Here is a 57671-nt window from a genome sequence, read left to right as displayed (position 1 = left end):
GCCTGGCCTCTTCCATCATTTCGGTGTACTCCTTGATCTCTCCGCCAACAATGGTCTTTAAACCCGCCATTATGTCCTTGCCTATATGCTTTGACTGGATTGTACTTCCTCTCACAAATCCTTTTAACTCTTTTACTTCTTTACCAGGTACAAAATCAGTAGTTACGATAATCATTTTCGTCATCCTCCTCTTTTTCCTTCAACCGTTCAACTATTAATACAATGAAAATTCCGAGCATGGCAAGACCGTAAACAATAAAGACGAAAATAGCAATTTTTATGTTAATAAAAAGCATAACAATACCAAGAAGCTGACCAATGACGATCATCATAAGCAGCATCTGTTTTAATTTTCCCATCTTTTCGCCATTCCTTTTAATTTAGTTACATTTCTTCGGTTATTAGTTCCTCAAATCTTTCTTTGGCAGCACTTTCATCCATACTGCTGAAAATCCGAAAATATTCATCATCCAATATTCGAAAATGCTGGCTAAGAATGTTTTGCTGAAGGATAAAACCATTTTTACGGTTTAGTTCACGCCACCAAACCTTTCCTCCAAGTGTTTTTTCTTTACGATAATCAATGCCATCTCTTACAATTGTTTCCAATACCTCAAGCGGTTCATTTCCAAATAAAAATTGAACGGTCTCAGTGTCGCGAAAAAGTGCACAAATCGTAACAACAGTCGGCCAATTTGCATACACCCTGCCCTTTTCAATTTGAACAAGTGTCTTTTTGGATATCCCTAATATCTCTGCCATTTTATCCTGTGTGTACCCAGCTTCAGTTCTAATAAGACGTAATTTTTCTGAGGTCTTTAAAATAATTTCATCTCGAGTCAATACATTTTCATTCCCTTTTAGCCTTATCGTGTAATTTTACACCATATATTTCCATTATAAATGGAAAGAACATCGATTTTCAAGAAAAACAACGACATCTTATATAGGCAGGCCATAAAATCAAATACCTTTATAAAAACATAGGATAGTAAAAAGCTGCTTTCTACGGAGGTAAGAAAGATGTTTGCAATCAATGTAGATAAAGAAATTCAATTGCAATTATTCCACTTATACGATGCCAAAGAGTTATTTGAGCTTGTAGAACGTAATCGGTATTATTTACGGGAATGGCTGCCTTGGGTAGACAGCATTACTAGTCCTTACCAATACCACTCCATTATTCCAATGTGGCACCAGCAATTTTTAGAAAAGAGCAATATTCACACAGGCATTCGCTATAAAGGGGTTTTAGTTGGCAGCATCGGACTGCACAACATCGATTGGTTTAACCTGCAAGCATCGATCGGTTATTTTCTAGCAGAAAACGCTCAAGGAAAAGGAATCATAAGCCGTGCTGTCCGGGCTCTCATTCATTTTGCTTTTAATCAATTAGGACTACATCGAATTGAAATTCGCTGTGGAGAAAAGAATGAAAAGAGCCGCGCGATCCCCGAGCGCTTCGGATTTATAAGAGAGGGCATCATTCGAGATGGAGAGAAACTAAATGGAGATTTTCACAACTTGATCGTGTACGGCATGTTGAAAAATGAATGGAAAGATTAATAGCTGGGCATCAGTCGGAATTTTTTGATATTTATATGAAATTTTATGAAAATTATTCATATAAACCTATTTTTATAATAAAATAGAGGTAACAAATTCATTCCGAAACCGCTACGTTTGACTGTATGGTTTGGAGAATTTATAATAAGAAAATAAAGCTCTGTAGACTATAATTCTAATGAGTTATGAACCGCAGGAAACCACGTTAACAGAGCCATTTTGATAAAAGTTGAGGTGGTATGATGGGGCAGTCTATCGTATTGGCGAGTTAGCTCATATTGCGAACGTGTCAAAAAGAACGATTGATTATTATACAAGTCTCGGACTTTTAAAAGCAAACCGTTCAAAATCAAATTACAGAATATATTCTCAACACGCTGTTGAAGATTTAAAATTTATTGAGGAGTGTAAGAGCTTACACTACTCTTTAGAAGAGATTAAGAGAAAACTAGAAATAAAGAAGCTCAAAGAAATCCAACAAGGGGAATTAGAAAAACACATTCACTTAGTAACACAGCAAATGAAGCAGCTAACGAGTGACTTGGACGTTCTGCTGCCATTAATTGAAAGCCTTAATGAAGAACAAACAGAATTGCTTAATTCTGAAAGTGAATTGTTAAAAAAATCCCTTTCAAGATTAACTAGGTATCACTAAATTTTTTTAATTATTGGGAGGTGACTCCTTACTCGTTTTCTTGCGAGCTAAGGAAACTTATTTGGACATATTTAACTTGGTTCTATTAGCCATTTTGATTGCTTTTACGGCATTTTTTGTCGCTTCAGAATTTGCAATCATTAGGATAAGAAGCTCAAGAATAGAACAATTGATTGAAGAAGGCAACAGGAGCGCTATTGCAGCTAAAAAGGTAACAACTCATCTTGATGAGTATCTTTCCGCTTGTCAGCTAGGAATTACCGTTACTGCATTAGGAATCGGCTGGTTAGGTGAACCAACAATCGCGCATATGTTGGACCCGCTTTTCTCCCGATTTAATGTTCCCGATGCAATGTCTCACTTGCTTGCTATTGTAATCGCTTTTGTGCTTATTACTTTTCTGCATGTTGTTGTAGGAGAGCTAGCACCAAAAACGGTTGCAATCAGAAAAGCAGAACAGATAACTCTATTAGTGTCTCGTCCACTGATTTGGTTTTATCGCCTATTTTATCCATTTATTTGGACATTAAATGGATCTGCTCGAATAATTGTAGGGTGGTTTGGCTTAAAACCTGCAAAAGAAAGTGAAGAAGAAGCACATTCTGAAGAGGAACTTCGATTAATATTGTCAGAAAGCTATAGAAGTGGCGAAATCAACCAATCTGAGTTTAAGTATGTAAATAAAATCTTTGAATTCGATGATCGAATTGCAAAGGAAATAATGGTGCCTCGAACTGAAATTGTTTCATTGTCAAAGGATGAGTCCATTCAAGCTTTCATGGAAATTGTATACAATGAAAAGTTTACTAGGTATCCAGTTATTGACGGTGATAAAGACCATATTATCGGTATGGTTAATATAAAAGAAGTTATGACCGATTTATTGAAAAAACCCGAACTTGCATTTCAGTCAATTAAATCCTATATTAGGCCGATCATTCGCGTAATTGACACAGTGCCAATCGGTGATTTGCTGATAAAGATGCAAAAAGAACGTATTCATATGTCCATTTTGATGGATGAATACGGCGGCACATCCGGATTAGTTACCGTCGAGGATATTATCGAAGAAATAGTCGGCGAAATACGTGATGAATTTGATAATGATGAAATTTCAGAAGTCCGTAAAATTAGTGAAAATCACTATATCTTTGATTCAAAAGTATTAGTAAGCGAGGTAAATGACCTCCTTGGTCTTGATATTAATGATGAAGATGTAGATACGATCGGCGGCTGGATCTTAACAGAAAAATTTGAATCAAAAGAAGGCGACACCCTTATTTTCGGTTCATATGCATTCACGATACTAGAAATGGAAGATCATCATATTAAATACGTTGAAGTAACGAAAATGGAAGAAGAACAGGAAATGCAAGAAGAGAAGGAGCTTGTTCAGCAAGTCACTTTAACGGACACCTCAGTGATGTCTTAATAATAACTCCCCCACACTCGGGGGAGTTTTTTATGTAATAATAACCTCCTCTATCCATACCCTTTATTGATTTATCGAAAACCTCATTTACTCTTCTATAAAAAAAAGATTAAAAAATCAATAATTATGAAACTTTTGGATAACCTATTTCTCGTACTTGATTAACAAAGGAGAGAAATATATTGAAAAAACTACTATTTATTTTTGCCGCTATCGTAATTGGATTTTCGGTTCATCCAGGCACATTTGCGGATGCTTCACCTGAGAAATCTGAAAATGAACAAAAAGTGGAGAAGCCAGACAAACATCACCATAGGCTAATTGAAGAAGATAAAGTGAAGGAACTGACAGAAAAAGGATTCACAAAAGAAGAAATCTTCACGGGAGCAATTCTAGCAAAAAAAGCAGATAAAAGTGTTGATGATGTATTGACCATTTACAAAGAGAAAAAAACTTGGGAAAACACCGCTAAAGAACTTGGAGTTGATTTGGAGGAACTGAAGAAAATAAACTCCATGGTGGAATGGAATCAGTTTTTAGAGAATCATGAAGGTGCTGTGATCGATTATTTGGCAGCCTATTCAAATAAGAAACCCGAAGATATTCAAGCTTACTTAGATGATAAAATGTCTTTGCGCTTCTTAATTGGCGCTGCAGCAATGGCAAAACTAAGTAACAAGGACTTAGATGAAATCATTTCTATGAAAAAAGAGGGCCAATCCTTCCACAACATCATCAGTACATTAAATATTAAACATGAAGACCTACATAACGAACTGAAGGAGTTTAAGAAGGGTGTTGAAGAAAAGGTCAAGGATGGCTCCTCGGAAGAAGCCAAAGAATAGTGGATAAATTAAAATTAACCAAGCCTTTTATGAGCCGGCTTGGTTAATTCTGTTTATAAATCGCTTGAAGTACTCTCTAAAGTGACCTCTACCGTTTTTAACTCATTCCCTCGATAAACTTTTAGAGATACATGATCTCCTGCCTCAAGATCAGAGTATAAATACTTTCTTAGCTCCGTTGTGGATGAGATCTCTTTGCCATCAATCGCTACAATAACATCCTGAACATTTAACCCCGCTTTCCGAGCCGCCGAATCAGGATCGATAAAAGTTACCATCGCTCCTTCATTCACTTTTTCTGGTAAACTTTGAAGATATCTTAATGGAATTTCCTGAAGGTCGGCTAGACTCACACCTAAATACGGTCGTTCTACTTGTCCATTTTCAATAATTTCATTTACAATCGGAAGAACATCATTACTTGGAATCGCAAATCCCAATCCTTCCACACCACTTTCTGATATTTTTAAACTATTAATACCAATCACTTCACCTTGGGTGTTCATTAAAGCACCGCCGCTATTTCCTGGATTAATTGCTGCGTCTGTTTGAATAACATTTAGGTCCCATTCGCCTGCAGATGTTGAAACAGATATCGTTCGGTCCACTGCACTAACAATTCCTTGTGTAACAGTACGAGAAAACTCAAGGCCTAATGGATTTCCGATCGCAAGTACTTCCTCCCCAGCTCTTAACATCGATGAATCTCCAAACGTTAATACATTATCAGCATACTTTGGCTCTATTTTTAGAACAGCTAGGTCTGTTAATGCATCTGCACCAATTAATTGAGCTGGGATTTTCTTACCATTATGCAAGGAAATTTCAATCTCAGAGGCACCTTCAATCACATGATTGTTTGTAACAATATAAGCTGCATCTTTTGTTTTCTTAAAAATAACACCTGTTCCTGAACCACTCTCAACGTTTTCTAATGTTTGCGCAAAACGATTGCTTTGTTGCTTAAAATTAACGATCCCAACGATAGCAGGAGAAGCTTGTTCAACTATATCAGCTATTGATGATTTTCCAGCTGAGGTTGATGTTGGTGTTGCCAGAATATTAGAGGAGCTAGTGGTTTTTTCCACTATTTCAGTTCCAGCCACCGAGTCTGATTGATTCGTTTGCTGGAGGAGATCAGTTTGTGTAACAACCGTTAAAGTTAACACCGAACCGACTACCCCTGCTGTAACGGTTGACAACATCCCTTTAAAAAAAGTCTTTTTTCGATGTATATTTCCGGATTCATTGATTTTTTTAGGCTCATTAGGATATTGATAATCATTCATTGATATTTCCTCCTAAAGACTAGATTATGTAGTCCTGTCTTTATCACTTACATATATCGTATCCAGGAAATATGAACAATTAATTAACAAACCGTGACGGCACTTGGAAGGATTAAGGAAATATTATGGACAATTATACCAAAAGAACCGCAATATGATCTGCGGTTCATCTCAGGTTATTTATTCTTTTTATACGGAAGGGTAATGACAAATTTTGTTCCCTTATTCTTTTCACTGAAGACCCCAATATTTCCATGGTGTAGATGAACAAGCTGTTTGACAATCGATAAACCTAATCCAAACTCACCAAATGGACTACTCTTCCTAGATACTTCCGCTTTATAGAATCTGTGCCAAATCTTCTCCACTTCCTTCGAATCAATCCCAATACCTGTATCCTCTATCTCAATGATGGTTTTCCCGTTCTCAAATTTGCCTCTCAACCATATTTCTCCGTCATTTGTAAACTGAATGCTGTTCTTTGTTATGTTAATAAGAATTTGTATAAGCCGATCATAATCTGCTTGTATCCAAACATTTTCTTCTATATCTAGTTTTATTACATTATTTTTTTCTTCAGCTTGCAATGAAAGTGTTTCTTGAATAATTTCAAATACTTCAATCAGCTGTATATCCACTATATTGAGTTTGACTTGATTCGATCTAATTTTGTCATAGTCCAGGTTTTCATTGACAAGTCTAATTAATCTTTTTGTTTCCTGACTGACTAAATTGATCCCTTTTTCCTTCTCTTCTTCAGCGATCATATTATTGCGTAACCCTTCAATCACACCGCTTATAGTTGTCAAAGGGGTACGCAATTCATGTGAAACATCTGACATGAAATTTCTTCTTCTATTTTCTAAATTTTCAATTTCCTCCATTGAGGTATTCAATCTTTTGACCATATGATTAAAGTCTTGAGCAAGTTCGCCAATTTCATCAAAATCAGACGGTGGCAAATGGACTGAATAATCCCCCGAGGCGATCATTGAGGTTGCTTCTTGCAGCCGTTTGATTCTGTTTACATGAACTCTTGATAATATCCAGCTGGGGATGATAGCAACGATAAATGCCAGCAGGACTGTAAGATATAAATATTGGTTAAACTGACTGATCATTTCTCTTGATCCGCTAATCGGGGCCGTTAGGAAAATTCCGCCTGCAAGTTGCCCCCTTACGATATGGGGTAAAGCTACAAGTGTTACATTTTGATCAGAATGCTGCGTCTTATTTTTTACTACAAGCGCTTCCCCTTTTGAAATTTGTTCTAGAACCTCATCAGCAAGGCGCAAATCGGGGACAAATCTTCCAGCTGGATAAAGGATATTTCCTTTTTCATCAAAAATACTGAAATTAATCTTCCTGCCGCCAAGGACTGCACTATATTGATCAAGTACTCTTAATGACAATGAATTCCCTGCGGTCAATTCGGAAATGATATTTTCTCCGTATGCAACAAGCTCCTCTACTTTGTTTTGGTAGACTAATCTTTCCACATAATGTGCAAACACGAGACCAAGGATTAAAAAAGCGACGACAAGCACACTCATATGGCTTAATAGCTGTTGATGAAAATATTTAACCTTCACTTGTTTGGATCGTTTCATCAAACTTATACCCTACTCCCCAAACAGTATGAAAGAAAGGCTGTGTATCTGTCCCGACTTTTTTCCTTAACCTTTTGATATGAACATCCACTGTTCGTTCATCACCGTAAAACTGATAGCCCCAAACTCTTTCAAGCAATTGATCTCTTGTAAAGACCTGCTTAGGATGTTGTGCAAAATAATAGAGCAAATCAAACTCTTTTGGAGTCAAATTCGTGATCTGTTCCCCATTTAAATACACTTCCCTTGCCTCTTTACTTATCTTAAAATGCTGCGTTTTTAGCAGACCTTTTTCCGTGCTATTACCCGCATTATTATTGGCTCTTCGTGTAACTGCCTTTATTCTTGCCATTAATGCCAGCGGGCTGAATGGTTTTGTTACATAATCATCTGCTCCCATTTCAAGGCCGAGCACTTGATCAGATTCGCTATCCTTTGCCGTTAGCATAATGATTGGAATGGAATCATTTTCTTGCCTTATTTTTCTGCAAATGGTCACTCCATCCATGCCTGGAAGCATCCAATCAATAATTAAGAGATCCCAGCTTCCCTCTTTATACCGGTTATAACCTTGTATACCATCATTTACATACTCTCCAATGATTCCTTCTTTTGAAAAGAACATCTCGATCATGGAACAGACACTCTCATTATCTTCTATTACTAGAACATTCATAAATTTCAACCCCTCAAAACCTAAATATCCATTTAAACTTAACTTAAATCTAAATTAAATATTTATCAACTTTTATTGCAGCGATTTTCAATTATTAATAGGATAGAAAATATTTTTTATATTTTTTTTTAATATCTACCCCCATTCTGAAATTATAAGAAACGAATCCTATACTGAACACGTCAAATAATTGGATTAAACATAAGAAATTATGGGTATATATAAAATTACCAATTGGGAATTATTGGAGGTATGATTGTTATGAATATCGTAAGAACAGATATTGATGAACTATTGGAAAATACGGTGGATATAGAGGAAGATCAAGCAGAATTTTTATTATTTAATATTGAGATTGATCAATTGTTAGATAACACAAGAGACCTATAACAATTAACCATATAAAGAACTAGTGCTTCTTCAGGTGTTGGGACATTATGCCTTCTTTCTTTACTTCCTCAAGAACGATGCTGCTGCGCAAGTAAATTTGTCAGTGTTTATTTGCTATCTTTTCCTCTTTCTTTCATTAACATATTCTTCTCAATTAAAATAAATAAAAAAGCTGAGTGATGTTCAAACAGTCTGAACTTCATTCAGCTAATTTTAGTTTGTTAAAAAAGGTGTTTTGTCCAATCCAAGATAAATACATAAATGAAAGCAATCGTTGTGACTACTAAAAAATACTTTCCATTCCAACGAAATGCTACTGTCAGTCCATCTTTTTTAACACACTGACTTACAATGATATTTAATGCATTTAAAGGGGATATTGCCGCCGCTAACATCCAGGAAAACATACACATGAAAGCAATCGTTACTTGTGAAATTTCAATTTCCGCAAAGTTAAGAGAAATTAAGATTAGCGGGGTGACAATAATTTGGTGTACTCCCATAAAAGCCATTACGGTAACGAATAAAAGGATAAATAGAAATAAAATCCCAACAGATTGTGTGGCCGACCATTGCATAATCTGTTCTATAAAATCCTTAACAGGCGTATGGGAGATCGCATTTCCAAACAATCCAGCACTTAAAAACATACAAATTTCCGTTTTTGACTGTGTGAGCAATTTGTCTTTATAAAGATGCATTTCCTCTTTCACAATACTTGTCTTCCATCTTAGAAAAAACCAAAGCATTGGAATCATTACACAAATAATCGTTACGAGCAGCAGCATTGAAATTCTAAATATTTGCTCCAATACTATTAATAAAAACACGAGTCCAAACACGAAAATAAGCAATTTAGTTAAGTCCTTTTTTCTCCCCGTTTTATCGTAAACTTCCGCACTTACAGCTACCTCATTGAATACTTCTAGGTTTCTGGGACGAAATAAGAAAACCCCCACTGCAATTTGCAAAATAGCAAATATGACTCCAACCAGTACATAGGACAGGTAGGTCATCTCCATATAGTACAAAACGATTCCGACTGAGGCAAAAAAAGGAGACCAAATGTTAGCGTGCGTAAATCCAACAAAATACGACCTTGATAGAAATCTAGATGGTATCTTTATATTCTCGACAAATCCATGAACAATCCGCAGTGCCCCCATATTTAATACAGGAGAGAGAGCTAACATAAAGGATGTTAAACCAAGGTAGATTTTCTGCGGATTACTCTTCATTTCATTTAAATACGAAACAACCGTTTCTATAATTCCTTCCCTTTTTAAAGGGATCGACAACAATGGAGCTAAAATGATAATAGCAAGCAGCGCCATATTTTGTGTGATTCCCTCAAACAAACCAATCCCTGTATCACCTACTGCAAAGTGAATGATCATTCCCAGCAGAAATAGGGTTAAGGTAAAGAGTCTTCCTTTTAAGTCTAATAGGGGCAGCATCGTAAGAAACAATGTTACTGCCACTATTGTAAAAATAACCTCTAATGTATCACTCTTAACAAATGCTTGAAGGATATATATAAAAGATAAACTTAATATCAGCGTAAAACGTACCATTTTTTCACTTCTCATCCATTGTTTTTATGAATGCTATCGTTGTTTTTCTAAGCTCGCCTTTCTTAATAGCTCGATAAATGCTTCTCCTGTTTGTTCAGTTGAGGATGCTCCTCCTAAATCAGGAGTTAATAATTCTTTATCGTTCAGGAGCTCCTGCATCGTCGTTAGTATTCTCTTTCCCCATTCTTCCTCACCGAAGAAGTCCATCATCTGGCTTACAGACCAGATCGCTGCAAGCGGATTCGCGAGTCCTTTGCCTGAAATATCCGGTGCCGATCCATGTATAGGCTCAAACATGGAAGGGTATGTTCTTTCAGGATTAACATTTGCTCCAGCCGCTAAGCCTAAGCCCCCTGTTATTGCCGCTCCTAAATCTGTTAAAATATCACCAAATAGATTGGAAGTCACGACAATTTCAAATCTTTCCGGCTGAAGAACAAAAAAGAGACTTGCCGCATCGACTAAATAAGAATATGTTTGAACATCAGGATATTCCCTGCTAACTTCTTCAAATACCTCATCCCAAAACACCATTGAATAATTAAGTGCATTTGCTTTACTAATACTAGTTAAGGTCTTCTTTTGCTTACGTGCTTCCTCAAAAGCATAGCGGATAATACGTTCTGTGCCTTTTCTTGAGAAAACACCTGTCTGTAACACAACTTCCTCTGCTTTCCCTTTAAACAGCCAATCACCAGCACCCGCATATTCGCCTTCACTATTCTCACGAATTACTAAAAAGTCAATCTCCTTTTCTCCTTTTTCCTTTAAAGGAGTTAGATCTGGATGCAAAAGTTTAATAGGCCTAATATTCACGTATTGATCGAAGCCTTTACGAATTTTAAGAAGCAGATCCCATAAAGAAATATGGTCTGGTACTCCTGGATAACCAACTGCTCCTAAGTATATAGCATCAAATTCCTGTAGTTGTTCCAATCCATCGTCATCCATCATTATTCCATTATTCACATAATATTCGCAACTCCACGGAAACTCTTTAAATGAGAATGACAGGCTTGGGTCCAGCTCCTCAATAGCTTTCAAGACGTTTACACCTTGTGAAACTACTTCAGGTCCAATCCCATCGCCAGGAATTAATGCGATTTTCCAGTGATTCATTTTTATCCTTCCCCTCTATCAAAATCAATCCATCCGCACAACTGTACATTTATTCATACTATTCTTGCATATAATCTTTAAAATCTCCACAATATTCTTTAAATTTTACTAAAAAAACTTTATTAAAGGAGCATTCTTTAGATTAATTCTTGAATTTTCCTGCTTTGCAGTGCCTTATGATTCGCTATAACTGGGAGGGTTTCTCCATTGATAACGCGAACTAAATTTTTTGCAATAATAGTTGATGTTTCTCTTGTTGCTTCAAGACTTATTCCTCCCATATGAGGAGTAAGCGTTACATTATCAAGGTTAAAGAATGGATGATCCTCCTGTGGTGGTTCTTCCGTAAACACATCGATTCCCGCACCCAAAATCCGTTTTTCTTTCAAAGCTGCAGCTAAATCATTTTCATTAATAACTCCACCGCGGGCTGTGTTGATGAGAACAGCTGATGGTTTCATCATAGAAAGCAGTCTCTCATCTACTAGCTTACTAGTAGCTTCCGTTAAAGGAATATGCAAACTCACTGCGTCACTTTCTTGAAACACTTTTTCCATTGAAGTAGTCAATTCAACTCCAATATCTTCTGCCAAAGTGATTCTTTCTTCTGTTATATTTCTTACATAGGCCAGCGCTTTCATTTCAAAACCATGGACTAATATTTTTGCTGTTTTTTGGGCAATCGTACCGAACCCAATCAATCCTATTGTTTTTCCAGACAATTCAAGTGTGGACCTGCCATCACGAAATGCAAAATTCCCCATTTTCGTTTCTTGATTGAATTGTGAAATATTCTTCATCACTGCTAATAATAAACTAACAGCATGCTCAGCTGTGGCTCCCGTATTAATTTTAGGAGCATGAAGAATAGGAATCCCTTTTTTCGTAGCATAATCAACAGCGATATTATCAAGGCCTACGCCAGCTCCTGAGATGGCCTTAATATCTTTGCAATGATCAAGTATAGCAGGGGTAATTTTTGCTGGTGCCCGTAATATAATCCCATCTACTCGGTGATTTTTCAAGTACTCAATAATCTCTTCTTCATTAAATTCAGTAAACTTTTTTACATCTGCTAAACTGTTTAACAAAACTTCCCCATCAGGGTGATACATGGGGAGAATTTGAATAATTTGAAGTCTATTCACTTTGTTACCCTGCCCCCTATTCTAGAAAAAACGTAAATGCCCTCTGGACCAAGCGAAATGCACCTTGGTCCAGAGAGCTGCTATCAAATTATACCTGCAGGTTTTCAATGATTGTTGAAATACCTTGGCCTCCACCGATACAGAGTGTTACTAAGCCGTACTTTTCACCTCTAAGTTCCATTTCATGCAGAAGCTTCGTCATAAGGATTGCACCAGTTGCTCCAATTGGATGTCCTAATGCAATTGCACCTCCGTTAACATTGATGCGGTCGATGTTCATACCGGCTTCACGAATAACTGCGATTGACTGCGCAGCAAATGCTTCATTTAACTCAATGAGACCAATATCATCCATGGAAAGCCCGCATTGCTTTAACGCTTTAAAAGTAGAAGTTACAGGACCAATTCCCATAATTTCAGGTGAAACACCACTTACAGCCTGGGCAATAATCTTTGCCTTTGGCTTCACCCCATAATGATTCATTTTCTCTTCTGTCATCATTAATCACTGGCATTCCCCGCTGTTACTGTACCGCCATCTTTAAATACCGCTTTCAGCTTGCCAAGCTTTTCAAGAGTCGTAGCTCTTGGATGTTCATCCACCTTGAAAGGAATGGTTTCTTTTTTCTTTTTCACATCAACAGGTACGATTTCTTTCTCAAAACGCCCAGATTCGATTGCTGCTTGCGCCAATTCCTGGCTGCGCATTGCAAATTCATCTTGTTCGGAACGTGAAATATTATATTTCTCTGCCAAATTCTCGGCTGTCAATCCCATTGTTAAGTTGCCATATTGCTCGATCGGCTGAGAACAAGGCTGGCTCTCTGTATTCGGATCAAGCAGCAGTCCATTGCCCGCTCCAAAACCATAACGGGCATTTCGAATATAATATGGAGCTGTGCTCATGCTTTCTGCACCACCAGCAATCACAACATCTTGATAGCCAAGTTTAATCTGCATATCTGCTGTGTTAATCGCCTGTAAGCCAGATCCACATTGTCGATGAACCGTAAAGCCCGTTGTTGAAATTGGCAACCCAGCTCTTAGTGCAGCTAAGCGTCCAAGATTCGATGTGTCCGCACTTTGTTTAGCTTGTCCAAGCACCACTTCATCAACTTCAACCTCAGGATTTGAACGATTTAATACTTCACGAATAACTTTTTCTGCTAAAAGATCCACTGTTACATCCTTAATGGATCCACCCATTCTACCAATTGCTGTTCTGACCGTTTCAACGATGTATGCTTGATTCAAAGATTATACCCCCACATATGATGTTTCGCGTTTTAGTTCACCCGCAATAATGTTACGCTGAATTTCAGATGTTCCTTCATAGATTTTTGTGATACGTGCATCACGGTAGTATCTTTCGATTGGATAATCTCTCATGTAACCCATACCACCATGAATTTGTACAGCTAAGTCTGCCACTTTGTTATAGACTTCAGAACCGTATAGTTTCGCAATAGCTGCTTCCTTGACGACTCTCTGACCCTGGTCAGCCATCCAAGCAACACGATACGTCAGTGATCTTAATGTTTCGATATGCATGCTCATTTCAGCTAACATATTTTGAACAGATTGAATCTCGAAAATTGGTTTGCCGAACTGTTCACGTTCTTGAACATATTGCAGACAATATTCCATAAGCTTTTCACATGAACCAAGGTTTCTAGCTGCAAGTCCAGCACGGCCGTTAGCAAGGATTTTCAATGCGTTAACATAGCCCATTCCTACTTCACCAAGAACATTTTCTTCCGGAACTTCTAAATTTTCAAAGAATAATTCTGCTGAGTGTGAACCTCTTAGGCCCATTTTTTGTTCTACATTACCTAAGACAAATCCAGGGAAATCTTTCTCAACGATAAAGGACGTAATCCCTTTTGCACCCTTTTCTTTATCCGTTACAGCCATGACAGTGAAGATGTTACCTTCAACAGCATTGGTGATATAATGCTTTGAACCATTAATGATATATTTGTCGCCTTTTTTCACTGCCGTTGTTTTGATTGCTGCTGCGTTAGATCCAGCGCTTGGTTCAGTTAAAGCAAAAGCACCAATCCATTCTCCTGTCGCCATTTTTGGCAAGTATTTTTGCTTTTGCGCTTCATTTCCTAATTCAACGATCCCTACAGAACCAATTCCTGTATGAGCACCAATTAAAGTTGTATATCCATTGTGTGTCTTACCGATTTCCTCGAAAATCGCACACTTTCCAACCATATCAAGTCCAAGACCGCCGTACTCTTCAGGGATACTTAAGCCAAATAGCCCCATTTCCTTCGACATTTCTACGATTTTCTCAGGAATTTCATCTTTTTCTTCAATTTCCATTGCGTATGGATCTACTTCTTCTTTTACAAATTTGCGTACATTACTTCTTAGGAATTCAATATCCTCTGAAAATTTAAAATCCATTATAATCCGCTCCTCTTATCGATTAGTAAATTCTGCTTTGCGTTTTTCAATGAATGCTTGTGTGCCCTCATTTTTATCTTCAGTACCAAACGCAATCGCCTGGGACAGCTTTTCAATCATCATCGCTGTTTCAAGGTCTACGTCAAATCCTTTATGAATGGCAAGCTTTGCTAGTTTAATAGCAACAGGGCCTTTTTTCATGACTTCCTGTGCAACATTTTGAGCTTTTTCCTCTAGTCTGCCTTCTTCAGCTAAGTAGGTGGTTAAGCCGATTCTCTCCGCTTCTTCTCCATCGATGATTTTTCCCGTAAGCACCATATCTAAAGCTCTGCCTTTACCAACAATTCTCGATAGACGCTGCGTTCCGCCAGCTCCTGGGATAATCCCTAGATTTAATTCCGGAAGACCAAACTTTGCTTTTTTTGTAGCAATTCTGATATCGCATGCCATTGCAAGTTCGCATCCGCCGCCTAGAGCAAATCCTTGTACTGCAGCAATCGTCACTTTGCTGGATTGTTCAATTTTTTTATAAACACCCTGCATGCCAGGAAGAAATGCTTCTAGCATATTGCGTTCACGAAGCTGTTTGATATCAGCTCCTGCTGCGAATGACTTTTCCCCAGCACCTTGGATAACAATGACTTTTATATCCTCTATTCCTTCTGCCCATTGAAACGCATTTTCAATATCTTGTAATGTTTCCTTATTCAAAGCATTTCGTGTTTCAGGTCGGTTCAGTGTCAGCCACATGATCCCTTGTTCATTCGTAACAAGGATATTTTCATATTGTTGCATGTCTTTCCCTCCTGCTTTTTATGAGTAGTTATAAAAACCGCTTCCGCTCTTTTTACCTAATCGTCCTGCTTTTACATATTTAAGTAGAATTGGACTTGGACGGTATTTTTCACCAAGTGTTTGATACAAATATTCCATATTACGCAGGCGGGTATCCAGGCCAACTAAATCAGCTAATTCAAGCGGACCCATTGGATGATTAAGACCTAGCTTCAAAGCCTTATCAATATCCTCAGCAGAGGCTACACCCTCCATCAGCATGTTCATTGCTTCATTTCCAATCATGCAATTCATCCGAGATGTAACAAAACCTGGGAATTCATTTACCTCAACCGTTTCTTTTTTCAATCTTTCAGAAACCTCTTTTACGATTTGTACTGTCTCATCCGATGTTTCGAGGCCTCTTATTAATTCGATCAGCTTCATTTTGTGAACTGGATTAAAGAAATGCATAGCAATTACTTTTTCAGGACGAGATGTTTGTGCACCAATTTCAGTTGGACTCATTGTTGAAGTATTTGTTGCTAAAATCGTCTCAGGTCGGCAAATTTTATCCAGCCTTTTAAAGATATCAATCTTTAACTCTATTTTTTCCAGAACCGCCTCAATTACCAAATCAGCATCCTTTGCAGCCTGCTCTAAATCTGTCTCAAAAGTAAGATTTTCTGTTGCAGATGCATATTGCTCTTCCGTTATGAACCCTTTTTGACGGCTGCCTTCTAAAAGTCCGAAGATTTCTTCCTTAGCTCTTCCTAAAACCTCCTCACTAATATCATTTAGAAATACTTTAAATCCCGAAATGGCACTCGTATAAGCAATGCCTTTCCCCATTACACCAGAACCGACGACTGTAATTGTTTGCATTTTTTCTCCCCCTTAGCTTGCGATTGTCTGATTTGTCTTAACGTCTTTTCTAATAAACTTTTGGAATACAAAACCTAGTGCAAGTAAAACAATGCCAATTACATCTGTTGTAATTCCTGGAATAACCATGAGAATTGCTCCCGCAGCTAAAACGACTCTTTCATACCAATATGCATGTCGTATTAACCAGCCTTCTGCTGCCCAAGCAAGCCCGATAATTCCAATGATTGATGTGATTACTGACAGTATAATATCCGGCGTACTACCTACTAATAGCAATGTTTCTCCATAAACGAACATATACGGTACAATGAATGCCGCTAATCCTAGACGGACAGCTGTAAGCCCTGTTTTCATCGGATCTGAACCGGCAAGACCTGCTCCAGCAAATGCTGCAAGTGCAACCGGTGGTGTAATAGCAGATAAAGCAGCAAAATAGAATACAAACATATGAGCTGCAAGCGGTGACACACCAAGTTCAATTAAAGCAGGAATGGTAAGTGGAACTTGAACGATATATGCTGCAACAGTTGGCAGTCCCATCCCTAGGATAATACTTGTGATCATGGTGAAGATAAGCGTTATTATTAAAATCCCGCCTGATAGTTCAATGATGATACTGCTAAATTTCAATCCAATGCCCGTTAAACCGATAATTCCGATAATAAAACCAGATGCTGCACAAGCTACTGCTGTTTCAACAGAAGCTCTTGCACCCAAGTCCAATGCCTTCGCAATTTTTGGAATCGATAATCTTGTTGCACTTTTCAACGCTGCGATCAGGACAATTACAGCAATCGAGAATAATCCAGCTCTCATTGGAGAAGATCCCCCAACAAGCATCACAACAATAACAACAAGCGGAATAAAGAATAGGAATCCTTTTGAAAATACCTTCCAAAAATTTGGAAGCTCAGATTTCTTTAACCCTACCAAGCCATTACGCTGTGCGCGTAAATCTACTTGGAAGAATAGACATAGATAATAAAGAAGTGCTGGAATAATAGCAGCGATGGCAATATCCATATACGGAACCCCTAAATAAGAGGCAATGATGAACGCAGAAGCACCCATAATCGGAGGCATGATCTGCCCACCAGTAGATGAAACCGCTTCTACTGCTGCAGCAAAGTGTCCTTTATAACCTGTCTTTTTCATAAGAGGAATTGTGAAGGCACCTGTTGTTACTGTGTTGGCAACTGCACTTCCAGAGATTGTTCCTAAAATCGAACTTGCAACAATTGCTGTTTTGGCAGGACCACCACGATATTTCCCCATGCCAGCTACTGATAAATCAATGAAGAATTGACCAGCACCGGAAACCTCTAGAAATTTTCCAAACAAAATAAATAGGAAAATAAAAGTGGATGAAACTCCTAAAGGAGTACTGAAAATCCCTGTTGTTGTATAAAAGAGATGATCGACAATCCACATAAGAGTAAATTCTCGGTGAGACAATGTTCCAGTAAGAAGATGTCCCCATACACCATATACGATACAAATTCCAATAATAATAACCAAAGTGTTACCTATTACACGTCGTGTCGCCTCAATTAAGAGGATACCGGCTACAATTCCGATTCCAATTTCAAATGGAGTCAGCTTCTCAATATAGCTCATGCGTGAAGCAATTTCCTGCGCATTGAAAACAAAATAAGAATAGGCTCCAGCTGAAAGCAGAATGAAAATCCAGTCATACCATGGAATGCCCTCTTTACTAAGAGCTTTTTTTGCAGGCTTGTAAAGTGCAAATGTTAATATTAACGCAAAGGATAAATGGGCTGAACGCTGTAAAATCGATTCAAATACTCCAAAGAGAGCAGTATAAACGTGAAACAGCGACATAATGATAGCTGCGGCTGAAATGATCATGCCAGCTGCGCCCTTTAACGAACGCAGCTTGCCAGCATCATTACCATCCTCATCATATTCAATTTGTTTTTTCTCATTTTCTAGTTCTGGTTGAACATGCTTAGACATAGAATCACCTTCTTTTTTAGGATGGTTTTAGTTTGTTAGGATAAGATTAGTCCCTTATTCTAATGCCCCAACTTCTTTATAGTATCTCTCCGCACCTGGATGTAACTTACCAACATTATTCTTAACTGAGTATTCTGCATTAAAGTCATTCATAACTGAAGAAATCGTTTTCCAAGTGTCAGCTTCTTCAACCACCATTTTAGTAAGCTGGTAGACAGTTTCCTCGTCCATTAAATCATCATTTACTAGTAGAACAGAGTATCCAGCTACTGTAGGGATATCTTCTTTAATATTTTCATAAGTTCCGCCTTCAATTGTGAACTCTAAGTAGCCTTCGTTTTTCTCATGAAGCTTTGTAATTACTTCTTCATCTAATGGTATTAAGCGAATTCCTAATGTTGTATCTAACTCCTGGTAGGTAGAAACTGGTGCTGATAACATACCTGCGATTGCGTCAATATGACCATCACGCATTAAATCTGCTGCGTCTGCTGTACCGATATATTCAATTCCGCCAAGATCATCATAGCTCATGCCTACAGCTTCTAGAATGTCAATGAACGCTAACTCTCCGCTGTAACCTTTAATTCCAGGACTTACTTTCTTTCCTTTTAAATCTTCAACAGTATAAATATCTGAATCTGCACGAACAGCAATATGCATAACATTCGGATAGAGTGTTGCCACTGTGCTTACATTGGTAACTGGTTCTTCAAATGCATTGATTCCATTTAATGCTTCCGGTACTGTTTGTCCATTACTAAAACCTAAAGCAAATGTGCCATTAGCTAATCCTAAAAGGTTCGAAACTGATCCACCTTCAACAATTGTTACTGAAGAATCTGGGTAAACGTTTTTCATCTTTTCACTCATTGCACCTGATAATGTGTACCAGAATCCGCCAACTGTTGCTGAACCAAATGCCATATCTCTTGGTGGTCCATCTGGAGCTGCGCCTGAATCTCCACCTGTGTTTCCTGCTTCTTCTGATGATGAACATGCTGCTAACATGAGCAAAAATACTGACATTACTACTACTAAAATCTTCTTCATTTTAAAATCCCCCTTTTTCATTTAACTTTCTCAAGTATTTCGAAGTTTGCTTCTGTTATTTCTTTCAATTGATCGATTGAAATATCTGAAAGAATTTCTACAAGATACATTTTTCCTTCTCTAAATTTGAAAACAGCATGTTCCGTTACAATCATGTCCGCTTTCCGCTTGCCGCTGCTTGGGAATGTAAGCTTACTCACCAATTTCGGACTGCCATCCTTTGATACATGTGTAGAAGCAATGATCATCCTTTTTGCTCCTGCAACCAAGTCCATGGCACCGCCTACTCCAAGGATCGTTTCTCCCGGGACAGCCCAGTTAGCAACCTCACCAGTTTCATCAACCTGCAATGCTCCTAGGACAGCAACGTCGATATGACCACCGCGTATCATCTTGAAAGAATCTGAGCTATCGAAAAGAGATGCTCCAATTTCATAAGTTACAGGCTTTTTACTTGCACTAATTAAATCCATATCAATGTCCTCATCAGCAGGAGTTGGACCCATACCCAACAGACCGTTTTCTGATTGAAGAAACACTTTTTTATCTCCAAGATAATCAGGGATCATCGTTGGAATCCCTACACCTAAATTTACGGCTTCTCCTTCTTTCAATTCCTCAGCTACTCGTTTTGCAATTTTAATACGTTCAGACTGACTCAACGTATCTTCCTCCTTTCTTGATGTATCTGTTCATCACGATATAATCAACATATATATGTGGTGTCACAACATCTTCTGGTGCAAATGAACCCGCTTCCACAATTTCATCTACTTCAGCAATAACAACTTTAGCTGCTGTCGCCATAACCGGGTTGAAATTTCTAGCAGTTTTATCATAGATTAGGTTGCCTAGCGTATCAGCCTTGAGTGCTTTTATAAGTGCTACATCACCTTTTATCGCTTTTTCGAGAATATATGCTTCTCCATCAAAGATTCTCTCTTCTTTCCCTTCAGCAAGCTTTGTACCCGCCGCAGTTTTTGTATAAAATCCTGCAATACCAGCTCCACCGCAGCGAATGGCTTCCGCTAAAGTTCCTTGAGGAATGAGTTCTATTTCAAGCTCACCCTTAGACCAAGCTTTTACAGCATCCCGGTTGGTTGTAAAATAAGATCCTTTTGCACCTTTTAAATTACCGGCAACAAGAAGCTTGCCTAAACCTCTTCCTTCTTCACCTAAGTTATTGCTGACAACGGTTAAGTCCTTTTTGTCTGATGCAGCAATTTCATCAATGATCGTTAAGGGTGATCCTGACAGGCCAAACCCGCCAACAAGCAGGGTATCTCCATCATTGATCAATTGTATGGCGTCTTTAACGCTTACTAACTTTTTCATTTTCTACTTCCTCCCCTATTTTGACTTTTGTATATGCGAGATATGAACCTAATGCCTTAATAGCTGTACTTTCATGAAAGAAATAGGGTTTTTTTGTTTCTTTCAATATTTCAATCGCGTTTTCCCCACGATAGCCTTGTGACATAAAGATGGGAATAAATATGCACTTTTCTTCCTCCATTAATGCTCTTATCTGGAGAGAGAGAACTTCATTCTCATAATCTACTTGAAAGGGAAACGGAATGATCACATTGTCATATTCTCCCGAATGACACAGAGCAAGTAAACTCGCTGTTAGTTTTTTCAAATCATCATATACGACCGTCGTTATATCGAGTGGGTTCATAAAGTGCTTGTCCACACCAGTTATCTTCTTTAATGTTTCAGATAACTCTTCTGATAGCGGCGGCAGTGATATCCCGTATTTACTACATAAATCTGCCAAGTAGATGGACGCTGCGCCAGCCCAGGAAAAAATAGCTGTACGACCACCCTTGCCATATCCATACGTATCGAACATCCACGCTGCCGCAACTAATTCATTCAAACTTTCAACCTTAATTAATCCTGGGTGATTGACAATTTCCCATGGGATTGTATTCTCATTGATACTGCCAAGATGGTATTTAACAGCCTTGCGTGAAATTTCAAAATTTCCAATCGGTAAGAAAATAACAGGTTTCTGCTTAAGATAAGCTTCATGCAGCAGCCGGAAAAATCGTTCTTCTTCTGAGATAGATTCCGCAATAATAATAATCGTTTCGGTTGATGGTTCATCTATTAGGAATTCAAAACAGTCATTTGTTTTTACACCAAGCTCATTTCCTGGTGAAAACCAGTAGGAAAAACCCAGTCCTCTTTGGTTAGCATCAAGAACAGCCCTTCCAAGACTGCCTCCATGACTGATGATACCAACCGACCCTTTTCTAAACTGTCTAGGTTCAAAGCGCGGAGAAAAAGAGATTCCCCAGTTTTCGACGAATTTATAAAAACCAGGAGTGTTTGGTCCATATATGGTAATATCAGTATCTTTTATAATTTCCCTAAGCTCTTCTTCCCTGCGGGCCCCTTCTGGACCATATTCAGAGAATCCAGAACTAAGAATGATTACATTTTTAACGCTTTTTTTAACGCAATCTCGTAAAATTCCCGGAATTTGATCAGCAGGTACGATGACACAAACTAGATCTAAATCATCCTCAATGTGCAGAATTGAATGGTAACAAGGAATCCCCGAAATATTATCATAGTTAGGATTTACTAAATAAACATGACCGGAATAATTCGATTTTTCGAGATTTACCATTACTCTTCCAGCGTTTTTATGAAATTTTTCGGAGGCCCCGACGATAGCAATTGTCTTAGGGGAAACAATAGAGTGCAGTTTATTCATTATTCTATAGATCCCCTCCTAACTTTTTTACCTTTCTCACAATAGTAGATGGATTCACCTCTAAAAGCCTTGCTATTCCTCGATAGGAACGTTCAGTTAATGACGCTTTATAAATTAATTCCCTTTCTAACTCGTCTATTGCGGCTTTCAATGGCAGGACTTCATTTACTACTACGGCCTTATTGCTATTACTTTGATAATCTAGTTTTTTACCTAGAATATTAAGTACATCCTCTTTTTGTATTTCAGATCCTATTGAGGTCACGTAAATTCTCTCCATGATATTTACTAATTCCCTCACGTTTCCTGGCCATTTATACTCGACAAGAACTTTGATAGCGCTTTTCGAAAAATGAAGATGCTTTTGATATTTAGCTGAGAAAATCTTTGAATACGACTCTATAAGAAGCGGGATATCTTCCACTCTTTTTCTCAGTGGCGGTATTGAAACTGGAATAACATTAAGACGGTAGAAAAGATCCTCACGAAAGGTTCCCTCCATCACTAGTTCTTGTAAATTTCGATTGGTAGCAGCGATGATGCGAACATCAATGTTGATAGGTCGAGTTCCTCCTACTCTGGTAATCTCCATTTCTTGTAAGACACGCAGTAGTTTTACTTGAAGTTGCAATGGTACCTCACCAATTTCATCTAAGAACAAAGTACCATTATTCGCTTGTTCAAATAACCCTGCTTTTCCACCCTTTAATGCCCCGGTAAAAGCTCCACCTTCATAGCCAAATAACTCTGATTCAATGAGACTTTCCGGTATCGCACCACAGTTCACCTTAATAAAAGGTTTCTCGCTTCTAGGACTTGATTGTTGAATTAGTTTAGCAACTTCTTCTTTCCCGACCCCTGACTCACCGTTCAATAATACAGTCACATCAACTTTAGCAACTTGGCTGACTGTTTCAATTAGTTTAGTCATTTCAGCTGAATTTGCAATAAAATGATTGCTGTTTTCAGACAGTTGAACATTACCCGAATCCGGTTTTGTATGGTTCAATTCACAGCGAAGCGCTTCCAATTCAGTTACATCCTTTACATTTACCACAATACGCTCAAGCTTTTCGTGACTATTCTTGATCGGCATGGCTGAGAGAATTAATGGTTTTCGATCTGACTTATTCGTTTCCATAACATTCTGCTGCTCGCCAGTTTCAGAAACGAGTACAACAAGATCCTTTACCACAGCTGGTAATTGATTTGACACCTGCACTTCTGAGAACATTTCCTGAAACCTTTGATTGCTCTTTATCATGTTCGCATTTACATCTGTGACACAAATACCATCGCTCGAATGATTAAGGATCGTTTCCTGCTCTTTTAAGATCCCTTTGACAGCTTCTAACTCGTCCGCCATAAAGTTAATTTCAGAGATGTCTTGGAATACGCCAACGGCTCCTGCTAGGTTATCGCCATCAAAAATAGGTGTCCGGTGTGAAATGTAAATCCTGTTTCCTACTTTATATTTCTCAGAATGCCCTTCTCCTGTCCGAACGACTCTTAGCAAGCCCCCGTTCGTCACGACATCAGTCAAAAATTTCCCTATAGCTTTTTCTTTCGTTGTTAATGCCATTTCCTCTGCTGCAGGGTTTATCGAAGTAATAGTGCCATCTTTATCAATAGAAAGGATACCATTGTGAGCTGAATTGAAAATTGCATCCATTTGGCTTAGCTCTACCTGGGTAACTTTTAAGTAAGAGCTTAAATATTGCTCTTTTGTTAAAAATCCAGTTATCCGCTTGTATTTGTTGCGCACTGGCATCAGCTCGTGGTCAGAGAAATTCACCTTCCTTAACTCCTGGTGTTCATCAAGAAAGACAATTTCTTTTTTAAGAATCTCTGACAGCATTACTTTCTCTTGAACCAGTCCGTCTAACAAGCTGTGCTCTGTAAAGTAGCCTGATAGCTCATCCTTAATGTTGTATACCAGTCCACCTTTCACATTATCCTTTAGAACCTGTTTTGCAATTTCGTTAATATAATCGTTTTCGAAGTATTTAATAGAAGTTCGAGTCATTGCATCTTTTACAAACATTCCCTTACTCCTTTTGAGTGATACACTCGTTTTTTTATAATGCAAGAAGTGTGCCAAAGTAAAAAATAGTGACAAAATAGCAATATTTCTAACATTTCTTAATAATTATTATTATAAATTTACATTCAAAATGTTGCAACAACGCAACGAGTGTTGCATTTTTGCATAACTATCATCTTTAGGAGGTTATCGAATAAAGTAGAATCATGTCAGTTTCTCTGAAAACCCCATTAGATAAGGCTTTATCAATTTTTCTCCCACATGATTATTGTTGCTTTTTTGCAACACCCAGGCTGTTTATACTAAAAAAATAAAAAAAGCCCTCAAATTTGAGAGCATTCCTAATATTATAAATATTTCCTGTGAATTCCTTTTCCGTCATATGTGAATAATAAGTTTCGATCTTCAATTACTGTTTCGATATGAACTCCCCTGCCCCAAAGTTGGTGAATATAAGGCATAACCTTTTCTAGATATTTTATATCCAATTCAATTCCTTCAAACCCATGCTTAATATATAATTCCCCATTTTTGAGATAATCACCGTCGGTAACAGTTAAATAAGGGAATCCTCCATTTACTCTCATGCTGACCAGTTGATCCCGTACCTCTTCCCATGCTTTATCTACTATTTTATAATCTCTGCCTTGCTTTTGGAATAAATACATATCCTCACGCATAACCAGATCCTTTGTTAAATAATTGCGAATAAAGGAAATATCTGATTCGACTTCACGGACCTCGAAAATCTTTTCGCGGCCTGAGTTCGGTTGAACTCCTCTTCTTTTCATCTCCTCTGTTGGATTATTATAACGTTCCTCGATATCCTCTAGAATTTTTAAACCTAAATAATATGGATTAATACCCGTTCGAGATGGCTGCACGACCCCTGCATTTAACTTTGCAAATTCTAGCGCCTCAGCAGAAGTTAAATCCATTTCTCGCAGTATCCTTTGATGCCAGTACGATGCCCAGCCCTCGTTCATAATTTTCGTCTCTAACTGAGGCCAGAAATAAAGCATTTCTTCCCTCATCATTGTTAGAATATCTCTTTGCCAATCAGTTAATTCTCTGCTGTAACTTTCAATGAACAGCAAAATATCCTTTTCAGGCTGCGGTGGAAATTTCTTAATCTTCTTTTTAGGCTTGGAATTCTTATCATCCTTCTTGTCTAAATTCCAAAGATCATCATATGGACTTTGCTTTACATCTCCCTCTTCTTCATATTCAACATCATCCATTGTCCAGCTAAGCTTAGGACGCATTAAGGACGGATCGATATGTTCCTCGATTGCTAAAACAGCATCCAAAAAGGTTTCAACTTCTCTTTTTCCGTATTGAATTTCATACTGCCGAATTCTTTCTGCTGTTGCCGCCATACTTTCAACCATGTCTCGCTTCGTATTTTGAAAACGGACATTATTCTTGAAAAAGTCACAGTGTGCCAGCACATGTGCAACAATTAATTTGTTCTGTATTAAGGAATTTGAATCAAGTAAAAATGCGTAGCATGGATTTGAATTAATAACCAGCTCATAAATTTTCGAAAGCCCTAAATCATAATGTAATTTCATTTTATGAAACTGTTTACCGAAGCTCCAATGAGAAAATCGCGTCGGCATCCCATATGCTCCAAATGTATAAATAATGTCAGCTGGACAAATTTCATATCTCATTGGATAGAAATCCAACCCAAAACCAGTTGCGATTTCCGTAATTTCCTCAATGGCATATTCCAAGGCTTTTCTTTCCTCTGCTCTCATCCGACTCCTCCCCCTTCTAGTCTTATATCTAATCTATGAGGAAGAATCAAAAATGATGATTTTCAAGTAAATTACATAGAGAAAAGTTTCTTTCTTCTAAAAAAATATACAAACCTGTTAATTCGATGTTAGTCATTTATCTTATTTAGTGCTAATTCATTAATGGTTATTCAGGTAAATGATGAAAATCCCTTAAGATCAATGTGTCCAACATTTTCTTAGTGATTTTCTGTCTTTCCTCCATACACTATATTCAACTCCTTAAAAAGGAGGAGAGACTAGGATGAATCAAATCGATTATGATCGAGCATTGTATTACACGCATCGTTCCCAATGGGACAACTTGTTGATCCTAATGGTCAGAACAAAAGACCATTTTTTATCCAAAAAAATCGAACATTTTTTACACGCATATAATTTTGAGAAAGATTACAGTGTTATTGAGAAACATTTATATTCTTTACTAAGATACATCGACCATGCAAACGATCTTTCGACTAATGAGGAACTGCTGGATACGACCTTAACCTGACCCATCAGAACTAAAAACGAATTCCACCAAAAAAAGACACGGTCTAAAATATATGACCGTGTCTTACAATTTATTTTGTTCAGTTAGCCTGGTTCATTCTTTCATCAACAATCTTCATAAAGCTGTTCTCAACAGCAGCAAGCTTCAATTTGCTTTCCTCAAGGCTTTTTCCTTTTACACCAAAATAGAATTTAATTTTTGGCTCTGTACCAGATGGCCTTAAGCAGACCCACGTACCATCATCAAAGGTATATTTAAGTACATTCGATTTTGGTAAATGAATTTCTTCATCGGACTTATCTGTTACATGACGAACACTTGTTAAATAATCCTCCACCATCACAACTTTCATGCTATCTAATTGCTTAATATGATCTTTTCGGAAGGATGACAACGTTTCTTGAATCAATTCAGCTCCTGATTTCCCCTTAAGAGTCATCGACCGGAGGCCTTCTTGGTAGTAGCCATATTTTTCATAAATCCCAAGCAAAGCTTGATACAAGGACATTCCTTTTTGCTTGTAATAGGCACAAAGCTCTGCAGCTAATAGAGCTGCTTGAACAGCATCCTTATCACGTGCAAAATCTCCAATTAAATACCCGTAACTTTCTTCATAACCAAATAAAAATTGATGCTCACCTGTTGCTTCATATTCTTTAATTTTTTCAGCGATAAATTTAAATCCTGTCAAGACATTAACCGTTTTGACGCCAAAGGAAGATGCTACCTCAGCTCCAAGTTCAGAAGTTACGATTGTTTTTAGCATGACCCCATTCTGCGGCAGAGTTCCTTTTTGCTTCTTGTTGGACAATATGTATTCTAGCAATAATGCACCTGTTTGATTTCCAGTTAAAACCACATATTCTCCGTCAGAGTCTTTAACCGCAATTCCGAGTCGATCTGCATCTGGATCCGCAGCAATTAATATATCTGCTCCGACTTCTTCCCCTTTTTGGATAGCGAGCTCGAAAGCAGCATGTTCCTCTGGATTTGGGCTTTTCACTGTAGAAAATTGCGGATCTGGAAGCTCCTGTTCTTTGACCACATGCACATTTTTGTACTGTAGAGCCTCTAATGCTCTTCTTACCGGTTTATTTGCAGTCCCATGCAACGGAGTAAACACAATGCTGACATCTGAATTCTTCGCAATTTCTTGATTCTCTGAAATCGATACGAGCTTTTCAGTATAGGCTTGATCAACTTTTTCTCCAATTATCTTGATTAAGTTTTTTTCCTTTAATTCGTTAACATTCAATACATCTATTTGAAGTTCATTTTCTATTTCATTCACTTTGGAAATCACAACATCTGCGCTATTTGGTGGAAGCTGGCCGCCATCTGGACCATAAACCTTGTAGCCATTATATTCAGGTGGGTTATGACTCGCTGTGATGACGATACCACCATATGCATTTAAATAGCGAACAGCAAATGAGAGCTCTGGTGTTGGACGAAGCTCATCAAAAACATAGGTTTGAATCCCTCTTGTTGCTAGGGTCGCTGCCGCCTCCATAGCAAATTCTTTGGATTTATGACGCGAATCATATGCGATTACTACGCCGCGCTTTTTTGCTTCTTCACTTACGGAATCAATATACGCTGCCAAGCCTGCTGAAGCTTTCCGAACTGTATAGATGTTCATCCTATTAGTTCCTGCTCCAATTTCGCCGCGCATTCCACCTGTCCCAAACTCTAAGTTCTTATAAAACGCTTCTTCTAATTCCTTTTCATCATAATTTTGCAACTGTAATTTTAACTCTTGATCTAACCCTCCAAATGTTTTCCAATTGTCTGCTTTTACCTTCCAGCTCATTCAACAACCTCCAATTCGTTTCCACTTAAAAACATTTCGATAACATAGTCATGCTTCCCTTTAAAGAAACGCTTTGTTTTATGTATTTTTATGTAAAGATTATGTTAAGGACGTGCAAATGTATATTTTTTCCCAATTTAGTTACAAAAAAGGTAACAATAAGATATGATATCACTTTTAGTTTGAAAAATTAACCACCACAGCATAAAATAATGAGGACTAACTTATCGCAGGTTAACGGGCAGTAAGACCCCTACCCAAGGTTTTGATTATACAAATTAGATTGGTGAGGGATCAACTGCCCGTAAAAGCCCGATTAGTTCAACTAACCATCAGTGGGGATGAAGAAAACCCCACTGATGGAAGTTTCACTCTATGAAAGAACAGGTGTATATATGAAAAAGGACCGTCGAGAATCTTATATTTTTTTCGCATGGGCAGCTTCCGTGCTTGCTATGTTTGGAAGTCTGTACTTTTCTGAAATTAGACAGTTTGAGCCTTGCGAATTATGCTGGTATCAAAGAATTATCATGTACCCATTTGTTATATTATTAGGGATAGCCACTGTTTTAAAGGATTATCGCATTGCTTTATATACAATGGTATTATCAGTAGTTGGCGCTGGAATTTCTATCTATCATTACTCTATTCAAAAGATAAGCTTTCTAGCAGACTCTGCTCCAGCCTGTGGCCGCGTTCCTTGTACAGGACAATATATCGATTGGCTTGGGTTTGTTACAATCCCTTTCCTTGCACTCGTCGCCTTTATCATCATTTTTATTTGCAGCCTGTTAATTTGGAAGAAATCAAGGGAGGTAGCTTAATACCATGAAAAAAGTGATCATTTTTCTAGTAATCGTCATTGCTTTATTTGTTGCTGTTGGATTTTTAACAAAAATGCAAAATGAAGAGAAAGTTTCCGAAGACAATGTCTATAAAAAGGATACGCTTCATCCAGAGACAGCTGCTCAATTGGATGATCCCCATTACCAGAATATTATCCTTCCAGATGAATTAGAAGAAAAGCTTAACAACAATGAAGATGTTACCGTTTATTTTTTCAGTCCGACTTGTCCTCATTGTGTACGGACAACCCCTATTGTAGCGCCATTATCTGAAGAAATGGGTATTGATCTTGTTCAATTCAATCTCCTTGAATTTGAGGATGGCTGGGATGACTATCGGATTACCGAGACACCAACTATTGTTCAGTATAAAGACGGAAAAGAAACCGAGAGAATTACAGGTTTTCAAGAGAAAGAAGTATTTGAAGAATGGTTCAATCAGAATAGTAAATAATAAATAAAGGTGACAAATAAAGGTGACAGGCAGCTGTAAAATAAATTACAGCTGCCTGTCACCTTTATCACGAGTTAACAACAGGGATTTTCTTCCATGTTAATAGTTTGTACCTTATACGAGAAGCTCATTTGCTGCTTTTGTATATGCACTGATCACTTCACTTTGATCGTTTTTCCCGTCAATAAATTGACAATAGCTAAATGGGAAACATAAACCAAAATCCTTTAATGTCTGCACATTATTTTCGAAGAGAGCTTCATGATGAGGTTCAGGCTTCGACGATTCTAAAATGGATATTAACGTTTGCAAACTGGTAATAACTTGATATGCTTCCTTTAGTGTACCAAAATACTCATAATGTCTCGTAGTGGTATGTAATACCTTCTGCCTTTTAAAATCACTTATGTCTTGATCAGAGAAGTACAGAGGGAATATTTCTTGGTAAAATGTTTGTACTAAGTCCTCTATCATTTCTTCCTGGTCTGGTGTAGACGCAAACACAATCTTCACTTAAAACCCACCTTTGTCTATTCCGTATAGTCCAATTTTCATATACGACTAGAATAACATAATTCATGTGGTTTAGACGGTGGTAATTATCGCCAGAATGCATATTTTAAAGGAGTTAATGATGATAAATTTTGAGAAAAAAGGTGAGTGGCTGGTAATGTCCATTCCCCCGGTTTGGGAGGGACTTACCCCGGAACAGCTTTTTCAAGAAGTATGGAAAGCTCCCAAAAAACAAACTCACTTTATTAGAATGAATAAAGAAATGCTGATTAATGGTAAATCTGACCTCTGGACTCATAATCTTACAAAAGGCGACTGCATTAGACTGAAGCTTTTTCAAGAAGAAGACTTTGGGGTCACTCCTTCCTATATGGACGTAGATATCCTTTTTGAGGATGAGTTAATGCTGGTTGTTAATAAACCTCCTGGAATCGATACCCATCCGAATTCACCCGGACAAACTAACACGATTGCAAATGGAATTGCCTTCTATCTTCAGGCAAATGGAGAGCATTGTCCTGTTAAACACATCCACCGTTTAGATCGTGATACATCTGGTGTTATTTTATTTGCTAAAAATTCTTTTGCAGGAGCTATCTTAGATAGGATGTTACAAGAAAGAAACATCAAAAGAACCTATACCGCCATTGTCCACGGTATCATGCAAAAGAAAAAAGGAAAAATTGATGCTCCAATTGGACGTGATCGGCATCATCCTACAAGAAGAAGGGTCTCTCCTAATGGACAAAAAGCAGTAACCCGCTTTGAAGTAACAGAGACAAATAAAAAAAATAATACCACTATTGTTAGATGCCAGCTTGATACTGGCCGTACTCATCAAATACGCGTTCACTTCAGCCATATTGGGCACCCTTTGGTTGGGGATCTATTATATGGAGGAAAACCAAGCTATCATCGCCAAGCACTACATGCTGCGAAACTGGAATTTGTTCATCCATTTACGCTCGAAAAGCTGTCTATTTCAGCTCCGCATCCGTGGTAAAGCTCAACCATGCAAAAGAGCGCCATCAGGAGGTTGGCGCCCCATTTATATAAACGGCCAAAACAGCCGATATTTTTGTTGCTTGATTATCTATTCCCAAGTAGAAATTTGTCCTAAACAAATATCTTGTTTTCAATTTTAAAGACAATGGACCTTCCGTAAAGTGCTATATCGAAATAACATCTTGAATTTTAACTTAATAAGGAATATTATTGATATGCTTTATTGTTCGTATTTGGAGGTCTTTCATGTTTAAACTCAAAGAAAATCAAACAAATGTTAAAACGGAAGTATTAGCGGGAATTACAACTTTCCTAACGATGGTGTACATAGTTGTCGTGAATCCGATTATTCTGGCAGACGCAGGGGTACCCTTTGATCAGGTGTTTACTGCAACCATTATTGCTGCCATAATCGGTACATTATGGATGGGATTATTCGCCAACTACCCTATTGCGATTGCTCCGGGTATGGGGTTAAATGCGTATTTTGCATACTCTGTAGTAGGAACACATGGAAATATTGATTATGTAACAGCATTTTCAGCCGTCTTTATTGCAGGAATTATCTTTATCATTTTGTCTTTAACACCCTTCCGAGAAAAATTAATTACAGCAATCCCAGAGAACTTGAAATTGGGCATTACTGCTGGAATTGGTCTTTTTATTGCCTTTATTGGACTTCGTCTAACAGGCATTATCACGGCACATCCCACTAATCTTGTTACGCTTGGCGACCTGCGAGAGCCATCTGCGTATCTTACGATTTTTGGTCTTGCAGTGACGTTAGTGTTGATGACCTTCCGCGTACATGGCGCTCTTTTCTTCGGAATGATTGCCACTGGCTTAGTTGCGTATTTTACGGGTCAGCTTTCCTTCGAACAAGGCTTAGTTGCATGGCCAGGCTTGCCAGAAGGGATCATTGTCTGGAACCCGGTTGAAGCTCTTGGAGATGTGATTACCCACGGGCTTTATGCTGTCGTATTTTCATTTCTGCTTGTAACGATTTTTGATACTACCGGGACAATGATTGGGGTTGCACAACAAGCAGGTCTGATGAAAGGAAATACCATGCCTCGGGCGAGACAAGCCTTGCTGTCAGATTCCATAGCAGCTACTGCTGGAGCTGCATTCGGTACAAGTCCTACTTCTGCTTATATCGAATCATCAGCTGGTGTTGCAGCTGGAGGACGTACAGGATTAACTTCTGTAACCGTTGCTGGATTGTTTCTATTGTCCGCATTTTTTGGGCCGCTAGTAAGTGCTGTTTCTGGATTATCAGCGATTACCGCCCCAGCCTTGATCATTGTGGGAAGCTTAATGATGGGGTCCATTTCTGCAATCAAATGGAATGAATTGGATGAAGCATTTCCTGCATTCTTAATTATTTTAAGTATGCCGCTGACCTCTTCTATTGCTACAGGTATCGCGATTGGCTTTATTTCCTACCCTTTGATGAAGGTTGCGAAAGGAAAATGGCGTGAAGTTCATCCGTTGGTTTATCTATTTGCAGTACTTTTCTTTTATCAGCTAGTCTTCTTGCCACATTAAACGGAGAAAGAGTGAACGGTCATTAGCTACGCTGTGATCACTTCACTCTTTTTTATTTCTATTTTAATTTGGACTCTCATATCATATTGCAAGGGACAAGTTGGGGTGATGTGAGTGGGACAAAAGATATTAGCAATTATAATCGGAAGTGCAGTTCTTGGCATTGGAGTTAATGGTTTTATCGTTCCGCACCATTTGCTCGATGGCGGTCTAATTGGTATTAGTTTAATATTTCACTATTATTATCATTTTCCGACAGGGCTCACAATGATTTTCTTAAGTATTCCCCTATATATACTATCTTGGTTTTTTAATAAACGCTATTTTTACTATAGCATTCACGGCTTACTTGTTTCGTCATTCCTTATTGATGTCCTCTCGTTCCTAAGACATCAATTTACACTTAACATACTCCCTAGTGCCATAATAGGCGGAATCCTTATTGGCTGCGGCATCGGCATTATGCTTCGCTATGAAACAAGCACCGGTGGAACCGATCTTCTTGCACAAATACTTTCAAAGATGGTATCGATCAATGTTGGTTTATTAATATTTATGATTGATGGTATTGTCATTCTCTTGGGGTTAAAGGTGGTCGGTTTAGAGAAATTCCTCTACTCTTTTATTACAATAATTTTTGTAGGCATCATGACGTACTTAACGGTTATTCGTAAAACAGAAAGAGTATGAGTGGAACAAAATCAGAGCTTTAAAAATCACACCGTTAAGGTTATTATGAATGTTCCAAAGTGACGCCTACTCAGATAAAAAATTTCTCTCCAGCCACTTTCGTAAAAGTTCTTCCAAATAAGGATGAGTAGGCTGACCAACAAGAGTTTTATATTCCTTCATGAGCCCTAACATTGTGTGGTTAGTTTCATACTTTCTTAATAGATGATTCATATTAGGAACAATATGATATTCCACTTTACCTGAAACCATTTCGCCTACTTTATTTACATCTTCAGGCGGCACCTGGACATCCTTATCACCTGTAATGGCGATTACTGGTACAGTAACCTCTCTTAAATAGTCACCAACATTATAGCTCTGTTGTTCTCGGAACCATTTGGCGTTAATTTTTGTACCCTTATACTTCAAAACTGGTTCAGTTGATTCCATAATTTTCTGAGTCAGTGACGCCTGCTGTTTTTCTATTTTATCGGCAACTTTTAAAAGTTTAAAGAACAACCCTTTAAATCCTTTGGTATTTCTAATTTCTTTTCGCAGCAGTTCATTTTGCATCGTCAACATTTCACTGGATGGACCAAAAAATCCTGCCAATAGAATTAATCCAGCTACTGCTTCCTTTTGGTGAACAGCTGGGGCTAGCAAAGCTCCCTCACTATGGCCAAGTATAATAATTTGATCAGAATCTACCCGAGGATGATCTTTTAAATAGCAAACGGCTGCTAATGCATCTTCTATAAGGTCAAATACACCTGTTTCATAATAATTGCCTCCACTTTCATGCGTGCCTCTTTTGTCATAACGTAAAGTTATAAACCCTAGCGAAGTGATAAAATCGCTTAACATTTTATACAAATTGATCTCTATTCCCTTAACATTACCATCTCTATCTCCTTGACCAGTCCCGCTAATAATCAAAACAGCTGGAAAAGTTTCCTTCCTCCCCTCCGGTATCGTGATCGTTCCTTTTAATGGATAAGTACTTTCAATCAAAATTTGGTTCTCAATCATTTAAGAACCCTCCTTCTTCCCATCTGGGATGATAATTGTGGATATAACTCTTTTTTTTCTGTCACTAGCAGGCTCATTTGTGATTACTTTTTGAAAAACCGTCTTGTTTTAGATAATCTTCAAAGTTTTTCATTAATTGTGTAACGAACAAAATAAAATAGTCAAAATGTTCTTCCTTCATAAGTTCGTTCAGGTCACCATTTGTGATATTTGCTTTTCCAATATTTAAACTTAAAGTAAAAATTTTAGAAATCCAATAAAAAATTTCTATTATTGGATTTCTTCCTTCCTCAGTTATAAAGTTTTGGTCTTCTCATGGCATCTTTCCATTGCTTGTAATATAGCCCCGCGAAACCCTTGCTGCTCAAGTGCTGCTACTGCTTCAATGGTAGCCCCGCCTGGTGTACAAACCTGATCCTTTAACGCTCCAGGATGAATCCCGGTCTCTAAGACCATTTTAGCTGCACCGAGTACCGCTTGAGCACCAAGCCGGTAAGCTAAATCCCTTGGCAATCCGGCTTTGACTCCACCATCCGCTAAAGCTTCGATAAACAAATACACATAGGCCGGTGATGAACCGCTGATAGCAGGTACGGTGTCCATTAATGCCTCAGGCAGCAATTCCATTTTTCCAAACGATTCGAAAATAGCCTTAACTTCACTCATTTCTTCTGAAGTAATGTAAGAATTTCCACTAAGAACACTCATCCCTTCTCCTACTAACGATGGAGTGTTTGGCATAGAACGGACTGCCTTGATTTTCCTTTCAAAATCTTTCTCAAGCGCCGATAAGGTAATTCCAGCAGCGATTGTAATAATGACCGTGTCATCTGATATGCTTTCCTTTATTTCCCTAATAATTTCAGCATGTTGATCCGGTTTTACAGCTAGAAATAGAAAATCTGCCCATGCTGCGACATCCTTATTGTTATTTGTAGTAAGTACGGAGTATTTCATGTTTACCTTTTCCACAGTTTCCTTTGTCTTGGCACTAATCTTTATTTTTTCAGGCTGTAAAAGATTTGAGGACAAGATCCCTTCAATCATAGCTTGAGCCATTTTTCCACAGCCGATAAAACCGAGCTTCTTAATCATTTACTGACATTCCTCCAATACGTTCATAATAAGAATATGAAAAAATAAAGTCAGGGGGATATGAGTTGAACATCTTCCCATTATACACTGATGAAAGTAACGTAATACAAGTATCCTTACACGCGGAAGCTTTCTATCAGCAGCCATCAATCCAACTTGCACAAAGCTTACTAGGCTGTTTATTAATAAAAGAAACGGCAGAAGGAGTTGCATCAGGCTATATCGTTGAAACTGAAGCATATATTGGCCCGGGTGATCAAGCAGCACACAGCTACCAGAACCGAAGAACAAAAAGAACTGAAGTAATGTTCCACGACGCGGGATTTTGTTATACCTATTCCATGCACACCCATTGCCTGGTAAATATCGTTAGTGGAGAGAGCGGGAAACCTGAAGCCGTTTTGATTAGAGCACTACAGCCCTTTAACGGGATAGACTTGATGAAGAAGCGCAGAAAAACAGAAGTTATAAAGAATTTGACAAATGGTCCTGGAAAATTAACAAAAGCCATTGGGATTAATATGAATGACTATGGAAGAACCTTCCTTTCTCCACCACTTATGATCGGAGAGGGTTTTAAACCTAAGCAAATTTCCAGCGGGAAAAGAATCGGCATTGAAAATTCCGGGGAAGCCAAAAACTATCCGTGGAGATTCTGGATTACAAATAACCCATTCGTTTCCAGATATCCAAAGAATTGAATTTGAGTTTATTCAATTTCAGTATTAACAAATTTTTAAAGGTATTCTCACTTCTACAATTGAAGCATACTACTCTTGTATGACCTCTTGAGGCATACAATATTTCATTTTCTGGAGGTAGAGTGATGCAGCAGCAACCTTTTAACAATAATCAACAACAGCCCATGACAAATATGCAGCCGACAAATAATATGCCCACTCAAATGAACCGTGGAGGTCATGAACTTTTTGACGCTCATGAGGTTATGTCATGTTTAATTGGTACATTAAACCAATATCTCATGTTCGAACAACATATTAAAGATCCTGAGTTAATGGATATACTCAATCGCCAAAAACAATTTATTACAGATCAATATAATATTACAGTTCAATCTTTTAAAACAGGTCAAGATCCGGCACACCCTACTTCAAGCTACCAAATGAATCAATCCAATGACTATACATTAGGGACTTCTCCGTCTCAACCAAGTAAACCAAACCAAAATATATCTCAGCTTGGGGACAAATGTATTTCAAGTCTAATGATGGCCAGTGCAAAATCCAATGCAAGTGCTATGACAACGGCAGCAGCTGAAATGGCCAACCCCGTTCTTCGTCGTGTTCTTGCAGACAGCATTCCAAATCACCTTGAAATGGCATACGAGTTATTCTTATATCAAAACAAAAAAGGATATTATCAAGTGGCTCAATTAAAGGATCAAGATGCTCAAAATATGCTTAATGCATATGCACCTACAACTAGCGCGCCTAATATGAACAGCCAAGGCAATATGCTTCAATAAAAAATAGGGATCCTCTTTTGAGGATCCCTAAATATATTCACCAGCTTCTTTCTCTATGTAATACTTCAACAAATACAATTATTGGAACTCTTAGTGTATCTCCAACCGTTAATTGTCTGGGACTCTTATTTTTATTGGCTTCTAAAATCATCTCAATGGTTATGCCAAATTTTTTTGCAATACAACAAATGGTATCGCCATTTTTTATTTTATAGAGTATGAATTTTATCGAGAAGTGATCCATAACCCACACCTCTTTCTTCACGATGTTTTTCATTGCCCTGCTCTATTACAATACATACCCTTCAAAACTGTCTCTAAACGAATATAATAAGAAAATGCAGAGTACAGAAAAAATTGTTAATAGATGGATGCGTTTATGAGAAAATATAAAAGGAAGTTAAAAGGAGGAATCGTAATGCCGAGCAGTCTTAAAGATACAACTACATTACATAATGGTGTGAAAATGCCTTGGATCGGCCTTGGTGTTTTTAAAGTAAACGAAGGTTCTGAAGTCATTAATGCTGTTATGGCGGCCTTAAAACATGGCTATATTCACATTGATACTGCAGCTATCTATCAAAATGAAGAAGGCGTCGGCCAGGCAATCAAGGAATCTGGTATTCCTCGAGAGGAGTTGTTTCTTACATCAAAAGTTTGGAATGATGACCAAGGATACGATACAACCCTTCAAGCTTTTGAAACTAGTATAAAAAAACTCCAAGTAGATTATTTGGATCTTTATTTAATTCACTGGCCCGTTGCAGGTAAATACAAGGACACATGGAGAGCTCTAGAAAAGCTTTATAATGAAGGCAAAATTCGCGCAATCGGAGTCAGCAACTTTCATTTGCACCATTTGAAGGATTTATTAAGTGAAGCTGACATTAAACCAATGGTGAATCAAATTGAATACCATCCTCACTTAACACAGAAGGAAATACATGATTTCTGTAAGCAGGAAGGAATCCAGCTTGAGGCATGGTCTCCATTGAAAAGAGGGGTACTGCTAGACGAACCAACACTGATTGAAATTGGCAAAAAGTACAATAAAACTCCTGCACAGGTTATTATTCGCTGGGATTTGCAAAATGAAGTGGTGACCATACCAAAATCAATCAAAGAACACCGAATTATCGAAAATGCGAATGTCTTTGACTTTAAATTAACAGAAGACGAAATTCAGCAAATAAACGAACTTAACAAAGATGAACGTATAGGTACGAACCCTGAGAAGTATGATCAACCTTAGAAGAACAAAAAACTTGGCGCGATGCCAAGTTTTTCTATTCCACTAGTTCTTTTTAGGTCTGGTTAATATTTTACCTCCACATTCACATCTTGCCGAATGCTTTAACTGAATCATTTCTTTGTGACAGCTGGGACATATTTTTTTTATCAATATTTTCATCTCCCTTTATAAATAAAACTTTTCAGGTAAGTTGATTTCAAATGTGTAAATAGTTCTTATATATATTATATATATTTCTTTTTAATATTCAATACTAATTTATAATTATTTTAATTTAGAAACAAAAAAAATCACCTCAAAAAATATGAGATGATTTTGCAGATTTATTTTTTAATTAATTCAATAAAATGACTTAGTATTCTGGCTGTTAAACCCCAAATAACCTTACCTTCATAGAAATAGAAATGCTCATCTAAAATACTAGGTCTCCATTTATATTTCTCTCCTCCAATGATTTGATCAAACGGGAAGTTCTCTTCTGGTTCAACTTTGAAGTTAATTTTATACGTTTCAGGTTTCATGTTTTTTAGATGAGATAACGGTATGGTGAAAACTTCCGCTACTTCCGCAGGATTAGGTGTGATGCGAGAGGGATCTTTGATAGTGCCAACGTAGGGGTAAATAATTGCATCAAACGGGTTAACCATATAATCTAGAGGCGAAACATGGATAATATCCTTTTCTAACACCCCTAGTTCCTCTGATGTTTCACGGATGGCAGTGTGCTGTTCGTCCCTGTCTGTTTGATCTATTTTTCCACCCGGAAAACAAATTTCTCCAGGCTGCCTTCTTAATTGATATGAACGAACTTCCAGCAAAATATTTAACTCATTATTCATTTCAACAATAGGCACGAGGACAGCAAACTTTGAATACCGTTCACTTCCTAGCATTGTTCTCTTTCGATTAGAAAGGATTTGTTGCAGTTTTTGAATGTCCATGTTTTCCCCCTTACTATTCTCTTTTAGTGCTTCTATTATTATCATTATAGCGCGTTTTTGGATTATTTAGAAAGAAATCAACTTTATTCAAAAAAAATGCCAAACCTCTTCTGAGATCCGGCATTAACTAAGTGCACATTTATTAATCATAATTTGTTAATGATTTATCATATTTTTCCCATAGAATATTTCTTCCATTTCACCAATTAATTTATCTGTAATCGAAATTTGCTCTTCTGTTGACAATGACTTTTTCGAGTACCCAAACAAATAGTTATCTAAATCAAATTGTTTCAATTTACATTTCGTATGAAAAATATTTTCCTGATACACATTTACATCGATCATATCGTATAACTTCTTTACTTCATCAGGTATATAATTTTGTATAGAATTAATTTCATGGTCGATAAATATTTTATGTCCGTTTACATCTCGTGTAAAGCCTCTAACGCGATAGTCCATTGTCATAACATCCGTTTCAAAGGAATGAATTAAATAATTTAACGCCTTTAATGGCGAAATTTCCCCGCATGTCGAAACATCAACATCTGCACGAAATGTACTAATCCCTTCATCAGGATGAAATTCAGGGTAAGTATGAACGGTTATGTGGCTCTTATCTAATTGAGCAACAACCGATCCCGGAATTGGGCCAGGCGATTCCTCAAAGGCCTCGACCTGTTTTTCATCAACCGGCGCTTCTGAAACTAAAATCGTTACACTAGCACCTTGCGGCTCAAAGTCCTGTTTGGCAACATTTAAGATATGTGCACCAATGATATCCGTAACATTACTTAAAATATTCGTTAACCTCTCCGCATTATACTGTTCATCAATATAAGCAAGGTAAGCTTCTCTTTCTTCTCTCGTCTTTGTATAACAAATATCATACATATTAAAGGATAATGATTTTGTCAGGTTATTAAATCCATGTAATTGGACGATTTGCTTTGGAGTTAGGTTCATTTTAGATCCCCTTTATTTGATATGTTCCTTATTCTTATGATTATTATTAAACATGAATCTATTCCTCATAAAAAAAGGTGGAATAAGTTACATACTCTATATCCAGACAAGTAAACATGTTTTATATTCCCCAGAAAATTGCACATAATAACCGTGAATTGATATTAAAGGAGAGATTATTACATGACCAATAAAAATGACAACCGCGAACGTCAAAACAAGTATCCTAATAACAAGAAAAATGATACCGAGTTTTCAAAGGATATTAATATTCGCAGCGATATGACTAAAAAAGATATGAAAAACTAGTAATGTATTTTTTGGAAAAGAAAAAATCGCAGATGCTTACCCTGCGATTTTTCTAACCATTTTACTTTGTTAATTTAGCATATTCCTCTTTGATTTCTTCTACTGTTTGATCAAACTGGTCTCCCCAGTAGTCATTTTTGCTATTAAAAATGACCTTACCTTCCTCATCCATTAATGCGTATCCTCGATAAGCAGACTCCGTATTATCCATCCCCAAGATTTCAATTAACTTCATGTCTGGATCGGATACAAACGTTACGCTGTAGCCGAAATAATGTTCTAGATCATTGTATAATTGTACTTGTTCTTCAGGCAAATCATTGCTTATAATATACATTTCTACATCAAGATCTTCTAACTTATCGATTTGACTATGCAGCTGAACTAGCTGCTGTTGGCAAAGGCCTCAGGTGTAGGTAGTGATGAAAAAGAATAGTGCCGGTTTTTCAGTAGGGAACGTCACTTCATTTTCACTTTGATCTAATAGTGTAATTTGTTCTTCCAATTTTGTTTGCCCACATGCCGTTAATAATATGACTGAAATGAGCAATAGGAATAATAATTTTTGCTTCATATTGTGCTCCTTATCATGATTTTTCAGCAATCATGCTCCTTACTTCACCTACAATTGTATGGCAATTTTTCTGTTCATTCAACAGAAAAAAACAGATTATTATCAACTTCGATGAATTCATTATAAAAATTCCTCTAAATTTTATAATAATCCAGCTCCTTCAAAAGTAAAATAAGTACTGTTGTTATTTGATAAGGGGGTTGATCTAAGTGAAGTGGCAAAAGAAGATATTATCCATGATCCAGGAACGCCAAGGAAAAAAAATTGCCCTGGCAGTTGACACTTCAACCAAGGATGTTCAAACGATTGTGATTAATAATATTGTAAAACTGTTTGAAACGGTTAAACCAGATACTATCCTTGTTCAAGCTGACTATAAAATTAGAAGCATCACTCCAGTTAAAGCGGACAGTATTAAATATTACTCACACGGGAAATCCTCGTACACATTAGTGCTTGAATGGGCTGAACAAGAGAAGATTGATACATTATTTTATATTACCGATGTAACCGGCTACTTTAGTGAGGAGATGGATAGAGTCAACTATGAAATGTTTTGGCTTGTCCCTGATGAATACTTGCCAAAGGTTCCATTTGGCAGAGCTATTAAAGTCGCCTCTTAGTAAAGAAAATAAAAACCATTTCACTCAGAAAAATACGATAGGTGCTTTGCACCTATCGTATTGGCTAAGCTAATACTTTACCTTCTTCTTCTTTCTTAAAGAAGCTTCTCATGGCATGGAATACATCGGCTTTTTGCTTGAGGATATAGTATCGGAAGTCTTCATTTTTGATGTTTTTATACGCGGACATGAGGGTCGAGTGGCGGTTATACTGATTTACTTCTCCATATCCAAACATATTGGATACCTTCATTAATTCTTCTACTAATTTTACACATCGAGCATTATCTGATGTTAAATTGTCACCATCTGAAAAATGGAACGGATAAATATTATAGCGCGATGGGCTATATTTAGCTTCGATTAATTCTAATGCTTTACGGTATGCTGAAGAACAAATCGTTCCACCGCTTTCACCTTTTGAGAAAAAGTCTTCCTCACTCACAACCTTCGCTTCCGTATGATGTGCAATAAATTCAATTTCAACCGTTTCATACTTAGTACGCAGAAATCTTGTCATCCAGAAAAAGAAGCTGCGTGCCATATACTTTTCCCAGATCCCCATAGAACCACTCGTGTCCATCATCGCAAGAACAACAGCTTTGGATTCAGGTTTAACGACTTCATTCCATGTTTTAAATTTTAAGTCTTCTCGATAAATTGGATGAAAAGCCGCTTTACCTGTCATTGCATTTCGTTTAAAGGCTGACATCATCGTTCTCTTCTTATCGATATTCCCCATTAAACCTGTTTTCCGGATGTCATTAAATTCAACATCCTCAATGACAATGTTGTCTTGTTCCTTCTTCTTTAAATTTGGAAGTTCCAATTCCTTGAATAATGCTTCCTGGATATCCATTAAGGATACTTCTGCTTCGAAATAATCGTCACCTGCCTGATCTCCTGCACCTTGACCTTTCCCCGGTCCTTTTGGATCACCTGAGCCATCTCGCGCAACAACATCCCCAACTTGGCTATCTCCATCCCCTTGGCCAACATGTTTGTTTTTGTCGTAATTATAGCGGATTTTATATTCGTCCAATGAGCGAATTGGGATCTTTACTACTTCTCTACCATTCGACATTACAATACTTTCTTCTGTTACTAGATCTGGTAAATTATTTTTGATTGCTTCCTGAACCTTTTCCTGGTGTCGTTGTTGATCATCATGGCCTTTTCGGTGGAGGGACCAATCTTCTCTCGAAATGACAAATTGATGGTTATTTGCATCAGACATTCAAACCCCTCCTTAAAATGTTTTTTAAATTTTTAGAATGCACACTTTCCAATTGAACTGCATACAATATCGCGGGTGCATAAACAATGATAATAAATTGTTTATTACTTTATCCTATGCGAGTGATTCAAATAATTTACAAATTATTTAGACAAATAGACGCAAATATATCACTATCTACTATAAAAATTATATTTTGCGTACTTAATAATAAATACATGATGTTAAAAGGACTGACAGGTAATCTGCCAGCCCCAATTGTAGTGGACTATCGATTTAGTAAGCTGCCTACATAACGTAATAACTCATTCGCAGATGTAGAATTATAACCATGTTCATCAATTAATCGTGCAACTACTTCATTAATCTTCTTCAATTGCTGCTCATCCGGTGTTTTTGTAGATGTAGTAATCTTCACCACATCTTTTAAATCGGCAAATAGCTTTTTCTGAATGGCCTCTCTCAGGCGGTCATGAGAGTTGTAGTCAAACCTTTTTCCTTTTCTAGCATAAGCTGAGATTCGAATAAGGATTTCTTCACGAAACGCTTTTTTTGCATTCTCAGAAATACCAATTTGTTCTTCAATAGAACGCATAAGCTTTTCGTCTGGATTGATCTCTTCCCCTGTTAATGGGTCACGAAGCTTAACCTTATTGCAATAAGCTTCGACATTATCGAGATAATTATCCATAAGAGTTTTTGCTGATTCTTCATAAGAATAAACGAATGCCTTTTGAACTTCTTTCTTAGCAATATCATCATACTCTCTGCGAGCTACAGAAATAAAGTTCAAATAGCGTTCGCGCAGTTCATCTGTAATGGACGGATGTTGATCCAGTCCTTCTTTCAAAGAACGCAGTACATCTAAAGCATTAATGGAAGACATTTCTTTTCGAATAATCGTTGAAGAAATTCGGTTAATGACATATCTTGGGTCAATTCCGCTCATTCCTTCATCTGTATATTCTTTCTTTAGTTCAGCTAAATCCGCAGAATTAAAGCCTTCTACATTTTGACCATCATATAGCCGCATTTTCTTAACTAAGTCAATATCGCCTTTTTTCGGCTCTTTTAAGCGAGTTAGAATCGTAAACATTGCTGCAACCTTCAAGGTATGCGGTGCAATGTGAACATCGGCCACATCACTTTCACGAATCATTTTTTCATAGATTCTTTCCTCTTCACTTACCTTTAAGTTGTATGGTACAGGCATCACGATAATACGTGAATGAAGAGCTTCATTTTTCTTATTTGAGATAAAAGAACGATATTCTGTTTCATTTGTGTGAGCAACAATAAGTTCATCAGCAGATATAAGCGCAAACCTTCCCGCCTTGAAATTACCTTCCTGCGTTAGAGATAATAAATGCCACAAGAATTTCTCATCACATTTCAACATCTCTTGGAACTCCATCATCCCGCGGTTCGCTTTATTTAGTTCTCCATCGAAGCGATAAGCTCTTGGATCTGACTCAGATCCATATTCTGCAATAGTTGAGAAGTCAATGCTTCCTGTTAAATCCGCAATATCCTGAGATTTAGGGTCTGATGGACTAAACGTTCCAATCCCCACCCTCTTATCCTCGGAGAAGAAGATCCTTTCAACAATAACATCCTCAATTCTACCGCCATATTCCTGCTCTAGGCGCATCGTATTTAACGGTGATAAATTCCCCTCGATTCGAATTCCATATTCATCATAAAAATCTTGGCGTAAATGATGTGGAATAAGATGCAGCGGATCCTCATGCATGGGACATCCTTTAATGGCAAATATCGCCCCTCTATCTGTACGAGCATACGTCTCTAATCCTCTTTTTAGCATCGCAACTAAAGTAGACTTACCTCCACTGACAGGACCCATTAATAAGAGAATTCTCTTACGTACGTCTAACCTTTTAGCAGCTGGGTGAAAATATTCTTCCACTAATTTCTCAAGCGCTTCTTCTAGCCCAAACAATTGAGTACCAAAAAACTTATAACGCTTTTTTCCATCAACTTCCTCTACCCCAGCATCCTTAATCATATTGTAAACGCGTGAATGTGCTGACTGTGCAACCCATGGCTTTTCTTTAATAATCTCCAAGTACTCCGCAAAAGTCCCTTCCCATCTCAACTTCTCTTCTTCGTGTCTGTGTGACTCAATCTTTTTTAATATATCCATATGGACCTCCCCTGTAGCTTGATCAGAGACGATTAATATAATCTATGCACGCCATTATGTGAACATGCGTAAACGGAGGTTAGTTTTTTCTCTTAAACCAATGTAATTTGCTTGTAACATAACAATGTCAAAAAAAATCCATCATCAGAGATTCACACTCAAACCGTTATAAGCTATAATAAAGTTAAATGGAGTTTTTTGATTATGTTGATAGATAAAAAAATAAGGAGGCATACATAATGAAATTAGTTATAATCCTTGCTGTTATGGTTGCATTTTTATCTGCCATCTTTACTGCTGGTTACAACGATAAGCCTGGTGCAAATAAATAAGAAATTCTTTTTTAGGAATGGACAAGCAAAAGCTGCCGATATCTTATCAGCAGCTTTTTTTATTATTTATCTTAAATTCATTTTTTTGCTTTCTACGAACTCTTTCATATATAAACGTGATTTTTTATCTAACATGCCAACCATTTGACCTGTCCACGTATCATTTCGTTTTCCAGCCGTTCTTTCGGAATAATAATTTGAAATCGTATCATTGTAACTTTCTAATTGTTCACGATACAGCTCTTGATTCTGCTCATATGTATTTTCATGATAGATATGCTTCATAGGAAGACGAGGCTTTTTACTGGAAGATTTCTTCGGAACCCCAACAGCTAGACCAAAAAGCGGTATGACTCTTTCAGGAGTTTTCAATAATTCTGTAACCTCATTTAAGTTATTGCGAATACCTCCAATATAGCAAATTCCAAGACCCATTGATTCTGCAGCGATCGCTGCATTTTGCGCTGCTAAAGCTGCATCGATTAGTCCTACCATAAACTTTTCCGTACTCTCTAGCGATGTGTCAACAGACTGATCTTCCATTTCGCCAGCAACAGTATGACGATATAAGTCCGCACAGAAAACGAAGAAATGACCATTGTTCTCAACATAAGATTGATTTCCTGCAATTTCTGCTAGTTTTTTCTTAATTTCTTTGTCCGTCACCCCGATGATGGAATAAGCTTGGATATAGCTTGAAGTAGATGCCGCTTGTGCGCTTTCAACGATGGCTTCAATTTGCTCAGCTGTCAAAAGCTGATCTTCAAAACTTCGAATTGAACGATGATTAAGGATTGTTTCAATAACGTTATTCATGTTTGACTTCCTCTCTTTTACTTTCTCTTCTCTTCATTACTATAGTAATAAATCAGAAAAATGTAAATAAGGTGAAACTTCTCTCGAGCTTTTTACCAAAAAAACAAGAATCTCGATAGGAGCCTATCAAGATTCTTATTATTATCATTTTAAATTAGGATAGTTCTGCTGACGCAGCGCTTCATATATTAAAATTGCAGCTGAATTGGATAAATTTATGGACTGCACTTGGTCATTCATCGGAATCCTTAGACAGCGCTCTTGATGCTGCGCTAACAACTCCTTTGGAAGGCCAGTTGTTTCTTTGCCGAACATAAAATAATAATCTTTATCTTGGCTGCTATAATCAAAGGCAGTATGAGGCTTAGAACCAAACTTTGTTAAGTAAAAAACCTCTCCTCCTTGTGTCTTTTCAAAAAATTCATCTAAGGAATTATAATAAACGATATGAACATATTCCCAATAATCGAGTCCTGCTCTCTTTAGCCTTTTATCATCTGTTGAAAAGCCAAGTGGATGTATTAGATGCAGCGTAGTATCGGTAGCTGCACAAGTTCGAGCAATGTTTCCTGTGTTTGCCGGAATTTCTGGCTGATATAAAACGATGTGGATGGCCACTCTTTTTCACCTCTATGTTTAACTATAGAAGCTATTATACCACTCTTTTTTCAGCATAAAAATGCTTTACCTATCATCGACGATATGAAGAAACTTATATTTAATATTCGGAGTGTAGGCTGTTGAATCTTCATATGCCCAATAACGCTTTCTGCTATTAAATGTATGAGCATTCACTAGGGGCATTCCATCAGAATCCTTACCTGTAACAATTGTCGTATGGTCATAACGGCCGTCTCCTTCAAAATCGTAGCAAATCACATCACCCAATTCTAACTCCGCAGCATCCTTTACTTCTTGACCTCTGAGGCCAATCTTAGCGCCTGGTAAATACCATCTTAAAGAATTGGCAACAGACCAGCTAAAACTCCAATTATTATTTCTCATCCACCACCCTTTGCTTCGGCTGGGATAGCCTCTCATTGGAGCATTTCCAGCATGGAGACATTGAGAAATATAATTCGTGCAGTCCACATCAAATTTCTTAAATTGCGGATTATAATCATTCCACCATCTTTCGGCGTATTTTACAGCATCTAACCGGTTATAGACAAATGAAACCCGCTCATCATTCTCTTCTTCTATCAAATTGTCATTTAGATCATCCATCGCTCCGATATTTGCATGCTGATATGGATTCAACTCCCGGTCATCAACAAGAACATTCTTATAGAACTCTGCTACCCTTTTCTCAATTTCCTCTTCCAGATAGATATGCTGCTTGTGTTTAATTAAATATTGAAAATGAGTGTTATAATAGACCTTTTCAATATCGTCCTCTGATTCCTTCCGTTCAATTTGTCCTGTTGCTTTCGCCTTTATAATTTCTCCTTGTCTTTTTAATAGACATTCCTTTTTATTCTCAATTTTGTCACACGTAAACTTATTATTTCTTGTATTTGTCACACATTGATTCACTCGGTTCACTAATAATTCCTGCAATTGCTCTCGCATGATCAACACTCCTTTCCCTTCATGCATATGTAAAAGAAGTGCTGAATTTGCATATAATAGAAAAACAGGATTTTCCGTCAACAATGGGGAGAGCGATGTCATTTCTGATTCATTAAATATATATAGAAATTACTGCTTCTACAAAAAAAAGCAAGAACAAAAATGCTCTTACTTTTTTACGAGTAACGATAATCCCTTTTCAATCTCTTTTAATACTTCTGCATCTTTTTCTACGCTTTGAGCTCTTTGAAGTTCTTCCTCTGCTATAGATCCACCAATTTTCCCGAGTGCCCAAGCAGCTGTTCCACGAAGGACTGGTCTTGGATCCTCGTTCATCACATATGTCAGCTCTTCAATTGCTGTATCGTCTTTAAAATGCGCAAGTGCTATAACAGCGTTACGCTGTATTGGTTTTTTCCCTCTCCATGATCCGGACAATGATCCGTACTTTTCTTTGAACTCACGATTACTTATCCTTAGCAGCGGCTTAAGTAAAGGCTTTACGGTTTCGGGATCAGCCTCCATTTCTTCATGAAAATGAAAATTCTTTCCTTTATTTTCAGGACAAGCAGTCTGACAGGAATCACAACCGTAAATACGATTACCCAGCTTTTCGCGAAATTCATCTGGCACAAAGTCTTTCGTCTGTGTTAGGAAAGCAACGCAGCGCTTCGCATTGATTTGTCCTCCTTGAACTAATGCTCCCGTCGGGCAGGCATCAAGGCATTTGCGGCATTCTCCGCAGCGATCTTCCATTGGTTCGTCGGGAGCAAACGGCAGATTGGTGATCATTTCTCCTAAATAAACATATGAACCAAATTCAGGCGTAATAATCGCACAGTTCTTGCCGCTCCAGCCAATCCCAGCTCTTTCTGCTACCGCCCTGTCTGAAAGCTCTCCTGTGTCGACCATGGATTTTAACCTCGCTTCGGGTACCTTAGAAACAATAAACTCTTCCAGCTTATTAAGACGATCTCTGACGATATGATGATAATCCAATCCCCAGGAAGCACGACAGAAAATCCCTCTTCGTTCTCCTTTTTTGCTCTCGACTCTTCCATTCATTTTTGACGGATATGCCAAAGCAATAGCAATAATAGACCTTGGTTCTTCCAACAAACGTGCAGGATCTACTCTTTTTTCGATATCCTGTTCTTCGAAACCGGATTGGTATCCAAGCTCTTGTTGACGAAGCAGTCGATTTTTTAATTCATCAAAGGTTGCTGCGGTCGTAAAACCAATTTTATCAATTCCGATACTCTTACTGTATTGAATAATTTCTTCCTTTAATTGATTAATATTCATAGCAATTCCCTCCTTTCCTATCAAGTGATCTATATAAGTGAAAGTATTTGTGTTTCGAGTTTCACTTAATTATCAAAACAACCATTATTATGATAAACTATTTTCAGTTGTTTTTGGAGGTGGAATGATTGGAAGTTATGATATCACCGCATATTTGCTCCAGGATATCCAATTTTAAGATCGGTATCATACAATACGAAAATATTGAAGTGGCTGAGTCCCCGCAAATGCTTAAGGGCCGTCTGCAGCTATTTCAAGAGTCCCTATATTTTGAACTTGAAGATAAGACCGTTACATCATTGGAAGGTATTTCAGAGTGGAGATCGTTATTTAAAGCACTTGGCAAAGACCCTAACCGTTATCGACATTCGGCCGAGGCGATGTACAGACGGGTTCAGAAACATAATTTTCTAACCCCTGTGAACAGTGCAATTGATTTAAATAATTTTTTCTCACTGCAATACCAAATCCCTTTAGGCATCTATGATATGAATTCATTAGAAGGCGATTTGATGATAAGAGCAGGAGACCAAGGAGAAGAATACTTAGGTTTAAACGGAAGAATGAATAGTTTAGAAAGCCTAATCGTTTCGGCTGATCAACAGGGTCCTTTTGGCAGTCCTTTTGTTGATTCAAAGAGAAGCGCGGTTAGCAATGAGACGACACAAGCCATCCATATCGTGTACTTGAGACCGTCTATGAAGGACGAAGATGCAGAGCAGATGGTACTCTCCTTAATGAATATGTTTATACAGCTTCATGGTGGCAATGGCCGCTACTCAATTATAAAATGTTAGAATTCATGAATCGGCAAATTAGAGCCGATTTTTTTTGAAATTAAAAAACGCAATACCTCGTTCATTTCGAAACGAAATACTGCGTTGCCTATGTATTGGAGCGGGTGATGGGAATCGAACCCACGACAACAGCTTGGAAGGCTGTGGTTTTACCATTAAACTACACCCGCATATATAATTTTTTTACTTTTTAATCTTATCTAATGCCCTCATTGTATTACGACTACAATCACATATGCAATATATTAGTGCAACAACAATGTTTACTATATCATCTCAATTCTTTAACGTCAACCGGTTTATTATTTTTCATAACATTCCGACATTTAGCTTAACAAACTGACTATCTTTTATTCAGTTCGACAATTAACGCGTCTATTTTGTAAAAACATCCGTATTGTTGTCAAAATCTTCTTAATACGATAAAATAATGGCAATCGCTACCTTCGAATTAATAGGAGATGTTTCTATGGTTTTGTTGACAGGATTGCTAATCAATCTTCTTTTTATCCTTCTCCTGATACTTTTAGCAAATATGCTGCTGTGGAAAAAACATACTTCACTCCAAATTAAATACCGAAAAACTCACATCTTTCTACTATCATCAGCAGCTATTATCCAATGTATCTTACTTTCTGTTCCTATAGACGAACACTTTATCTATGATTTACGTTTTATCCCCTTCTTATTAGGAGGTCTTTACGGCGGAAAATATGTAACCATTGGACTCGCCATCACACTCGTTTCAATCCGTATACCGCTGGGTGGTGATGGTATCTGGTTAACCATTTTGCTAGTCATCCTCTTTTCCACAATTATTATAAAAATGTCGGATAAGTTCTTTAATAAACACATGCGCTGGAGACTTGCCGTCACTACAATTCTCGCTTTGGGATACTCTATAATCGGGTTTCTGCTTCCAGCAATTTATTATGATTTTATTGATTTTATTCATTATGGAACGTACGCATTTATATTGTCTTTATCTACCTATTTTGTTTCCTATTTATTAGAAATACTGCGCACAATATACGTACTGCAATTAGAAGCGGTAAAATATGAAAAAATGGAAATTGTTAGTCATCTTGCAGCCAGCATCAGCCATGAAGTCCGTAATCCTCTGACAGCAGTGAAAGGTTTTCTTCAATTAATCTTAGAAGATCAAAAAATTCCTGAAAATATAAAGACATATTCTTCACTCGCTCTTGAGGAGACAACGCGCGCATCAAATATTATTAACGATTACTTAACTTTTGCAAAACCCCATCAAGAAAAACAAATAGTATTTGGAATAGAAGAAGAAATAGAGAAATGCAAAGAAATTATAACTCCCTTAGCTTTAAAAAACGATGTTGAAGTCTATAAAGCTTTTTTCCATTCAGGTAAAATTATGGGCGATCCTCATAAATTTCGCCAGGTTCTTTTAAATGTCTGTAAAAATGCGATCGAAGCTATGCCAAACGGAGGAACATTGTCTATCCTTACGTCTTCCACAGATACTTCCATACTGATTCATATAACAGACACCGGATATGGTATGAGCCCTCAACATATTGCCAGGTTAGGCGAACCCTATTTTTCTTTGAAGGATCAAAAAGGTACAGGTCTAGGAATGATGGTCGTTTTTAAAATTGTAGAAGGAATGGGAGGAGCTGTAAGAGTTTCGAGTGAAGAACATGTTGGAACAACTGTCTACCTTACGTTTCCAATCTATAAAGAGCAGTGAGAAATTAAAAAGGTAGAGCAGGTCTCCCTGCGCTACCTTTTTAATTTATCTTACTTGCCCATTTCCGTTCATCATTAATTTTATTGTCGTTAAACTTGGAAGCCCCATTGGACCTCTTGCATGTAATTTTTGAGTAGAAATGCCAATCTCAGCACCAAAGCCTAGTGCTCCACCGTCTGTAAACCTGGTAGAAGCATTATGATATACCGCAGAAGCGTCAACCAGCTTCATAAACTTCGAAGCGGCTTCTTTATTTTCCGTAATGATCGCTTCGGAATGCTTTGTACCGTAAATTTCTATATGTTCAATCGCTTCATCTAAAGAATTTACTGTTTTGATCGCAATTTCTAGCCTTAAATATTCGTTTGCCCAATCATTTTCGTCTGCTAATTTTGATCCAGGAATTAAGCTGACAATTTGGTTATCACCATTTACTGCAATTTTGTGTTTTTCTAATGTTTCTATAAGTAATTCTTGATGAAGTTTCAACCATTCATTATGAACAATTAGAGTCTCTAATGCGTTACAGACAGCAGGCCGGTCTGTCTTTGCATTAACCATAATTTCCATTGCCTTTTTCGGATCTGCTTCTTTATCAATATATAAATGACAATTTCCAACACCTGTTTCTAGAACCGGAACTGTGGCATTTTCTACTACTGCCTTAATTAAAGCTCCGCCACCACGGGGGATTAGGACATCAATATGTTCCTTCATCGTAAACAGTTCCTGTGTTGCTTCCCGGTCTGTGCTTGCGATAAATTGAACAGCATCTGCCGGGATTTTTGTTTTTTCCAATGCTGCCTTGATGATTTCAACAATCATTTTATTGGTGTTTAACGCAGAAGATCCCCCTTTTAAAACGATCGCATTACCAGATTTTAAGGCAAGGCCAGTTGCATCGACAGTTACATTAGGACGCGCTTCGTAGATCATTCCAATTACCCCTAAAGGGACCCTAACTTTTTCAACTTCCAGCCCATTTTCCAAAGTCCAATTGGACAAGACATCCCCGATTGGGTCAGAAAGATCAGCTACTTGTTTTAATCCTTCGGAGAATTCAACTATTCTTGTCTTTGTAAGTGCTAATCGATCTAAATATGCTTCGTCGTAACCAGCTCGTCGTGCAGATTCTAAATCCTCATTATTCGCTTCTAGAATTCTTTCGCTATTATCAGCTAACTCTTTTGCTATATAAAGAAGAGCTTCATTTTTTTCATCTGTAGTTAAAAGACTCACTGCTTTGGCTGCTCGTTTTGCTTTTATCGCTTGCAGCTCAACAGTTGATTTTTCAGTAGCAGTTGACATAGTAATCCTCCCTTAAACTCCCGCCAGGCTATTTAGTTCTATTTCGCACACAAGACCTTCTATGTCGACAACGATTGCTTTGTTTTTTAGACTCTCAGCTGAATACCTGCATAAATTCTTTAATTCATTAGCAGAATAATTGACGACACCAAGCCCGACCTTTTCACCTTCTGGATCGATAATTGTAATAACGGATCCTTTTTCAAAACTCCCCTTACTTTTTAAAACATCTGAAAGCAAGATGCCTCTTTTTTGTTTGGTAATTGCTTCTTTTACCAAATTATCTATTAATAACTCGCCCTCTGGACCAGAATTAAAGGCGATCCATTGTTTCTTTCGATTTAAATTTTTACTTTCAGCATTTACGATAAAATAAGTTCCTCTAGCTTCCTCATTAACAGCATCAACAAGAATATTTGAAATGCTGGCTTTCCCCAGGAAGGTTGATATCCCTGCGGCCATGGCGATTTTTACAGCTTCAATCTTTGACTTCATACCGCCTGTTCCTACTTCGCTTCCAGAGTCCCCTGCAGCATTTTCGATATCATCTGTAATTTCATAAACCTTTTCTAGCAGCTTAGCATTTTCATTGGTATTCGGATCAGAGTCATAAAGTCCATCGATGTCAGATAAAATGATCAACTGATCTGCTTCAACCAATCCAGCCACCTTTGCAGCTAACGTATCATTATCACCGAATTTCAACCGATCTACGGTAACGGTGTCGTTTTCATTTACAATAGGGATGATCCCTCTTTCAAGTAAAACATTAATGGTGTTTCGAACATTGTTATACCGGTACTCATCAGAAAAATCACTTTTGGTAATGAGAATTTGGGAAGCCACATAACCGTGTGAAATAAATAAATCAGAGTAAGCTTCCATTAACAGCCCCTGCCCAATAGAAGCAGCAGCTTGTTTTTCAGGTAACGATTCTGGCCGATCAATAAGGCCCAATTTACGATAACCAGCTGCAACTGCTCCCGAGGAAACAAGAACCACCTCGTATCCTTCATCCTTTAATAAAACAACTTCATCTGAGAGTTTTTCTAGCTTACGTCGGCTTATTTCCCCATGCCTGCTTGTTAAAGAACTGCTTCCTATTTTTATCACAATTCTTTTATTTTTATCATCAGCCGGTATCATTCAATCACTCCTGCAATTTCTTAAATTAAAAATATATTATTTATTAACTACTTCTTCTTTAACATCCTCATGTTCTGAGGTCTCAAACTGCTCACTAATCTCACTAGAACGCTTGGCAGCACTTAGCACCGCCTGAGCTATCGCGTAACCACCGCCATTTTGGTTTAATGCATCTAATCCAGCCGCAGTTGTTCCATTTGGTGAAGTCACCTTTATACGCAATTCTTCCGGTTTCTCTTCCTTTTCCAGAACCATCTTTGCTGCACCCATTACCGTCTGTGCAATAATACTACGGGTTGTTTTTTCATCTAATCCTGCCTTAAATCCGGCCTGTTCCATATGCTCCATCAAATAATAAAAGTATGCCGGACCACTTCCTGCTAAACCAGTGAAAATATCCATTTTACTTTCCTCAATTGTATATACCTCTCCAATACTTTGGAGTAATCGCTCTGAAATGTGAACATTTTTGGCAGTGGTGTATGTGCCAGGGGAAATTGCTGTTGCGGACTCTCCAACCATACTAGATGTATTTGGCATTACACGTACTACTTGCTGGCCTTCGTGAAGTTGAGCTTCTATAAAAGAGGTTGTAACACCAGCTAGAACGGATAAAATTAGTTGATTGGGCTTTATTGAGTTTTTTAATGATGATAGTGCATTACCGACATCCTTCGGTTTCATTGCTAGTACAAAAATATCTATTTGATCAAAAGGAATGTTTTCTTGATGAATCCCTTTTATTCCATAATTCATTTCTAACTCTTTAAGTCTTTCTTTGTTCTTTCTATTAGTCGCAAAAATTTTTTGGTTTGGAACAACGCCTTTATTTACGATTCCTGAAATCATTGCCTCTGCCATGGATCCTGCGCCTAAAAAAGCAATTGTTGTATGATCTAACATGCCATCTCTCCACATCTGTTCGTATTTTTGTTCGTGTTTTTATAATGCCTTTTTATCTTAACACGATCGGAATCATATTCAAGGGCTTTTAAAAAATTCATGTGCATAAGCTCCAATTAGTTAGTGAAAACGCTACCAATGATATTTATACTCTCCTCATCCCTTCTCAAGCCTGAATACTCTGTATAAAGGCTAATTTTCAAATAATTTCGCTAGTTATCTTCCAATAAATTGGTATTAACTGGAACATTTATTTTTAACTAAGAAATCTTTATTTAAGCAAAAAAAGGAACCCAAAGGTCCCTTTTTTGTCAACTTTAATAAGTGCAAATTAACTTATTAATTAGTTTCCTGATTGAACTCGGCCTTCCCATGACATCATGCCGCCCGTCATATTCGTAACAGCATATCCATAGCTTTCGAGAAACCCAACTGCTTGGCTGCTTCTGCCCCCAGAACGACAAACAATGATATACTTATTGTATTTATCTAACTCATGCATACGAAACTCTAAGAGTCCTAGTGGAATATTTACAGCCCCAGGTATTTTCCCTGCTGCTACCTCATCAACCTCTCGCACATCAATGATATTTAGTGATCTTCCTTCATTTAATAGAGTTTCTACTTCTTTAGCAGTGATTGTTTTCATAGTTGTCTTCCCCCGTTGTTGTTGAATTAGTTCCAGGCATTCATTCCGCCTTTGACATTTGTTATATTCGTGTATCCTAATTTTTTCAATACTTTACTTGCTTGCTGGCTTCTCATTCCACTTTGACAGATGACTACTACCTCTTTTTCTTTTGAGAGCTCTTGGTTGGCCATAGTAGTAAGTTGTTGCAACGGAATATTCTTAAAACCTTTAATATGATTTCCTTTAAATTCCCCTGGTGTTCGAACATCGACAAATTGCTTATTTTTATCTTTTAATTCTGCTTTTAGTTCAGCTGTTGATATATTTTTAACACCTTTCGTCGGAATAAGACGCTGAATGAAGAAAATAACTACTAATGCTAATAAAATATAATTTAGGTATTCCAAATTATTATTCCTCCTATTTGCCTGTCAAATACGCATATGGGTATTTTTTTACACAAAAAAATTATCTGCTTTTCACTAATAGATTGACAGCTTCTTTTATAATATCATCCGTTTCATCCCTATTTTTATCGGCCTCCAAAACGCAGTCAACAAGATTCGTACTAACAACCAAACCAACTGTTCGATCAACGGCTGAACGAACGGCTGACAACTGAGTGATGACATCTTTACATTCTCTGTTTTCTTCCATCATTTTTAAAATACCTCTAAGCTGCCCTTCCATTCGCTTTACCCTATTTTTAATTCCGTCACTATATTCCATAGGAATGCTCCTTTCTTACGTTTTTTATATTTAAATTTAGTTTATAGACAAAATTTATTACACGCTTAATATTATACCCTCATAGGTATAATGTCAACTCTTCTCAAGATGCAATTACTTAAATTAAACCTGTAACTTTTTCCATTGAATAAAAATTACTTCATTCGGCAAAAATGTACTAATGTTCAGAATTTTTTAGAGGAGTATAAGTTATGAGTACAAAAGCAAAAAAAGGATTAATCTCTAGTGGCAGTTTCCTTATGGGATTTGGATTTTTAGGAGCTCTAGACGGAATTATCTTTCATCAGATCCTGCAATGGCATAGTGTATTTATGGCAACAGACAGGCCTGGACAAATTGTGAGTGACGGCCTATTCCATTTAGCAGTGACAATCACTCTAGTGCTAGGGGGTATATTATTATGGACTGCAGGAAACCCAGCAAACTTAAGTAAAGGAGTCAGATTATTGATTGGTGGCTTCCTAATCGGTGGTGGTACTTTTAACTTAGTAGAAGGCATCATAAATCACCATCTTCTTCAGATTCATCGTGTAAAACCCGGTGACCCAAATGCTTTAGCTTTTGATCTTGCTTTCCTTGCATTTGGTGCACTACTAGTGATTACTGGCTTATTAATAAAAAGAAGCAAGGGATCCAAGATGGAACAGCTTAATGTGTAAATTAGCAGAAAGGTGAACAATGAGTATGGATGGTAAAATATACAGATCTCTCAGCTTCATTATTATTTTTTCTTTTGTCACTGTCATGCTTTACCTTCATAATCAAAGCAGTCATATTACAGGAACAAATCATTTAACTGCACATGCACAGCCCTATGAAGTACCTGATACATACCCAATTCCTACAATTAATGGGTCGGTCATTCAGGATCAATCTGGCAGCTGGCTGCTTAAGATTAAAACAGAAAACTTTCAGTTTACACCTGAAAAAATAGGCAGCACGGATATTAAATATAATGAAGGACATGCACACTTATTTATTAATGGAAAAAAAGTTAATCGAATTTACGGTCAATATTATAACTTAGACTATTTAAAGCCAGGTACTTACGAGGTAAAAGTAACACTCAATACAAATGACCATCGATTCTTAAGTATTAATGGGGAAATTGTTTCATTTACTGAAACCATTAAAGTAGCCAAAGAAGAATAGTATAGTCCTGCCAATTACAAAGGGGCTGTCCAAAAAGTCAGGTAACTGACCTTTGACAGCTCTTTATTTTTAGTAGTTGGTTAAATGGAGTTGTTGATTTCCACTCCAGGCACTTCGCTTTCCGCGGGCGGTACGGGGAGCCTCCTCGGCGCTTAGCGCCTGTGGGGTCTCCCCTGCCCCGTCATCCCGCAGGAGTCTTCGTGCCTTCCGTTCCAATCAACCT

Annotated in this window: 59 protein-coding genes, 1 tRNA gene and 2 pseudogenes (1 of these 62 running past the window's edge); 20 read left to right on the top strand and 42 right to left on the bottom strand. The window is 37.5% G+C overall.

The features are described 5' to 3' along the window. The 3 genes in view from CZ487_RS05175 to CZ487_RS05165 are tightly spaced (at most 25 nt apart) and all read right to left on the bottom strand, a layout consistent with a single transcriptional unit that may run on beyond the window. A protein-coding gene (locus tag CZ487_RS05175) for a YbjQ family protein (RefSeq protein ID WP_077211079.1) crosses the window boundary here: on the bottom strand, positions 1-175 show its 5' portion. 140 nt of this gene lie to the left of the window's left edge; only the first 175 of its 315 coding nucleotides appear in the window; it begins with the start codon at positions 173-175; its stop codon lies beyond the left edge, outside the window. Then, a complete protein-coding gene (locus CZ487_RS05170; RefSeq protein WP_077211078.1) occupies positions 156-359 on the bottom strand; it encodes a hypothetical protein in 204 nt (67 codons plus the stop codon). The genes CZ487_RS05175 and CZ487_RS05170 overlap by 20 nt, the downstream gene beginning before the upstream one ends. Positions 360-384: 25 nt before the next feature. Beyond that, on the bottom strand, positions 385-843 hold the full coding sequence (locus tag CZ487_RS05165; protein ID WP_077211077.1) for a helix-turn-helix transcriptional regulator: 459 nt from the start codon (positions 841-843) through the stop codon (positions 385-387). 180 nt (positions 844-1023) lie between these two features. Between CZ487_RS05165 and CZ487_RS05160 the strand changes: the two genes are divergently transcribed. The 4 genes from CZ487_RS05160 to CZ487_RS05145 all read left to right on the top strand — a co-directional run bounded on the left by CZ487_RS05160 (position 1024) and on the right by CZ487_RS05145 (position 4498). Then, positions 1024-1566, top strand: coding sequence for a GNAT family N-acetyltransferase (locus CZ487_RS05160; protein ID WP_077211076.1), 543 nt, complete (start codon positions 1024-1026; stop codon positions 1564-1566). 229 nt (positions 1567-1795) lie between these two features. Further along, a complete protein-coding gene (locus CZ487_RS05155; protein ID WP_077211075.1) occupies positions 1796-2221 on the top strand; it encodes a MerR family transcriptional regulator in 426 nt (141 codons plus the stop codon). A 61-nt stretch (positions 2222-2282) separates the two neighbouring features. After that, positions 2283-3653: a hemolysin family protein gene (locus CZ487_RS05150; RefSeq protein WP_077211865.1), complete on the top strand. Its 1371-nt coding sequence runs from the start codon at positions 2283-2285 to the stop codon at positions 3651-3653. A 182-nt stretch (positions 3654-3835) separates the two neighbouring features. Then, complete coding sequence (locus CZ487_RS05145; RefSeq protein WP_077211074.1) at positions 3836-4498, top strand: hypothetical protein; 663 nt, start codon at positions 3836-3838, stop codon at positions 4496-4498. A gap of 53 nt (positions 4499-4551) precedes the next feature. On the opposite strand, the gene CZ487_RS05140 is transcribed toward CZ487_RS05145, so the two are convergent. The 3 genes from CZ487_RS05140 to CZ487_RS05130 all read right to left on the bottom strand — a co-directional run bounded on the left by CZ487_RS05140 (position 4552) and on the right by CZ487_RS05130 (position 8073). Further along, positions 4552-5787, bottom strand: coding sequence for a S1C family serine protease (locus tag CZ487_RS05140; protein ID WP_077211073.1), 1236 nt, complete (start codon positions 5785-5787; stop codon positions 4552-4554). A 176-nt stretch (positions 5788-5963) separates the two neighbouring features. Further along, positions 5964-7397 carry a sensor histidine kinase gene (locus CZ487_RS05135; protein WP_154676013.1) on the bottom strand — a complete coding sequence of 478 codons (1434 nt, stop codon included), beginning with the start codon at positions 7395-7397 and terminating at the stop codon, positions 5964-5966. Then, positions 7369-8073 (bottom strand): response regulator transcription factor, encoded by a 705-nt coding sequence (locus CZ487_RS05130; protein WP_077211072.1) that lies wholly within the window; start codon positions 8071-8073, stop codon positions 7369-7371. The genes CZ487_RS05135 and CZ487_RS05130 overlap by 29 nt, the downstream gene beginning before the upstream one ends. A gap of 261 nt (positions 8074-8334) precedes the next feature. Between CZ487_RS05130 and CZ487_RS27665 the strand changes: the two genes are divergently transcribed. Next, positions 8335-8463, top strand: a complete 129-nt coding sequence (locus tag CZ487_RS27665; RefSeq protein ID WP_272914189.1) for a hypothetical protein — start codon at positions 8335-8337, stop codon at positions 8461-8463. A 221-nt stretch (positions 8464-8684) separates the two neighbouring features. Here the strand turns inward: CZ487_RS27665 and CZ487_RS05125 are convergent, their stop codons facing one another. The 14 genes and pseudogenes from CZ487_RS05125 to CZ487_RS05060 all read right to left on the bottom strand — a co-directional run bounded on the left by CZ487_RS05125 (position 8685) and on the right by CZ487_RS05060 (position 25949). Beyond that, positions 8685-10037, bottom strand: coding sequence for a hypothetical protein (locus CZ487_RS05125; RefSeq protein WP_077211071.1), 1353 nt, complete (start codon positions 10035-10037; stop codon positions 8685-8687). A 33-nt stretch (positions 10038-10070) separates the two neighbouring features. After that, complete coding sequence (locus CZ487_RS05120; protein ID WP_077211070.1) at positions 10071-11156, bottom strand: tartrate dehydrogenase; 1086 nt, start codon at positions 11154-11156, stop codon at positions 10071-10073. A gap of 137 nt (positions 11157-11293) precedes the next feature. Beyond that, positions 11294-12304: a hydroxyacid dehydrogenase gene (locus tag CZ487_RS05115; protein ID WP_077211069.1), complete on the bottom strand. Its 1011-nt coding sequence runs from the start codon at positions 12302-12304 to the stop codon at positions 11294-11296. An 88-nt stretch (positions 12305-12392) separates the two neighbouring features. After that, positions 12393-13558: pseudogene (locus CZ487_RS05110) on the bottom strand (thiolase family protein). 3 nt (positions 13559-13561) lie between these two features. Further along, positions 13562-14722 carry an acyl-CoA dehydrogenase family protein gene (locus tag CZ487_RS05105; RefSeq protein WP_077211068.1) on the bottom strand — a complete coding sequence of 387 codons (1161 nt, stop codon included), beginning with the start codon at positions 14720-14722 and terminating at the stop codon, positions 13562-13564. 15 nt (positions 14723-14737) lie between these two features. Further along, the gene (locus CZ487_RS05100) at positions 14738-15517 is read right to left on the bottom strand and encodes an enoyl-CoA hydratase/isomerase family protein (protein ID WP_077211067.1); all 780 of its coding nucleotides are present in this window, start codon (positions 15515-15517) and stop codon (positions 14738-14740) included. A gap of 18 nt (positions 15518-15535) precedes the next feature. After that, positions 15536-16381, bottom strand: coding sequence for a 3-hydroxyacyl-CoA dehydrogenase (locus CZ487_RS05095; RefSeq protein ID WP_077211066.1), 846 nt, complete (start codon positions 16379-16381; stop codon positions 15536-15538). A gap of 12 nt (positions 16382-16393) precedes the next feature. Beyond that, positions 16394-18361, bottom strand: a complete 1968-nt coding sequence (locus CZ487_RS05090; protein ID WP_077211065.1) for a TRAP transporter permease — start codon at positions 18359-18361, stop codon at positions 16394-16396. Between the two features lie 54 nt (positions 18362-18415). Next, on the bottom strand, positions 18416-19414 hold the full coding sequence (locus CZ487_RS05085) for a TAXI family TRAP transporter solute-binding subunit (protein WP_077211064.1): 999 nt from the start codon (positions 19412-19414) through the stop codon (positions 18416-18418). A 17-nt stretch (positions 19415-19431) separates the two neighbouring features. Beyond that, positions 19432-20076 carry a 3-oxoacid CoA-transferase subunit B gene (locus tag CZ487_RS05080; RefSeq protein WP_077211063.1) on the bottom strand — a complete coding sequence of 215 codons (645 nt, stop codon included), beginning with the start codon at positions 20074-20076 and terminating at the stop codon, positions 19432-19434. Continuing rightward, positions 20063-20749 (bottom strand): CoA transferase subunit A, encoded by a 687-nt coding sequence (locus CZ487_RS05075; protein ID WP_077211062.1) that lies wholly within the window; start codon positions 20747-20749, stop codon positions 20063-20065. The genes CZ487_RS05080 and CZ487_RS05075 overlap by 14 nt, the downstream gene beginning before the upstream one ends. Beyond that, a complete protein-coding gene (locus tag CZ487_RS05070) occupies positions 20727-22142 on the bottom strand; it encodes a CoA-binding protein (protein ID WP_077211061.1) in 1416 nt (471 codons plus the stop codon). The genes CZ487_RS05075 and CZ487_RS05070 overlap by 23 nt, the downstream gene beginning before the upstream one ends. A 4-nt stretch (positions 22143-22146) precedes the next feature. Beyond that, complete coding sequence (locus tag CZ487_RS05065) at positions 22147-24186, bottom strand: sigma 54-interacting transcriptional regulator (protein ID WP_077211060.1); 2040 nt, start codon at positions 24184-24186, stop codon at positions 22147-22149. 347 nt (positions 24187-24533) lie between these two features. Continuing rightward, a complete protein-coding gene (locus CZ487_RS05060; RefSeq protein ID WP_077211059.1) occupies positions 24534-25949 on the bottom strand; it encodes a SpoVR family protein in 1416 nt (471 codons plus the stop codon). Between the two features lie 283 nt (positions 25950-26232). Between CZ487_RS05060 and CZ487_RS05055 the strand changes: the two genes are divergently transcribed. Beyond that, positions 26233-26481 (top strand): YhdB family protein, encoded by a 249-nt coding sequence (locus tag CZ487_RS05055; RefSeq protein ID WP_077211058.1) that lies wholly within the window; start codon positions 26233-26235, stop codon positions 26479-26481. 79 nt (positions 26482-26560) lie between these two features. Here the strand turns inward: CZ487_RS05055 and CZ487_RS05050 are convergent, their stop codons facing one another. Further along, positions 26561-28294, bottom strand: coding sequence for a phospho-sugar mutase (locus CZ487_RS05050; protein WP_077211057.1), 1734 nt, complete (start codon positions 28292-28294; stop codon positions 26561-26563). A gap of 395 nt (positions 28295-28689) precedes the next feature. Between CZ487_RS05050 and CZ487_RS05045 the strand changes: the two genes are divergently transcribed. Together CZ487_RS05045 and CZ487_RS05040 are read left to right on the top strand one after the other, a co-directional pair. Beyond that, positions 28690-29118 (top strand): disulfide oxidoreductase, encoded by a 429-nt coding sequence (locus CZ487_RS05045; RefSeq protein ID WP_077211863.1) that lies wholly within the window; start codon positions 28690-28692, stop codon positions 29116-29118. Positions 29119-29122: 4 nt separating this feature from the next. After that, entirely contained in the window at positions 29123-29593 is a 471-nt protein-coding gene (locus CZ487_RS05040; RefSeq protein ID WP_077211056.1) for a thioredoxin family protein, read from the top strand. A 114-nt stretch (positions 29594-29707) separates the two neighbouring features. Here the strand turns inward: CZ487_RS05040 and CZ487_RS05035 are convergent, their stop codons facing one another. Further along, positions 29708-30106: a YhcU family protein gene (locus CZ487_RS05035; protein WP_077211055.1), complete on the bottom strand. Its 399-nt coding sequence runs from the start codon at positions 30104-30106 to the stop codon at positions 29708-29710. Between the two features lie 118 nt (positions 30107-30224). Between CZ487_RS05035 and CZ487_RS05030 the strand changes: the two genes are divergently transcribed. The 3 genes from CZ487_RS05030 to CZ487_RS05020 all read left to right on the top strand — a co-directional run bounded on the left by CZ487_RS05030 (position 30225) and on the right by CZ487_RS05020 (position 33349). Beyond that, the gene (locus CZ487_RS05030; RefSeq protein WP_237562803.1) at positions 30225-31109 is read left to right on the top strand and encodes an RluA family pseudouridine synthase; all 885 of its coding nucleotides are present in this window, start codon (positions 30225-30227) and stop codon (positions 31107-31109) included. 248 nt (positions 31110-31357) lie between these two features. Further along, positions 31358-32659 carry an NCS2 family permease gene (locus CZ487_RS05025; RefSeq protein ID WP_077211053.1) on the top strand — a complete coding sequence of 434 codons (1302 nt, stop codon included), beginning with the start codon at positions 31358-31360 and terminating at the stop codon, positions 32657-32659. A 114-nt stretch (positions 32660-32773) separates the two neighbouring features. After that, on the top strand, positions 32774-33349 hold the full coding sequence (locus tag CZ487_RS05020; protein WP_077211052.1) for a YitT family protein: 576 nt from the start codon (positions 32774-32776) through the stop codon (positions 33347-33349). Between the two features lie 66 nt (positions 33350-33415). On the opposite strand, the gene CZ487_RS05015 is transcribed toward CZ487_RS05020, so the two are convergent. Then, the gene (locus CZ487_RS05015) at positions 33416-34360 is read right to left on the bottom strand and encodes an alpha/beta hydrolase (protein ID WP_077211051.1); all 945 of its coding nucleotides are present in this window, start codon (positions 34358-34360) and stop codon (positions 33416-33418) included. A 294-nt stretch (positions 34361-34654) separates the two neighbouring features. Beyond that, on the bottom strand, positions 34655-35455 hold the full coding sequence (proC, locus tag CZ487_RS05010; RefSeq protein ID WP_077211050.1) for a pyrroline-5-carboxylate reductase: 801 nt from the start codon (positions 35453-35455) through the stop codon (positions 34655-34657). A gap of 71 nt (positions 35456-35526) precedes the next feature. Here proC (CZ487_RS05010) and CZ487_RS05005 point away from each other — a divergent pair, with 71 nt between their 5' ends. Continuing rightward, positions 35527-36156, top strand: coding sequence for a DNA-3-methyladenine glycosylase (locus tag CZ487_RS05005; protein ID WP_237562839.1), 630 nt, complete (start codon positions 35527-35529; stop codon positions 36154-36156). Positions 36157-36281: 125 nt separating this feature from the next. After that, positions 36282-36941, top strand: a complete 660-nt coding sequence (locus tag CZ487_RS05000) for a spore coat protein (protein ID WP_084783129.1) — start codon at positions 36282-36284, stop codon at positions 36939-36941. Between the two features lie 37 nt (positions 36942-36978). Here CZ487_RS05000 and CZ487_RS04995 read toward each other — a convergent pair whose 3' ends face one another. Continuing rightward, positions 36979-37218 carry a LysM peptidoglycan-binding domain-containing protein gene (locus CZ487_RS04995; protein ID WP_084783128.1) on the bottom strand — a complete coding sequence of 80 codons (240 nt, stop codon included), beginning with the start codon at positions 37216-37218 and terminating at the stop codon, positions 36979-36981. Between the two features lie 141 nt (positions 37219-37359). On the opposite strand from CZ487_RS04995, the gene CZ487_RS04990 reads away from it, so the two are divergent. Beyond that, a complete protein-coding gene (locus tag CZ487_RS04990; RefSeq protein ID WP_077211048.1) occupies positions 37360-38193 on the top strand; it encodes an aldo/keto reductase in 834 nt (277 codons plus the stop codon). Positions 38194-38516: 323 nt separating this feature from the next. Here CZ487_RS04990 and CZ487_RS04985 read toward each other — a convergent pair whose 3' ends face one another. After that, entirely contained in the window at positions 38517-39134 is a 618-nt protein-coding gene (locus tag CZ487_RS04985) for an NUDIX hydrolase (RefSeq protein ID WP_077211047.1), read from the bottom strand. 156 nt (positions 39135-39290) lie between these two features. Beyond that, entirely contained in the window at positions 39291-40103 is an 813-nt protein-coding gene (gene speD / locus CZ487_RS04980) for an adenosylmethionine decarboxylase (protein WP_077211046.1), read from the bottom strand. A gap of 183 nt (positions 40104-40286) precedes the next feature. On the opposite strand from speD, the gene CZ487_RS27660 reads away from it, so the two are divergent. Next, positions 40287-40412: a hypothetical protein gene (locus CZ487_RS27660; protein WP_272914188.1), complete on the top strand. Its 126-nt coding sequence runs from the start codon at positions 40287-40289 to the stop codon at positions 40410-40412. A gap of 61 nt (positions 40413-40473) precedes the next feature. Here CZ487_RS27660 and CZ487_RS04975 read toward each other — a convergent pair. Together CZ487_RS04975 and CZ487_RS27035 are read right to left on the bottom strand one after the other, a co-directional pair. Beyond that, a pseudogene (locus tag CZ487_RS04975) lies at positions 40474-40803 on the bottom strand (redoxin domain-containing protein); the annotation flags it as partial. A 15-nt stretch (positions 40804-40818) separates the two neighbouring features. After that, entirely contained in the window at positions 40819-40986 is a 168-nt protein-coding gene (locus CZ487_RS27035; RefSeq protein WP_202617787.1) for a hypothetical protein, read from the bottom strand. 209 nt (positions 40987-41195) lie between these two features. Here CZ487_RS27035 and CZ487_RS04970 point away from each other — a divergent pair, with 209 nt between their 5' ends. After that, positions 41196-41609 (top strand): VWA-like domain-containing protein, encoded by a 414-nt coding sequence (locus tag CZ487_RS04970; protein WP_077211044.1) that lies wholly within the window; start codon positions 41196-41198, stop codon positions 41607-41609. A 64-nt stretch (positions 41610-41673) separates the two neighbouring features. Here the strand turns inward: CZ487_RS04970 and yhbH are convergent, their stop codons facing one another. The 6 genes from yhbH to queG form a co-directional block, all read right to left on the bottom strand. Further along, a complete protein-coding gene (gene yhbH / locus CZ487_RS04965) occupies positions 41674-42846 on the bottom strand; it encodes a sporulation protein YhbH (protein ID WP_077211043.1) in 1173 nt (390 codons plus the stop codon). 268 nt (positions 42847-43114) lie between these two features. Beyond that, entirely contained in the window at positions 43115-45010 is a 1896-nt protein-coding gene (locus CZ487_RS04960; protein WP_077211042.1) for a PrkA family serine protein kinase, read from the bottom strand. Between the two features lie 398 nt (positions 45011-45408). Further along, positions 45409-46158 (bottom strand): oxygen-insensitive NADPH nitroreductase, encoded by a 750-nt coding sequence (gene nfsA, locus CZ487_RS04955; RefSeq protein WP_077211041.1) that lies wholly within the window; start codon positions 46156-46158, stop codon positions 45409-45411. Positions 46159-46302: 144 nt separating this feature from the next. After that, positions 46303-46776 carry a tRNA (uridine(34)/cytosine(34)/5-carboxymethylaminomethyluridine(34)-2'-O)-methyltransferase TrmL gene (gene trmL, locus CZ487_RS04950; RefSeq protein WP_077211040.1) on the bottom strand — a complete coding sequence of 158 codons (474 nt, stop codon included), beginning with the start codon at positions 46774-46776 and terminating at the stop codon, positions 46303-46305. A 66-nt stretch (positions 46777-46842) separates the two neighbouring features. Next, positions 46843-47730, bottom strand: a complete 888-nt coding sequence (locus CZ487_RS04945) for an amidase domain-containing protein (RefSeq protein WP_077211039.1) — start codon at positions 47728-47730, stop codon at positions 46843-46845. 168 nt (positions 47731-47898) lie between these two features. Continuing rightward, positions 47899-49035 carry a tRNA epoxyqueuosine(34) reductase QueG gene (queG, locus tag CZ487_RS04940; protein WP_077211038.1) on the bottom strand — a complete coding sequence of 379 codons (1137 nt, stop codon included), beginning with the start codon at positions 49033-49035 and terminating at the stop codon, positions 47899-47901. A 128-nt stretch (positions 49036-49163) separates the two neighbouring features. Between queG and CZ487_RS04935 the strand changes: the two genes are divergently transcribed. Then, positions 49164-49832 (top strand): B3/B4 domain-containing protein, encoded by a 669-nt coding sequence (locus CZ487_RS04935; protein ID WP_077211037.1) that lies wholly within the window; start codon positions 49164-49166, stop codon positions 49830-49832. Between the two features lie 96 nt (positions 49833-49928). On the opposite strand, the gene CZ487_RS04930 is transcribed toward CZ487_RS04935, so the two are convergent. Continuing rightward, positions 49929-50002 (bottom strand) — tRNA-Gly (locus CZ487_RS04930). A gap of 299 nt (positions 50003-50301) precedes the next feature. Here CZ487_RS04930 and CZ487_RS04925 point away from each other — a divergent pair. Then, positions 50302-51558: an ATP-binding protein gene (locus CZ487_RS04925; RefSeq protein WP_077211036.1), complete on the top strand. Its 1257-nt coding sequence runs from the start codon at positions 50302-50304 to the stop codon at positions 51556-51558. Between the two features lie 45 nt (positions 51559-51603). On the opposite strand, the gene CZ487_RS04920 is transcribed toward CZ487_RS04925, so the two are convergent. The 6 genes from CZ487_RS04920 to CZ487_RS04895 form a co-directional block, all read right to left on the bottom strand. Beyond that, positions 51604-52872: a glutamate-5-semialdehyde dehydrogenase gene (locus tag CZ487_RS04920; protein WP_139339522.1), complete on the bottom strand. Its 1269-nt coding sequence runs from the start codon at positions 52870-52872 to the stop codon at positions 51604-51606. Between the two features lie 6 nt (positions 52873-52878). Then, positions 52879-54012: a glutamate 5-kinase gene (gene proB / locus CZ487_RS04915; RefSeq protein ID WP_077211034.1), complete on the bottom strand. Its 1134-nt coding sequence runs from the start codon at positions 54010-54012 to the stop codon at positions 52879-52881. 36 nt (positions 54013-54048) lie between these two features. Beyond that, positions 54049-54915 (bottom strand): pyrroline-5-carboxylate reductase, encoded by an 867-nt coding sequence (gene proC / locus CZ487_RS04910; protein WP_077211033.1) that lies wholly within the window; start codon positions 54913-54915, stop codon positions 54049-54051. Between the two features lie 343 nt (positions 54916-55258). Then, positions 55259-55564 carry a rhodanese-like domain-containing protein gene (locus tag CZ487_RS04905; protein WP_077211032.1) on the bottom strand — a complete coding sequence of 102 codons (306 nt, stop codon included), beginning with the start codon at positions 55562-55564 and terminating at the stop codon, positions 55259-55261. A gap of 26 nt (positions 55565-55590) precedes the next feature. Further along, positions 55591-55953, bottom strand: coding sequence for a rhodanese-like domain-containing protein (locus tag CZ487_RS04900; protein WP_077211031.1), 363 nt, complete (start codon positions 55951-55953; stop codon positions 55591-55593). Positions 55954-56014: 61 nt separating this feature from the next. Then, positions 56015-56275 carry a metal-sensitive transcriptional regulator gene (locus tag CZ487_RS04895; RefSeq protein ID WP_077211030.1) on the bottom strand — a complete coding sequence of 87 codons (261 nt, stop codon included), beginning with the start codon at positions 56273-56275 and terminating at the stop codon, positions 56015-56017. 212 nt (positions 56276-56487) lie between these two features. Between CZ487_RS04895 and CZ487_RS04890 the strand changes: the two genes are divergently transcribed. Together CZ487_RS04890 and CZ487_RS04885 are read left to right on the top strand one after the other, a co-directional pair. Continuing rightward, positions 56488-56955 carry a DUF2243 domain-containing protein gene (locus tag CZ487_RS04890; RefSeq protein WP_077211029.1) on the top strand — a complete coding sequence of 156 codons (468 nt, stop codon included), beginning with the start codon at positions 56488-56490 and terminating at the stop codon, positions 56953-56955. Between the two features lie 25 nt (positions 56956-56980). Beyond that, positions 56981-57448 (top strand): hypothetical protein, encoded by a 468-nt coding sequence (locus CZ487_RS04885; protein WP_084783126.1) that lies wholly within the window; start codon positions 56981-56983, stop codon positions 57446-57448. Positions 57449-57671 lie beyond the last annotated feature (223 nt).

The organism is Robertmurraya dakarensis (assembly GCF_900156875.1).
GTDB lineage: Bacteria > Bacillota > Bacilli > Bacillales > Cytobacillaceae > Robertmurraya > Robertmurraya dakarensis.
This window is presented reverse-complemented; position numbering and strand designations above follow the sequence as displayed.

Excerpts from the sequence above, each read along its gene's own strand:
- CZ487_RS05170 (WP_077211078.1), bottom strand. The coding sequence starts at position 359 with ATGGGAAAATTAAAACAGATGCTGCTTATGATGATCGTCATTGGTCAG.
- CZ487_RS05160 (WP_077211076.1), top strand. The coding sequence starts at position 1,024 with ATGTTTGCAATCAATGTAGATAAAGAAATTCAATTGCAATTATTCCAC.
- CZ487_RS05140 (WP_077211073.1), bottom strand. The coding sequence starts at position 5,787 with ATGAATGATTATCAATATCCTAATGAGCCTAAAAAAATCAATGAATCC.
- CZ487_RS05135 (WP_154676013.1), bottom strand. The coding sequence starts at position 7,397 with ATGAAACGATCCAAACAAGTGAAGGTTAAATATTTTCATCAACAGCTA.
- CZ487_RS05130 (WP_077211072.1), bottom strand. The coding sequence starts at position 8,073 with ATGAATGTTCTAGTAATAGAAGATAATGAGAGTGTCTGTTCCATGATC.
- CZ487_RS27665 (WP_272914189.1), top strand. The coding sequence starts at position 8,335 with ATGAATATCGTAAGAACAGATATTGATGAACTATTGGAAAATACGGTG.
- CZ487_RS05125 (WP_077211071.1), bottom strand. The coding sequence starts at position 10,037 with ATGGTACGTTTTACGCTGATATTAAGTTTATCTTTTATATATATCCTT.
- CZ487_RS05120 (WP_077211070.1), bottom strand. The coding sequence starts at position 11,156 with ATGAATCACTGGAAAATCGCATTAATTCCTGGCGATGGGATTGGACCT.
- CZ487_RS05105 (WP_077211068.1), bottom strand. The coding sequence starts at position 14,722 with ATGGATTTTAAATTTTCAGAGGATATTGAATTCCTAAGAAGTAATGTA.
- CZ487_RS05100 (WP_077211067.1), bottom strand. The coding sequence starts at position 15,517 with ATGCAACAATATGAAAATATCCTTGTTACGAATGAACAAGGGATCATG.
- CZ487_RS05095 (WP_077211066.1), bottom strand. The coding sequence starts at position 16,381 with ATGCAAACAATTACAGTCGTCGGTTCTGGTGTAATGGGGAAAGGCATT.
- CZ487_RS05090 (WP_077211065.1), bottom strand. The coding sequence starts at position 18,361 with ATGTCTAAGCATGTTCAACCAGAACTAGAAAATGAGAAAAAACAAATT.
- CZ487_RS05085 (WP_077211064.1), bottom strand. The coding sequence starts at position 19,414 with ATGAAGAAGATTTTAGTAGTAGTAATGTCAGTATTTTTGCTCATGTTA.
- CZ487_RS05075 (WP_077211062.1), bottom strand. The coding sequence starts at position 20,749 with ATGAAAAAGTTAGTAAGCGTTAAAGACGCCATACAATTGATCAATGAT.
- CZ487_RS05070 (WP_077211061.1), bottom strand. The coding sequence starts at position 22,142 with ATGAATAAACTGCACTCTATTGTTTCCCCTAAGACAATTGCTATCGTC.
- CZ487_RS05065 (WP_077211060.1), bottom strand. The coding sequence starts at position 24,186 with ATGTTTGTAAAAGATGCAATGACTCGAACTTCTATTAAATACTTCGAA.
- CZ487_RS05060 (WP_077211059.1), bottom strand. The coding sequence starts at position 25,949 with ATGAGAGCAGAGGAAAGAAAAGCCTTGGAATATGCCATTGAGGAAATT.
- CZ487_RS05055 (WP_077211058.1), top strand. The coding sequence starts at position 26,233 with ATGAATCAAATCGATTATGATCGAGCATTGTATTACACGCATCGTTCC.
- CZ487_RS05050 (WP_077211057.1), bottom strand. The coding sequence starts at position 28,294 with ATGAGCTGGAAGGTAAAAGCAGACAATTGGAAAACATTTGGAGGGTTA.
- CZ487_RS05045 (WP_077211863.1), top strand. The coding sequence starts at position 28,690 with ATGAAAAAGGACCGTCGAGAATCTTATATTTTTTTCGCATGGGCAGCT.
- CZ487_RS05040 (WP_077211056.1), top strand. The coding sequence starts at position 29,123 with ATGAAAAAAGTGATCATTTTTCTAGTAATCGTCATTGCTTTATTTGTT.
- CZ487_RS05030 (WP_237562803.1), top strand. The coding sequence starts at position 30,225 with ATGATGATAAATTTTGAGAAAAAAGGTGAGTGGCTGGTAATGTCCATT.
- CZ487_RS05025 (WP_077211053.1), top strand. The coding sequence starts at position 31,358 with ATGTTTAAACTCAAAGAAAATCAAACAAATGTTAAAACGGAAGTATTA.
- CZ487_RS05015 (WP_077211051.1), bottom strand. The coding sequence starts at position 34,360 with ATGATTGAGAACCAAATTTTGATTGAAAGTACTTATCCATTAAAAGGA.
- proC (WP_077211050.1), bottom strand. The coding sequence starts at position 35,455 with ATGATTAAGAAGCTCGGTTTTATCGGCTGTGGAAAAATGGCTCAAGCT.
- CZ487_RS05000 (WP_084783129.1), top strand. The coding sequence starts at position 36,282 with ATGCAGCAGCAACCTTTTAACAATAATCAACAACAGCCCATGACAAAT.
- CZ487_RS04995 (WP_084783128.1), bottom strand. The coding sequence starts at position 37,218 with ATGAAAAACATCGTGAAGAAAGAGGTGTGGGTTATGGATCACTTCTCG.
- CZ487_RS04990 (WP_077211048.1), top strand. The coding sequence starts at position 37,360 with ATGCCGAGCAGTCTTAAAGATACAACTACATTACATAATGGTGTGAAA.
- CZ487_RS04985 (WP_077211047.1), bottom strand. The coding sequence starts at position 39,134 with ATGGACATTCAAAAACTGCAACAAATCCTTTCTAATCGAAAGAGAACA.
- speD (WP_077211046.1), bottom strand. The coding sequence starts at position 40,103 with ATGAACCTAACTCCAAAGCAAATCGTCCAATTACATGGATTTAATAAC.
- CZ487_RS27660 (WP_272914188.1), top strand. The coding sequence starts at position 40,287 with ATGACCAATAAAAATGACAACCGCGAACGTCAAAACAAGTATCCTAAT.
- CZ487_RS27035 (WP_202617787.1), bottom strand. The coding sequence starts at position 40,986 with ATGAAGCAAAAATTATTATTCCTATTGCTCATTTCAGTCATATTATTA.
- yhbH (WP_077211043.1), bottom strand. The coding sequence starts at position 42,846 with ATGTCTGATGCAAATAACCATCAATTTGTCATTTCGAGAGAAGATTGG.
- CZ487_RS04960 (WP_077211042.1), bottom strand. The coding sequence starts at position 45,010 with ATGGATATATTAAAAAAGATTGAGTCACACAGACACGAAGAAGAGAAG.
- nfsA (WP_077211041.1), bottom strand. The coding sequence starts at position 46,158 with ATGAATAACGTTATTGAAACAATCCTTAATCATCGTTCAATTCGAAGT.
- CZ487_RS04945 (WP_077211039.1), bottom strand. The coding sequence starts at position 47,730 with ATGCGAGAGCAATTGCAGGAATTATTAGTGAACCGAGTGAATCAATGT.
- queG (WP_077211038.1), bottom strand. The coding sequence starts at position 49,035 with ATGAATATTAATCAATTAAAGGAAGAAATTATTCAATACAGTAAGAGT.
- CZ487_RS04925 (WP_077211036.1), top strand. The coding sequence starts at position 50,302 with ATGGTTTTGTTGACAGGATTGCTAATCAATCTTCTTTTTATCCTTCTC.
- proB (WP_077211034.1), bottom strand. The coding sequence starts at position 54,012 with ATGATACCGGCTGATGATAAAAATAAAAGAATTGTGATAAAAATAGGA.
- proC (WP_077211033.1), bottom strand. The coding sequence starts at position 54,915 with ATGTTAGATCATACAACAATTGCTTTTTTAGGCGCAGGATCCATGGCA.
- CZ487_RS04905 (WP_077211032.1), bottom strand. The coding sequence starts at position 55,564 with ATGAAAACAATCACTGCTAAAGAAGTAGAAACTCTATTAAATGAAGGA.
- CZ487_RS04895 (WP_077211030.1), bottom strand. The coding sequence starts at position 56,275 with ATGGAATATAGTGACGGAATTAAAAATAGGGTAAAGCGAATGGAAGGG.
- CZ487_RS04890 (WP_077211029.1), top strand. The coding sequence starts at position 56,488 with ATGAGTACAAAAGCAAAAAAAGGATTAATCTCTAGTGGCAGTTTCCTT.
- CZ487_RS04885 (WP_084783126.1), top strand. The coding sequence starts at position 56,981 with ATGGATGGTAAAATATACAGATCTCTCAGCTTCATTATTATTTTTTCT.